Annotated in this window: 46 protein-coding genes, 1 tRNA gene and 3 pseudogenes (1 of these 50 running past the window's edge); 23 read left to right on the forward strand and 27 right to left on the reverse strand. The window is 72.1% G+C overall.

Annotated elements, in window-relative coordinates; translation table 11 throughout:
• A partial coding sequence (locus tag KBX34_RS22515) for an MFS transporter (RefSeq protein ID WP_210926760.1) occupies positions 1 to 1,225 on the reverse strand: 1,225 nt, incomplete at its 3' end.
• A 153-nt stretch (positions 1,226 to 1,378) separates the two neighbouring features.
• Between KBX34_RS22515 and KBX34_RS22520 the strand changes: the two genes are divergently transcribed.
• On the forward strand, positions 1,379 to 1,852 hold the full coding sequence (locus KBX34_RS22520) for a hypothetical protein (RefSeq protein ID WP_210926762.1): 474 nt from the start codon (positions 1,379 to 1,381) through the stop codon (positions 1,850 to 1,852).
• A 52-nt stretch (positions 1,853 to 1,904) separates the two neighbouring features.
• On the opposite strand, the gene KBX34_RS22525 is transcribed toward KBX34_RS22520, so the two are convergent.
• The 5 genes from KBX34_RS22525 to KBX34_RS22545 all read right to left on the reverse strand — a co-directional run bounded on the left by KBX34_RS22525 (position 1,905) and on the right by KBX34_RS22545 (position 9,201).
• Positions 1,905 to 2,729, reverse strand: a complete 825-nt coding sequence (locus KBX34_RS22525; protein WP_210926764.1) for a class I SAM-dependent methyltransferase — start codon at positions 2,727 to 2,729, stop codon at positions 1,905 to 1,907.
• A gap of 75 nt (positions 2,730 to 2,804) precedes the next feature.
• Entirely contained in the window at positions 2,805 to 5,396 is a 2,592-nt protein-coding gene (locus tag KBX34_RS34075) for an AAA family ATPase (RefSeq protein WP_210926766.1), read from the reverse strand.
• 170 nt (positions 5,397 to 5,566) lie between these two features.
• A complete protein-coding gene (locus KBX34_RS33755) occupies positions 5,567 to 7,612 on the reverse strand; it encodes an FG-GAP-like repeat-containing protein (RefSeq protein ID WP_210926768.1) in 2,046 nt (681 codons plus the stop codon).
• Positions 7,613 to 8,017: 405 nt separating this feature from the next.
• A complete protein-coding gene (locus tag KBX34_RS22540; RefSeq protein WP_210926770.1) occupies positions 8,018 to 8,389 on the reverse strand; it encodes a hypothetical protein in 372 nt (123 codons plus the stop codon).
• Between the two features lie 107 nt (positions 8,390 to 8,496).
• The gene (locus tag KBX34_RS22545; RefSeq protein ID WP_210926772.1) at positions 8,497 to 9,201 is read right to left on the reverse strand and encodes an HAD family hydrolase; all 705 of its coding nucleotides are present in this window, start codon (positions 9,199 to 9,201) and stop codon (positions 8,497 to 8,499) included.
• A 355-nt stretch (positions 9,202 to 9,556) separates the two neighbouring features.
• Here KBX34_RS22545 and KBX34_RS22550 point away from each other — a divergent pair, with 355 nt between their 5' ends.
• Entirely contained in the window at positions 9,557 to 10,315 is a 759-nt protein-coding gene (locus tag KBX34_RS22550; protein WP_210926774.1) for a hypothetical protein, read from the forward strand.
• A gap of 177 nt (positions 10,316 to 10,492) precedes the next feature.
• Here the strand turns inward: KBX34_RS22550 and KBX34_RS22555 are convergent.
• Positions 10,493 to 10,569, reverse strand: a tRNA-Pro gene (locus KBX34_RS22555).
• Positions 10,570 to 10,823: 254 nt separating this feature from the next.
• Entirely contained in the window at positions 10,824 to 11,717 is an 894-nt protein-coding gene (locus KBX34_RS22560) for a metallophosphoesterase (protein ID WP_141911651.1), read from the reverse strand.
• Positions 11,718 to 11,742: 25 nt separating this feature from the next.
• Between KBX34_RS22560 and KBX34_RS22565 the strand changes: the two genes are divergently transcribed.
• Positions 11,743 to 12,198 (forward strand): GatB/YqeY domain-containing protein, encoded by a 456-nt coding sequence (locus tag KBX34_RS22565; protein ID WP_088950579.1) that lies wholly within the window; start codon positions 11,743 to 11,745, stop codon positions 12,196 to 12,198.
• Positions 12,199 to 12,316: 118 nt separating this feature from the next.
• Here KBX34_RS22565 and KBX34_RS22570 read toward each other — a convergent pair whose 3' ends face one another.
• Positions 12,317 to 14,758, reverse strand: coding sequence for a transglycosylase domain-containing protein (locus tag KBX34_RS22570; protein ID WP_210791362.1), 2,442 nt, complete (start codon positions 14,756 to 14,758; stop codon positions 12,317 to 12,319).
• Positions 14,759 to 15,165: 407 nt separating this feature from the next.
• Here KBX34_RS22570 and KBX34_RS22575 point away from each other — a divergent pair, with 407 nt between their 5' ends.
• Positions 15,166 to 15,486: a WhiB family transcriptional regulator gene (locus tag KBX34_RS22575; protein ID WP_007466209.1), complete on the forward strand. Its 321-nt coding sequence runs from the start codon at positions 15,166 to 15,168 to the stop codon at positions 15,484 to 15,486.
• A gap of 6 nt (positions 15,487 to 15,492) precedes the next feature.
• Here KBX34_RS22575 and KBX34_RS22580 read toward each other — a convergent pair whose 3' ends face one another.
• The 3 genes and pseudogenes from KBX34_RS22580 to KBX34_RS34295 all read right to left on the reverse strand — a co-directional run.
• Positions 15,493 to 16,644 carry an ArsA-related P-loop ATPase gene (locus KBX34_RS22580; RefSeq protein ID WP_172862126.1) on the reverse strand — a complete coding sequence of 384 codons (1,152 nt, stop codon included), beginning with the start codon at positions 16,642 to 16,644 and terminating at the stop codon, positions 15,493 to 15,495.
• Between the two features lie 54 nt (positions 16,645 to 16,698).
• Positions 16,699 to 17,676 carry an ArsA-related P-loop ATPase gene (locus KBX34_RS22585; protein ID WP_141911645.1) on the reverse strand — a complete coding sequence of 326 codons (978 nt, stop codon included), beginning with the start codon at positions 17,674 to 17,676 and terminating at the stop codon, positions 16,699 to 16,701.
• Between the two features lie 26 nt (positions 17,677 to 17,702).
• A pseudogene (locus KBX34_RS34295) lies at positions 17,703 to 18,290 on the reverse strand (hypothetical protein); the annotation flags it as partial.
• 560 nt (positions 18,291 to 18,850) lie between these two features.
• Here KBX34_RS34295 and KBX34_RS22595 point away from each other — a divergent pair.
• The 8 genes and pseudogenes from KBX34_RS22595 (at position 18,851) to KBX34_RS22625 (ending at position 26,950) form a co-directional block, all read left to right on the forward strand.
• Complete coding sequence (locus KBX34_RS22595) at positions 18,851 to 19,333, forward strand: hypothetical protein (protein ID WP_210926777.1); 483 nt, start codon at positions 18,851 to 18,853, stop codon at positions 19,331 to 19,333.
• Positions 19,334 to 19,377: 44 nt separating this feature from the next.
• A complete protein-coding gene (locus KBX34_RS22600; RefSeq protein WP_088950574.1) occupies positions 19,378 to 19,533 on the forward strand; it encodes a DUF4177 domain-containing protein in 156 nt (51 codons plus the stop codon).
• Positions 19,530 to 19,991: a RidA family protein gene (locus KBX34_RS22605; RefSeq protein ID WP_088950573.1), complete on the forward strand. Its 462-nt coding sequence runs from the start codon at positions 19,530 to 19,532 to the stop codon at positions 19,989 to 19,991. Before KBX34_RS22600 ends, KBX34_RS22605 begins: the two co-directional genes overlap by 4 nt.
• Before the next feature lie 134 nt (positions 19,992 to 20,125).
• A complete protein-coding gene (locus KBX34_RS22610) occupies positions 20,126 to 20,962 on the forward strand; it encodes an MBL fold metallo-hydrolase (protein WP_210926779.1) in 837 nt (278 codons plus the stop codon).
• Positions 20,959 to 22,527: pseudogene (locus KBX34_RS34460) on the forward strand (adenylate/guanylate cyclase domain-containing protein); the annotation flags it as partial. The gene KBX34_RS22610 and the pseudogene KBX34_RS34460, both read left to right, overlap by 4 nt.
• Before the next feature lie 141 nt (positions 22,528 to 22,668).
• Positions 22,669 to 24,678 (forward strand): annotated as a pseudogene (locus KBX34_RS34465) (adenylate/guanylate cyclase domain-containing protein); the annotation flags it as partial.
• Positions 24,679 to 24,916: 238 nt separating this feature from the next.
• Entirely contained in the window at positions 24,917 to 25,420 is a 504-nt protein-coding gene (locus KBX34_RS22620; RefSeq protein ID WP_210926783.1) for a hypothetical protein, read from the forward strand.
• A 30-nt stretch (positions 25,421 to 25,450) separates the two neighbouring features.
• Positions 25,451 to 26,950: a serine/threonine-protein kinase gene (locus KBX34_RS22625; RefSeq protein WP_210926785.1), complete on the forward strand. Its 1,500-nt coding sequence runs from the start codon at positions 25,451 to 25,453 to the stop codon at positions 26,948 to 26,950.
• On the opposite strand, the gene KBX34_RS22630 is transcribed toward KBX34_RS22625, so the two are convergent.
• Complete coding sequence (locus tag KBX34_RS22630) at positions 26,934 to 27,269, reverse strand: hypothetical protein (protein WP_141911636.1); 336 nt, start codon at positions 27,267 to 27,269, stop codon at positions 26,934 to 26,936. The two genes, KBX34_RS22625 and KBX34_RS22630, sit on opposite strands and share 17 nt — an antisense overlap.
• 177 nt (positions 27,270 to 27,446) lie before the next feature.
• On the opposite strand from KBX34_RS22630, the gene KBX34_RS22635 reads away from it, so the two are divergent.
• Both KBX34_RS22635 and KBX34_RS22640 read left to right on the forward strand, forming a co-directional pair.
• Positions 27,447 to 28,388, forward strand: a complete 942-nt coding sequence (locus KBX34_RS22635; RefSeq protein ID WP_210926786.1) for a transporter substrate-binding domain-containing protein — start codon at positions 27,447 to 27,449, stop codon at positions 28,386 to 28,388.
• Positions 28,385 to 29,575: a hypothetical protein gene (locus KBX34_RS22640; protein WP_210926788.1), complete on the forward strand. Its 1,191-nt coding sequence runs from the start codon at positions 28,385 to 28,387 to the stop codon at positions 29,573 to 29,575. Before KBX34_RS22635 ends, KBX34_RS22640 begins: the two co-directional genes overlap by 4 nt.
• 166 nt (positions 29,576 to 29,741) lie before the next feature.
• Here KBX34_RS22640 and KBX34_RS22645 read toward each other — a convergent pair whose 3' ends face one another.
• The 9 genes from KBX34_RS22645 to KBX34_RS22685 all read right to left on the reverse strand — a co-directional run bounded on the left by KBX34_RS22645 (position 29,742) and on the right by KBX34_RS22685 (position 40,429).
• Positions 29,742 to 30,905 (reverse strand): acyl-CoA dehydrogenase family protein, encoded by a 1,164-nt coding sequence (locus tag KBX34_RS22645; RefSeq protein WP_141911630.1) that lies wholly within the window; start codon positions 30,903 to 30,905, stop codon positions 29,742 to 29,744.
• A complete protein-coding gene (locus tag KBX34_RS22650; protein WP_210926809.1) occupies positions 30,902 to 32,956 on the reverse strand; it encodes a biotin carboxylase N-terminal domain-containing protein in 2,055 nt (684 codons plus the stop codon). Before KBX34_RS22650 ends, KBX34_RS22645 begins: the two co-directional genes overlap by 4 nt.
• A 14-nt stretch (positions 32,957 to 32,970) precedes the next feature.
• On the reverse strand, positions 32,971 to 34,572 hold the full coding sequence (locus KBX34_RS22655; protein ID WP_210926790.1) for an acyl-CoA carboxylase subunit beta: 1,602 nt from the start codon (positions 34,570 to 34,572) through the stop codon (positions 32,971 to 32,973).
• The gene (locus KBX34_RS22660; RefSeq protein WP_088950563.1) at positions 34,569 to 35,765 is read right to left on the reverse strand and encodes an acyl-CoA dehydrogenase family protein; all 1,197 of its coding nucleotides are present in this window, start codon (positions 35,763 to 35,765) and stop codon (positions 34,569 to 34,571) included. Before KBX34_RS22660 ends, KBX34_RS22655 begins: the two co-directional genes overlap by 4 nt.
• Complete coding sequence (locus KBX34_RS22665; RefSeq protein WP_374223715.1) at positions 35,762 to 37,516, reverse strand: acyclic terpene utilization AtuA family protein; 1,755 nt, start codon at positions 37,514 to 37,516, stop codon at positions 35,762 to 35,764. The genes KBX34_RS22660 and KBX34_RS22665 overlap by 4 nt, the downstream gene beginning before the upstream one ends.
• The gene (locus KBX34_RS22670; RefSeq protein ID WP_210926794.1) at positions 37,435 to 38,232 is read right to left on the reverse strand and encodes a TIGR03084 family metal-binding protein; all 798 of its coding nucleotides are present in this window, start codon (positions 38,230 to 38,232) and stop codon (positions 37,435 to 37,437) included. Before KBX34_RS22670 ends, KBX34_RS22665 begins: the two co-directional genes overlap by 82 nt.
• Positions 38,233 to 38,269: 37 nt before the next feature.
• Positions 38,270 to 38,875, reverse strand: coding sequence for a TetR/AcrR family transcriptional regulator (locus tag KBX34_RS22675; RefSeq protein WP_210926796.1), 606 nt, complete (start codon positions 38,873 to 38,875; stop codon positions 38,270 to 38,272).
• A 558-nt stretch (positions 38,876 to 39,433) separates the two neighbouring features.
• Entirely contained in the window at positions 39,434 to 39,697 is a 264-nt protein-coding gene (locus KBX34_RS22680) for a metallophosphoesterase (RefSeq protein WP_374223717.1), read from the reverse strand.
• A gap of 54 nt (positions 39,698 to 39,751) precedes the next feature.
• A complete protein-coding gene (locus tag KBX34_RS22685; protein ID WP_007466162.1) occupies positions 39,752 to 40,429 on the reverse strand; it encodes a Crp/Fnr family transcriptional regulator in 678 nt (225 codons plus the stop codon).
• A 143-nt stretch (positions 40,430 to 40,572) separates the two neighbouring features.
• Here KBX34_RS22685 and KBX34_RS22690 point away from each other — a divergent pair, with 143 nt between their 5' ends.
• From KBX34_RS22690 to KBX34_RS22715, 6 genes are all read left to right on the forward strand, one after another.
• The gene (locus tag KBX34_RS22690) at positions 40,573 to 41,235 is read left to right on the forward strand and encodes an adenosylcobinamide amidohydrolase (RefSeq protein ID WP_088952072.1); all 663 of its coding nucleotides are present in this window, start codon (positions 40,573 to 40,575) and stop codon (positions 41,233 to 41,235) included.
• A 56-nt stretch (positions 41,236 to 41,291) separates the two neighbouring features.
• A complete protein-coding gene (locus KBX34_RS22695; RefSeq protein WP_088950559.1) occupies positions 41,292 to 42,470 on the forward strand; it encodes a CapA family protein in 1,179 nt (392 codons plus the stop codon).
• A gap of 40 nt (positions 42,471 to 42,510) precedes the next feature.
• A complete protein-coding gene (gene nth / locus KBX34_RS22700; RefSeq protein WP_210926797.1) occupies positions 42,511 to 43,299 on the forward strand; it encodes an endonuclease III in 789 nt (262 codons plus the stop codon).
• Positions 43,296 to 43,931, forward strand: a complete 636-nt coding sequence (locus KBX34_RS22705; RefSeq protein ID WP_210791337.1) for a TlpA disulfide reductase family protein — start codon at positions 43,296 to 43,298, stop codon at positions 43,929 to 43,931. The genes nth and KBX34_RS22705 overlap by 4 nt, the downstream gene beginning before the upstream one ends.
• A complete protein-coding gene (locus tag KBX34_RS22710) occupies positions 43,928 to 44,620 on the forward strand; it encodes a CoA pyrophosphatase (protein ID WP_088950556.1) in 693 nt (230 codons plus the stop codon). The genes KBX34_RS22705 and KBX34_RS22710 overlap by 4 nt, the downstream gene beginning before the upstream one ends.
• 63 nt (positions 44,621 to 44,683) lie before the next feature.
• Entirely contained in the window at positions 44,684 to 45,862 is a 1,179-nt protein-coding gene (locus KBX34_RS22715) for a MarP family serine protease (RefSeq protein WP_210791335.1), read from the forward strand.
• 13 nt (positions 45,863 to 45,875) lie between these two features.
• Here KBX34_RS22715 and KBX34_RS22720 read toward each other — a convergent pair whose 3' ends face one another.
• From KBX34_RS22720 to eccCa, 4 genes are all read right to left on the reverse strand, one after another.
• On the reverse strand, positions 45,876 to 46,583 hold the full coding sequence (locus tag KBX34_RS22720; RefSeq protein ID WP_210791333.1) for a phosphatase PAP2 family protein: 708 nt from the start codon (positions 46,581 to 46,583) through the stop codon (positions 45,876 to 45,878).
• 37 nt (positions 46,584 to 46,620) lie between these two features.
• Entirely contained in the window at positions 46,621 to 47,412 is a 792-nt protein-coding gene (locus KBX34_RS22725) for a phosphatase PAP2 family protein (protein ID WP_210926799.1), read from the reverse strand.
• Positions 47,413 to 47,464: 52 nt separating this feature from the next.
• Entirely contained in the window at positions 47,465 to 48,805 is a 1,341-nt protein-coding gene (gene mycP / locus KBX34_RS22730) for a type VII secretion-associated serine protease mycosin (RefSeq protein WP_210926800.1), read from the reverse strand.
• Positions 48,806 to 48,879: 74 nt separating this feature from the next.
• The gene (eccCa, locus tag KBX34_RS22735) at positions 48,880 to 52,863 is read right to left on the reverse strand and encodes a type VII secretion protein EccCa (protein ID WP_210926802.1); all 3,984 of its coding nucleotides are present in this window, start codon (positions 52,861 to 52,863) and stop codon (positions 48,880 to 48,882) included.
• A 101-nt stretch (positions 52,864 to 52,964) separates the two neighbouring features.
• Between eccCa and eccD the strand changes: the two genes are divergently transcribed.
• Positions 52,965 to 54,368: a type VII secretion integral membrane protein EccD gene (eccD, locus tag KBX34_RS22740; RefSeq protein WP_210926804.1), complete on the forward strand. Its 1,404-nt coding sequence runs from the start codon at positions 52,965 to 52,967 to the stop codon at positions 54,366 to 54,368.
• Positions 54,369 to 54,400: 32 nt separating this feature from the next.
• On the opposite strand, the gene KBX34_RS22745 is transcribed toward eccD, so the two are convergent.
• Positions 54,401 to 54,907 (reverse strand): inorganic diphosphatase, encoded by a 507-nt coding sequence (locus tag KBX34_RS22745; protein WP_088950549.1) that lies wholly within the window; start codon positions 54,905 to 54,907, stop codon positions 54,401 to 54,403.
• Positions 54,908 to 55,209: 302 nt separating this feature from the next.
• Between KBX34_RS22745 and dacB the strand changes: the two genes are divergently transcribed.
• On the forward strand, positions 55,210 to 56,994 hold the full coding sequence (gene dacB, locus KBX34_RS22750; RefSeq protein WP_374223716.1) for a D-alanyl-D-alanine carboxypeptidase/D-alanyl-D-alanine-endopeptidase: 1,785 nt from the start codon (positions 55,210 to 55,212) through the stop codon (positions 56,992 to 56,994).
• A gap of 103 nt (positions 56,995 to 57,097) precedes the next feature.
• Positions 57,098 to 57,671, forward strand: partial view of a zinc-dependent metalloprotease gene (locus tag KBX34_RS22755; protein WP_088950548.1) — the 5' portion only. Its footprint extends 497 nt past the window's final position; the window shows 574 of its 1,071 coding nt (coding positions 1–574); the start codon lies at positions 57,098 to 57,100; the stop codon falls past the right edge of the window.

A 57,671-nucleotide genomic window follows, 5' to 3' on the forward strand; every position in this document is an offset into this window, starting at 1 on the left:
GCTCGGTGCTGAGCAGGCGGCGCAGGGACAGCGCGACCAGCGAGGCGACCAGGCAGCCGCCGACCACAGTCGCTACCCAGACCATGCCGTTGGCGGCGCCAATGAGCGGGCCGGCGGTCACCGGACCGATCACACCGCTGACCCCGAAGATCATCGAACTCATGGCGTTGTATCGGCCGCGTAGCTCGTCAGTGGCCAGTGCGTTGGTCAGCGCGGGCATCACCGGCGAGAGCATCGTCTCGCCGAAGCCGAAGATCGCCGAGCAGGCCACCACGCACAGGGCGGCGAACAGAGCGCTTTCACCGCTGACCAGGCCGCCCGCGCCGAGGACCAACCAGGCTGCGGCGAACACCGCACCCACCACCGCCAGTGCCCGGGTGCGACTGCGCCCCTCGATCCGGCGGATCACCAGCAGTTGCGCGAGCACGATCATCACGGTGTTCGCCGCGAGCGCCCACGCCACCACCCGGGGGTTCACCTCGACGACCCGCACCGCGTACGCGGCGAAGCCCACCTCGACCTGTGCGTAGCCGCAGGTGGTGAGGATCAACCCGAAGATCACCAGCCGCCGGAACGGGCGGTCCCGGAGCACGGTCAGGTAGCCGCCGGCAGACGGCTCGTCGACGCCCCGATGGTTGCCGAGTCGGTGGCCCACGCCGGGCAGGGTGAGCAGGATCAGGGCCGGCAGCAGGTAGGTCACTGCGTCCAGCAGATAGATCACCTGGAAGGTGGCGAGCCGTCCGGTGTCGACGATCGCGCCGGAGGTCATGCCACCGATGCCGATGCCCAGGTTGAGCAGGGCGAAGTTCAGCCCGAAGACGCGTTGCCGCTCATCGTCGTCGGTCAGCGACGCGAGGATCGTGTTCTGCCCGGACCAGATCGCCGAGCTGCCGACCGCGATCACCGTCATCACCAGCAGCGCCGACCCGGTCGAGTCGACCAGCGCGAGCGAGCCGGTGCCGACCGCCTCGATCAGCAGACAGGGCACCACCACCCGGCGTGCGCCGAACCGGTCGATCAGCGTCCCGCCCAGTGGTGACAGGGCCAGGGTGACGGCGCCGTACCAGCCGATCACGAGCCCGGCGCGGGTGTCGGTGAGCCCGCGTACGTCGGTCAGGTAGATGAACAGGAACGGCAGGGTCAAGCCGCGCCCGATCGCCGACAGCAGGGTGCCGAGAAGGATCCGGCGAGCTTCCGAACGGCGGGGCAGAGCGCGGCGCAGCATGTCCGGCATTCTGTTGGTCGGGTGTGACACCACGCGACTCGTTTTCGGCCGTGCCGCGCCGTCGTCGAGGTCGACGAGTGACCGATCCCACGATGATCCACCTGACCCTCTCGCCGGTCCGGCGGTGTCCGCCGGGTCTGCGATGCTGACCCGATGACCGGCACCTGGCGACATCTGCCCGCTACCGCCCGCGCCATCGCGGTGACCGCCACCGCGGCCGTCGTCGCAGCCCAGGCACGCGACGGTCAGGCGTACGACGAGGTGGTCGGCAAGCTCGCCGCCGACGAGCGTTCCGGGCTGGTGCTCGGCGCGGTGGTCCGGTTGCTGCTGGAGGAGAGCCACCCGGACGGGCTGACCGGCGACGACATCCGCCAGGTGTTGACCCGCTGCGTGCAGGGTGCGGCACGGTGGCGTTCGGACGTCGACCCGCACGTGGTGCTCGTCCTGCTGGCCGGCGCTCTGGGGGTGTACGACCCCGAGGGCGACGAGTCACCCCCGGACGCGTCCGCCCTGGCCCGGCATGCCCCGCTGCTGGTGGCCGATCTGTTGGCGGCGACCGGCGTGCCGTTGGACGACTACCTGGCCGCCGCGTTCGCCGAGATCGAGCGCACCGAACGACAGGACTGACCGGCGGAGGCGGCCACACCGGCAGCCGCCCCCGTCTTTGGGTGGGGCCCTGTCAGACCGGGTCGGCGGTCCGCCGTGCCACGACCTCCAGGTACTCCGCCGGGATCCGCACCGTGCCGTCGGCGGACCGGTTGTGCGTACGGGCCAGCTCCACCAGATCGGCGTGCAGATTCGATCGTTGCTCCTCGGGCAGCGCCTCGAACGCCTTCAGCGTCGGCCCGTAGTTGGCTCGGAAGAAGTCGGCGAACTCCTCCGGGGTGCCGAAGCGGAAGACGTACTCCCGGCGTACCGTCCGCAGTTCACCCACGGCCCCGCCGAGCAGCTCGCGGACCCGGCCCTCGTCGCCCCACTGCACCGGTGGGCGCAGCCCTGCCGGCGGCGGCACATGCCGCCCCACCGTGCGGAACAGGTCGCCGATGAATCCCTGCGGCGTCCACGACGCCAGCGCCACCGTGCCGCCGGGCCGGCAGACCCGGACCAGCTCGGCTGCCGCCTGTTCCTGGTTGGGCGCGAACATCACGCCGACGACGGAGAGCACCGCGTCGAAGGACCCATCGGCGTACGCCAGGCGCTCCGCGTCCCCGGTCACGAACGTGACCGGGAGTCGTTCCGCAGCGGCGCGGGCGTGGCCCCGTTCCAGCAGTTCGGGTACGTAGTCGACGCCGGTCACGACGCAGCCGCAGCGCGCGGCGGCGATGGCGGCGTTGCCGGTGCCGGTCGCCACGTCCAGCACCCGGGCGCCGGCCGACAGGTCGGCCTCCGTCACCAGCAACTCGGAGATCGGGTGGATGAGGGCGGCGACAGCGCCGTAGTCGCCGCTGGCCCAGGTCACCTGCTGGCGTGCCTTGACGGCGTTGAGATCGATTGCGGTGGTCATCGATGGTCCCCCTCGGACGTTTCGTGTGTCACCGACCGTAGGCGGAGTGGCACTGCGAGGGATCGGTAGAAACACCTATGTTGGGGGCGCCAGGCCCTGCCGGCGGGCCGTCGCGGCAGCCTGGCCCCGGCTGGGCACCGCGAGTTTGTCCAGCACCGCCGACACGTGGTGGCCGACGGTCCGAACGGAGAGCGACAGCCGGGCCGCGATCTCGGCGTTGCTGAGCCCTTCGGCGAGCAGCGCCAGCACCTCCCGCTGCCGGGCGGTCAGGCCCGCCGGGTCCCCGGCCGTCCTCGGGCGCGGCCCTCTCGGCACCCGGGCCATCCCGCGGCCGCGCAGCTCAGCCCGGATCCGTCGGGCCACGGCGACCGCGCCCAGCCCGTCCAGGATCCGCAGCGCCTCAGCGGCCGCCGGGTCGTCGCCGCAGGCCAGCGTCTCGGCCCGGGGGTACGGGCAGCCGAGCTGGTGCCACTCCTCGGCCGCGCCAGCCCAGTCACCCTCGATGAGCCGCCGGTACGGCGACGCCAGCGCGTCGGTGTCCCCGAGCGGTTCGCCGACCCGCCACAGCCAGTACGCCAGCTCGCCGGCGTACCAGGGTTGGCCCGCGTCGAGAGCCAGCCGGTGGGCACGGCGCAGCTCGGGGACCGCCCGTTCCGGCTCGCCGGCCAGCCAGTGTCGTTCGGCCAGGGCCGCGGCGACCGGCACGACGAACTGGAGTTCCCGGCTCCGCGTCGCCCAGCGCGCCGCCCTGTCCAGATGGTCCTCGGTGCTCGGCTCGCCCCTGCGTGCATGGAGCCGGCCCAGTGCGACCAGGGCCGGGACCAGGCTCCCGCCGGGCTGCACGGTGCCGGTCAGCGCCCGTTCGGCGTCGGCGCGGGCACCTGCCCAGTCGCCGGTCGTCAGCCGCAGTCGGGACCGGTGTCCGAGCAGGTGCCGGGCGTACCCGTCGAGGTCCCGGGTCTCGGTGAAGCGCAACGCCCGGTCCAGGGCCTCGGCGGCCCGCCCGATCCGGTGCCACTCCACCGACATGGTGGCCAGGTTGACCAGCGCCCGGGCCGCGTGGTCGTCGAGATGGTGGGCGACGGCCAGGGTGTGCCCACGTTCCAGCTCGATCATGCCGGCGACATCACCGCTCTGGAGGCGGGCCGAACCGACGTTGACCAGGGCGTGCGCCTCGGTCTCCACGTCGCCGAGCCGCCGGGCCAGCTCCCGGGCCCGGTCGCCCCAGTCGATGGCCCGGCCGTTGTCGTCGGCGAGCATGAGCAGCTGCGACATGTTGCTGTAGGCCATCGCCAACTGCCTGCCGGGCGGCGCGGACTCCAGCACCTGAACCGCCCGGGTACCCGTCGTCCGGGCCGCAGCGCTGTCCCCGGTCCACCAGCACAGCCGGGACACCCAGCGCAGGTTCTCGCCGATCCGCAGCGGATCGCCCTCGGCCTCCCGCAGGGCGAGCGCGGCCTGCCGGGCGTCCAGCGCCTGCGCGGCCAGCCCGGCAAGGTACGCGGCAGTCGCGTACGCCTCGAGCAACTCGGCCCGGCGCGTTGCCGGCAGGCCCGCGGCGTGTGGGAGTGCGACGGTGTAGTGGTCCGCTGCCTGCCGGTGCGCGCCCGCCCGGCTGGCCCGTTGGGCCGCTACGGGCGCCCAGTGCAGCACGGCCGCCGGATCGTCGGCGTGGTGGGCGTGGTGCACCAACCGGGCGGCGTCCACGTCCGGCCGGGGCGTGAGCCGGGCCAGTACGGCCGCGTGCAGCGCGACCCGGTGCGCCGGGGACAGTGACTCGCGTACCGCCCGACCCAGCAACTCGTGCCGGAATGCCACCGCATTGCCCGCCGGCACCAGCACCCCCCGATCCAGGCACTCCTGCACGGCAGCCGGTGGATGACCGTCGAGCAGGTACGGCTCGGCCCGGGACGGGACCACCGAGACCAGGGCGGCGACCTCCCGGGCCGGAGGCGACAACGCGGCCAGTCGGGCCAACACCAGATCGCGTACGGTCGGCGGCACACCCGGGCCGGTGGCGGCCAGCACCTCGGTGACCAGCAGCGGGTTGCCGCCGGTGGCCTGGTACAACCCGTCAGGGTCGCGGCCGGCGCGGCGGGCCAGCCGCGCGACGGCATCGGTGGACAGGGCCGGCAGCGGCAACCGGCGGACCAGTGGCCGGGGCAGCCCTGCGAGCACGGCGTGCAGGGGATGGTCAGCCCTCACCTCGTCATCGCGCAGGGTGAGCACGAGCAGCGCCGGGTGGCGGGTCAGCCGCCGCCCCAGGTACGCGATGAGGTCCAGGGTGGCACCGTCCGCCCAGTGCGCGTCCTCCACCACCATCACCGTCCGGTGACCGGGCCGGGGGTTGGTCAGCTCGCCGAGAAGCGCGTCGAACACGGCGTCGCGCCCTTCGGCCTCCGTCGCCGTGTGCAGTGCGCTCAGTCGTTCCGCGAGTACGCCGCCGACCTGCCGGGCGATGTCGTGCACCGGGCCGAGCGCCCGTGGGGTCAGCAGTGGGTCGCAGCTGCCCCAGAGCACCCTGGCCCCGGCCGTCGCCGCGAACGCACCGACCACTGTGGACTTGCCGGCTCCTGCCTCGCCCGCGACGAGCGCGATCGCGCCACCGGGGGAGGCCAGCAGCCCGTCCAGGGTGGCGAGCGCGTCCGTGCGCTCCAGCAGCTCCATCGCGATCGATGCTAGTCAGAGGGGCGTCGCTCCGTCGTCAGCCACGACGGCAGCATCCCCTGGTCCCGGAACTCATCCTTGTGGGTTGAGCGCGCAGGCACGCCCGGAAACGGTGGAGGGCACATCCGTTGATCGGATGTGCCCTCCACCGACGAGTCCTCCAACGTCGCTCAGGCCCGGCCCACCTGGACCTTCGGCGACGTCGCTGCGGACGTCGCCGCGGGGCGTTGCGGCACCACCACGAGCCCGTAGTTGTAGTTGGCCATCAGCAGATCCTTCAGGCCGTCGTTGTTGATGTCGGCGACCGCGAGCCCGCGCGGGGTGAAGGAACTGGCGGGCGGCAGCTGGGAGACGCGGAACTCGTCGCCCAGCCAGCCGTCCGGCCGTTGCAGCAGGACGCCCGCTGAGCTCCAGCCGCCGTGGGTGATGGCGACATCGTCACGACCGTCGTTGTTCACGTCGGCGATCGCGATGGCGTCCGGTATCTCGTAGACCGGGTAGCGGATCCACCGTCCGAACACGCCCCCGCTGTCGTGGGTGAGCACCTGCACCTGGGCGTTCGGTGCGTTGCCGGAGACGGTGACGACGACATCCTTCCTACCGTCCCCTGTCACGTCGCCGACGGCCATGGAACTGACCGTGCGCAGGTGTCCGGCGGGAGCCTGGTACCCGACCGGGTCGGCGAACGATCGAGGCGCCGTCTGGGTGCTGATCTGGATCAGCTGTCCGAGTTGCACCACCAGGTCCGGCCGGCCGTCCCCCGTCATGTCGACCGTGTCCAGGACGAAACCGCGGTGCGGCGAGACGAGAGCCACGGGTGCGAAGCCACCGTTGTCGTCGCCGTACCGCACGAGGACGCCGTTGTCGCTCACCGCGACGATGTCCGTCCGACCGTCACCGTCCAGGTCGCAGAGCTTGAGGTCGATGAGGTCGTCGGCGAACGACAGGTGCTCGGCCGTCGAGAGCTCGGATCCGGTACGGCGGAACACGTCGACCCCGTCGCCCGTAGCGACGACCAGTTCGTCGGCGCCGTCGCCGTCCAGGTCACCGATGACCGGGTACATGCTGCCGCCGGTGGGTGTCGACGTCGCCAACTGCTGCTTCAGCACGAGCTGGTTCTCGGCCTCCTGCACGAACAGGAAGGCGGAATGGTCGTGGGCGTCATCGGCGTACTCGGTCGTCGTCACCACCACGTCAGAGAGCCCATCGCCGGTCAGGTCGCCGGTGGCGACCGCTTCCTCCCAGGAGCCGAGCTTCAGCCAGGAGGGAGCGGCGAAGACCACTGAGCCGTAGGGCTGGGTGACCACGGGCACGGCATCGCCGGACACGCTCGCCCCGGACGGTTGCCAGTCGTACCCCTGGAACTGCGCGTAGACCGAGGTCGGAGTCCATCCAGTGCCGTTGACCATGGCGATCGCCGTGCCGTCGGTGCCGTCGACGTTGACGAACGCGACCGCGCCGGCCGCAGACATGAACGCCACCTCACCGCTGGGAATCCGGCCGTCCGCGTATCGCACGTTCGCGATGAGCAGGATCCGCTGTCCCTGCTCCACCGAGCCCGGTGACACCGTGACCGTCGTTGTCGTGGCAGGGCCCGTGTAGACCCGTACGGCGTCGGACGTGGCCGTGGCGCCGCCCGCGCCGACCGCCCGGATCCAGTAGACGTAGCGGGTGGCGACCGTGAGGCCGCTGTCCACATACTCGGTCGAGGTCGTGGTGCCGACCACCGTCTCCACCGGTGCCGCCTCGCTCAGCCGGACGATCTCGTATCGGGCTGTGCCGGCCGCGGCCTTCCAACGCAGGGTCATGCTCGTCTCCGCCGCGGTCGCCCGCACCTTGACGGGCTTCGGGAGCGAGGTCTGCACTGACGCCTCGGTCGAGTCGCCCGACGTCCGCTTGCCGGACCGGGACCGTACGACGTAGTAGTACGCCTTCTCCGGCGCGACGGTCTCGTCGACGTAAGACGTCCCGCTGGCCGTCCCCACCGTTTGGTACGGGCCACCTGACACGGTTCCGCGCCGTACCTCGTAGCTGCCGGCGCCTGCCACAGCCTGCCAACTCACCTCGACCCGGGTCGCGGAGACCGCCGCCGCGCCAACCGAGGCCGGTGGCGGCAATGCCGCCGCGAACGCCGGCGTGGTGGACGCCACCATCACGGCCAGGGCCATCAGCAGGATCATCACGCCACGGCCCAGCCTTCGCTGTTGCGACACCATGCACATCTCCAGATCCCGGGGATTCGTCATAGACAGGCGTAAGTCATAGCGACAGCGCCCGCAAGAACGTCACTGCCGGCAGCGCGAACGGCCGGTGGGGAAGATCGCCGTCGACGTCGATCCGTTCGGGCCGCCCGGACTGCTGGACAGCTCAGGTTGTGCGGTTGCAGCCGCTCGCCGTGGTTCGGACCGCCGGGGCGGACTAGAACCCTGAACCCCTCCAGCGCTGCGTCGATCATTCCGAACTGGACGGATCGGCCACGTGGCCAGGGTCGATTCTTCCGCTGCCTTACCGCAGTTGACAGCCTTCGCCGGTGTCAGTTGTGCCGGATCTCTGCCCGATGATCATCGCCGCGCCGTTCAGCTTCCCGGACCGCTGGCTCACCGCCCGCCCCGACAGGCCGGCTACTTCAGGTAGGGGTTCGAGCTCTGGGGATCCGGCACACCTGCGCGATCGGTGAGCGACAACTCTCGCCCCGCGTGGGTCTCGACGATCGCCAGGCCCTCGTCACGATGGATCCAGCTGTGATCTGTGTACTCCCACACAGCCTGGTCGGCGAGCACGTCAGGAAGTTGTCCGCAGGGAATCACCTCGTAGCTGCCGCTGCCGTTTACGTCGACGACCAGCTGGCGTACCTCGATGAGCCCATCATTGACCAGTGAGACCAGGGCAGCGGCAAGCACCGGCAGCAGTGTCAACTTGTCTTCCTGGTCGAGATCGGTCCGCCAGTCCCAGAGCACGCTCGGGAGCAGGTCATGCTCTTGAGCGTTGACCATGAGGCACTGCTCCTCATGGCTTAGCCCACCCCAGGTACGCACGGGCCGATCGTGGCACAACATCTACAGCCGCACCTCGACCTCTTCGTCCGTCGTCACCCAGTTGGTCACCCAACCCGACCGTCAGACGTTGAAGAGGAACTTAGACCGGCCGACTCACACAGCAGGGCGGGCAGGTCGCCAAGGGTGGCGAACGCACGTCCGCCCCAGCTCGGGTCGGTGTCGTTGTGCTCAGTGGTACGAAGCACGGTCATACCGACCGCTGCCGCGCCGGCCAGTTCGCCGTCTGCGCCGTCACCGACGAAGACGCACTCTGCCGGCGCGACGCCCAACCGCTCAGCGGCGATGCGGTAGATCGCCGGGTCGGGCTTGGCCAGCCCGACTTCGCAGGAGAAGACCGCGACGTCGAAGCAGCGGGCAAGCGGGCTCTGCGGCCACGCCTCGGCGGTCTCCGAGGTGGCGTTGCTGATAAGGGCCAGCGGATGCCCGTCGTCGCGCAGCGCGTCAAGCACGTCCAGGGTGGCGGTCGAGACAGTGCCCAGCACCCGGCGCGCGAGGGCTCGCCGATGTCCACCGGCCCGTGTCACCTGTGCGTCGGTTGGCGTGCCACCAAGGCGTCCGGCGAGAATGCGGACAGTCTCCTCCACGTCCCACCGGACCAGCCGGTCACGCCAGGTGGCGTGGTACGCAGCGATCAGCGCGGACGGTGCCACCCCGACCACGAGCGCCATCTCGCCAACTACCCGGTCACGCTCGTCATCGGCACCGTGAACCAGGGTATGGAAGAGATCGAAGATCACTGGCCGAGACATGTGCGCATCCTACTGAGATCGTCACCGCTGTCGCCTTGCTTGCCATCCCGCCTGCCGCTGACCCGCCCTGGGGAGCGGGCCGCCACCCCGGTCCCCCACGTCAAGACGGCCTTGACGCACGTTCGGACGCTGGCGGCCCGGGTGGCGGTCTGCTCGGCTTGCCCGCGTTGACGCTGGCGGGGTGGCCCTGCGCAACCGCTCACGGACCGCGACCGGGTGCGGGCCCGTCTCGGCCGCATTGAAGGCGTGCAGAAACTTTGCGGGACAGGATGCTTGACATGATCGATGCTTCGTTGTTCAGCGTCGACCGATCGGCTAGCCAGTCCTGCAACCGCCGGCTCGTATGGTCACGTGCATGATCGGCAAGGTTTCGGATGCCATGGTGCATCACAGGCACGGTGTCTTGATGCTTGGTCTACTGGTGGCGGGCGTGAACGTCGCGGCCGTCGGGTTCGTGCCCACCCTGGGGGAGCGCCTGTTCTTCCCGCTGCTCTTCCTTACCTTGGCGGTCCTGGTCCTGGCGCTCATCGCCATGGGGACCCGTCCGGTCTACTTTGTGGTGCAGCCGCAGGTTCCGGCCTTCGCTACACCCGCTCCGGCGTGGAAGGTGCTCATTGCCCTGGGCTTCCTCGCGCCTGCATCGGCCAGCATCGGCGCGGTGGTGCGTTCGGCCAGGGCAGGCATTGCGTCGACGTTCGACGTGATCGTCAATATTCCCTGGTTTTTGCTGGTCGCGCTGTTGCTGGTTGAGGCGTGGCGGGGTTACGGGGTGCAGCTCCATCCTTACGGGATACGGCAGCGTTGGGCTCTCGGCTCACTCACTGTGCCGTGGGAGGCCCTACCGGCCGCTCAGATCCCCCCAGGTGTCGACCGCCCCTCGCGGCTCCGGATGGCGATCACGGAACCCCAGCTGGTGCGGCGACGCGGTATCCCGTGGAGCCGGAAGGCCATGCGCACCGACAACGTCGACGCGGAATTTCTCGCTGCTGTGATCGGGCACTACGTCGCTCTCCCCGAACACCGGGCAACGATCGGTAGCCAGCCCGAGTACGAGCGGCTTCTCGCCGAGTTACCCGAGCGGGACGGTTGGAAGAGCGCGGGCGACGGCTCCTAGGCCAAACGTCAAGCTCGGGCTGATCTTCCCTCGACTGTCGGCACTGCCCCCGATGCAGCCACCGTCCGCCGGGCCTTCCGCCGGGTCGCGCAACCCTGGCTGGCCTCGATCCGGCCGCAGTTGGTCACCCAGGAAGCACTAGAGGGCACATCCATGGATCGGATGTGCCCTCTGACCTGGTCGGGGTGGCCGGATTCGAACCGACGACCTCTTCGTCCCGAACGAAGCGCGCTACCAAGCTGCGCCACACCCCGAGGCGTGCCGACAAATAGTAGCCCACCCGCCCCGATGGTCAAACTCGGTACCCCCGCTGCCCGGACCCCGCGCGGGCCTCAAGATCCGCGCAACTTCCCCGATGTTGCTGCCTCGGCGCGGGGTGAGGCAGCAACATCCCTGATGTTGCGCGGATCTTGACGCCCGCGCGGGGCGCAGGGGTGTGCGCGGGGCGCAGGGGTGTGCGCGGATCTTGAGGCCTGCGCCGCCTGTGCGGGGCGCAGGTGTGGGCGGGTCAGCGGGGGATGAGGGTGAGGATGCTGGCCTCCGGGGGGCAGGCGAAGCGGATCGGGGCGGTGGGGTGGGTGCCGAGGCCGGCGGAGACGTGCAGCCAGGAGTCCGAGCCCGGCCAGCGGTGCAGACCGCGCGCCATCGAGCGGGGCAGGCCGCAGTTGGTGACCAGCGCACCGAAGCCCGGTACGCAGACCTGACCGCCGTGGGTGTGCCCGGCCAGCATCAGCCCGAAGCCGTCCGCCGCCATCTGGTCGAGCACCCGTGGCTCCGGGGAGTGCGTCAGCGCGATGGACAGATCCGCTGACGACGAGACAGCGCCAGCCACGGAGGGGTAGTCGTCCCGGTCGATGTGGGGGTCGTCAACGCCGACCAGGTCGAGCTGCCGACCGCCGGCCTTCAACGTGGTCCGGACGTTGTTGAGGTCCGCCCAGCCGGCCCCGGTGAACACCTGACGCAGCTCTTCGTAGGGCAGCTCGACGCCCTCGGTGTATTCACGGTCGGGCAGGAAGTAGGTGAACGGGTTCTTCAGGACCGGCCCGGTGTAGTCGTTGGAGCCGAACACGAACGCCCCCGGATAGTCCAGCAGCGGCTGTAGGGCGCGCAGCACCCCGGGCACCGCGTCCGGGTGCGCCATGTTGTCGCCGGTCACCACCACCAGGTCGGGGTCCAGGGCGGCCAGCGACGCCACCCAGCGCTGCTTGCGCGCCTGGTCGGGCATCATGTGCAGGTCCGACAGGTGCAGCACACGCAGCGGCTCCGCGTCGGCCGGCAGCACCGGCACGTCGTACCGCCGCAGGGTGAACATGTTGCGCTCGATGAGCGACGCGTACGCGAGGGTGGCCGCGCCGACCGTGGCGGTTCCGGCGGCAAGCCGGAATAGTGTGCGCTTTCGCATGGCGTTCAGGGTAGTTTGACCGTCCATGAGCACGCTGAAGGACCGCCTCACTGCCGACATGCGTTCCGCGCTCAAGGCGCGCGACGAGCTGACCACCTCCACGCTGCGGATGGCCCTGGCCGCCGTCGGCACCGCGGAGGTCGCCGGCAAGGCCAAGCGCGAGCTCACCGATGACGAGGTGCTCGCCGTGTTGACCAAAGAAGCCAAGAAGCGCCGGGAGGCAGCCACCGCGTTCGCCGACGCCGGCCGCGCCGAGCAGGCCGCGAAAGAGTCGGCCGAGGGTGAGGTGCTGGACCGCTACCTGCCCAAGCAGCTCTCGGACGCCGAGCTGGCCGAGCTGGTGTCGGGGGCGCTCGCCGCGGGCGGCTTCACCGGCAAGGCCCAGATGGGCCCGGCCATGAAGGCGGCCCAGGCCGCGGTGGCGGGCCAGGCCGAGGGCGGCCGGGTGGCTTCCGAGGTACGCCGACAGCTGGGCCTCTGACCCACCGGCGGCACCGCGACTGCGGCCCTCGGGATCGGCGCCGCTAGCTGGTCGACCGGACAGACGAACGGGCGGGCACCCGAGAAGGGTGCCCGCCCGTTGTGTCCTGCTCGTCGGCTCAGCCGCCGGGACGACCGCCGCCACCGGGTCGACCGGGCGGGTTGCCAGGCTGCCCGGGGCCACCGGGACCACCGGTGTTGCCCGGCGTGGTGCCGCCACCACCGTTGCTGACCTGGATGGTGACGATGCCACCCTTGATGGTGCGCCCGTCCGGGCTGGTGCCGTGGGCGGTGCCCGGAGGACAGGAAGACTTGACCTTGGCATCGGAGACCACCGGCTCGAAGCCGGCACCCTTGATCCGGGACTTCGCCTGATCCAGCGGGATACAGCTCACGCTCGGGATGCTGCGCTGGTCACCCTCGGAGATCTTCTGGCCCGGCGGCTCGAACTGGATCGCCTTCTTGCCCTTCATGGCGTCCCGCAGCGTCTCCCAGACCGGCGGGTTGATGCCGTCCTTCTCACCGTGCTTCATCTTCACGTTGGTCTGCGGCCAGTCCGGGTCGGCCATGATGCCTGCCACCGCGTACTGCTTGGTCATCGCGACCAGTGCGGCGGTCTTCTCCGAGTCGGTGGTGCCGGACTTGCCGGCCACCGGGTAACCGACGTCGTTGCGGACGTTGCCGGCAGTGGCTCCCGCGCACCGGGAGGACGACGACTTGTCACCGACCGGGCATCGGGCCGCGTCCACCGCGGCGCGGGCCACGTCGGTGCTGAACCGCTTCTCGCAGCGCGGGTTGGCGATGTCGAGCTTGTTGCCCTCCGGGTCGCGGATCTCCTGCACCGGGATCGGTTCGCAGTACGTGCCGTCCGCGGCCAGGGTGGCGTAGGCGTTGGCCAGATCCAGCGGGGTGGTCTGCGAGACGCCCAGGGTGAACGCGCCCCACTGGTGCGCACCCTTCTCCAGATCCAGGTCCTCCTGGGACCGGAAGTTGATGCCCAGCCGCTTGGCGGCCTTGACCACGTTCTCCGCGCCGACCTGCTGCTGCAGTGGCACGAAGTAGGTGTTCACCGAGCGGCCGAACGCGGTCCACATGTTGTGTGGGCCGGCCATGCTCTCGGTCGAGTTGGTGGGGCAGTAGAAGTTGGTGCCTGGGCAGGCTGCGGGGCCCGGCTGGATGATGTATTCCGATTTGAACTGCTTCTGCGCGTTGATCGGGTAGCTGAGCGGGATGCCCTTTTCCAACGCCGCCACGATCGTGAACATCTTGAAGGTCGAGCCTGCCTGATAACCGGTGATGCCGTCGCCACCGGTGAGCAGGGGGTTGACCGTCGCCGGGTAGTTGCCCCGGATCTTCTTCTTGCTCTTCGCGGGATCGCTGGAGATCTTGTTCTTCGGGTTCTTCGGGTCGTCCAGCTTGAACTGCCGGTTCACCGCGAGCGCCCGGACCCGGCCGGTGCCGGGCTCGACCACCGCGACCATGGCCGCTTCCTTGCTGTTCACGCTCTTGGCCTTGCGGACCGCCTTGTCCGCGCCGCGCTGCGCCTGGACGTCGATCGACGTCACGACGGTGTAGCCGCCGCTCTTCAGCCGCCGCTCCCGGTCGTACGAGGTCGAACCGAACGTCTCCTGCTGCATCCACCAGCGGTAGAAGTAGTCGCAGAAGAAGCCCCACTCGTTGACGTTGGCGGCGACGCAGCCGTTCGGCGTGCGCTTTTCCTTCACCACCAGCTTGACGGCCTTGGCCGCGTCGGCCTCCTGCTGGGTGATGGCCTGGATCTCGACCATGTTGTCGATGACGTAGTCACGGCGGTCCAGAGCGAGCGGGTAGCCGGCCTTGGTGGTCGGGTCGTTCGTCGTCGGGGCCTTGACCATGCCGGCCAGCAGTGCCGCTTCCTCGATCTTGAGCTTGCTCGGCGGCTTACCGAAGTAGACCTGGCTGGCGGCGAAGATGCCGTACGCGCCGTTGCCGAACGAGGCGAGGTTGAGGTAGCGGGTGAGGATCTCGTCCTTGGAGAATTCCTTGTCGACCTGGAGGGCCAGCCGCATCTCGCGGAGCTTGCGGGCGCTGGTGTCCTCGGTCGCCGCGACCACGTCGGCCGGGTGGGTGGCCGAGTAGGCGATGGCCAGCCGGACGTACTGCATGGTCAGCGTCGAGGCGCCCTGCCGGCCGGAGCCCTCGGCCTGGTTGTTGACGAACGCGCGTGCGACACCGTTGATGTCGACGCCGTTGTGCTTGTAGAAGTCGTGGTCCTCGGCCGCGATGATGGCCTTCTGCATGTAGGGAGAGATGTCGGCGAGCTTCACGTCGCGCCGGTTCTCGTCGTACATCGTTGCGAGCGGTGTCTTGCCGTCCGAGGCCAGCAGGTAGCTGATCTGCGGCGCTCGGGCCACCGTCAGCTCCGTGGGCAGGTTGCCGAATGTCTCGGCGCCCGCCTTCGCGGCCAAGCCGGACATCGCCACCGCGGGGAAGGCCGCCGCAGCGACCACCACGCCGGCCAACAGGCCACACACGAGTAGCGATGCGGCGTTGGTCAGCACATTGTGGTCACGTTTCCGCATCCAGGTCACCTCAGCAGGGTACGCGAGTAGGGAACGAGGTGCGCTGGGGCGTTCTTTCCCCATTTCCTGCGTGCGCTGCCCTCGTTGTGCTAAACGCACGACCCCCCGTGCTTGGTTGCGTGTGACCTGGCGTGAGTCTCCTCCAATTCAGGGAGGCGGCGCGGCGTTATCGCTGACCTCGGCGGGGTAACCGGCGGTTGAAGGCCCGGGAAGCCGGGAGTGTCCGGAATGATGGATTTCGCCGACAACGTTGCGTAATCGGGTGACTACAGAGCATGATGGGGGCGGCGACAGCGCCACATGTCGTCCGCGCCGCCTTGGGGAAGGCAGGCCGGGCGATCGGGGGGAATTGCCGGCTGACGTGCATCGACGAGGTCGGTAGGTACTGCAAGGGGGGACGTGTACACATGGGCATGATCACTGACTGGCCGTCGCTGGCGGCATGTCAGAACGGGGACCCGGACGCGTTGTTCGTACAAGGCGCCGAACAGAACGTGGCGAAGCGGATCTGCCGGAGCTGCCCAGTTCGGTACGAGTGCCTGGCCGACGCGCTGGACAACCGGATCGAGTTCGGTGTGTGGGGTGGCATGACCGAACGCGAACGGCGGGCGCTGTTGCGTCGTCACCCGCAGGTGACGAGCTGGCGCAAGATGTTCGAGGCAGCGATGAAGAAGAACAGCAAGGACAAGGCCGGCAAGGACAAGATCCTCGTCAGCGCGGCCACCTGACGCCGGTCACGGCCGGCTGATCGCCGCGCCGATCGTTCGCAGCCCGTCGACGTCGTGCACGTCGGCGGGCTGTGCCGTCACCGACACCGCTGGCACCGCCGGGAACGCCTCGGTGAACCGCGCGGCGACCTGCTGCTCGCGTACCGCCTGACGAGCCAGCGCCGCGTGCGCCCGCAGCACGTCGGCGGTGGCCTCGTGCCCACCCAGCTCGGTCAGCCGCTCGGCGGCGAGCCGGCTCTGCTCGGCATCCAGCTCCGGCACCGCCGGTCGGTGCACCCGGTTGAGCACCAGGCCGGCGAGCGGCATCCGCTCGTCCCGCAGACGGCCCGCGAAGTAGGCGGCCTCCCGGACCGCGTCCGGCTCAGGCGCCGCGACCAGCAGGAAGGCCGTCTCCCCGGCCTGGAGGATGCGGTACGTCTGCTCGGCGCGCTGCCGGAAACCACCGAACATCGAGTCCAGTGCGGCCACGAAGCCGGACAGGTCGGTGAGCAGCTGTGCGCCGAGCACCTTCTGCACCACCTTCGAGAACATCCCGAACGAGGCCGTGACCAGGCTGAACATGCTCCGTCCGCCGCTGCGGGCCGGAGCCAGCAGCAGTCGCAGCATCCGGCCGTCGAGGAAGCGGGAGAGCCGGGCCGGCGCGTCCAGGAAATCCAGTGCCGAGCGGGACGGCGGCGTGTCCACCACGATGAGGTCCCATTCGCCCCGGGCGTGCAGCTGGCCCAGCTTCTCCATCGCCATGTATTCCTGTGTGCCGGCGAAGGTCGAGCTCATCGCCTGGTAGAACGGGTTCGCGAAGATCTCCGCGGCCTTCGCCGGATCGGTGTGCTGCAGCACCACGTCGTCGAAGGTGCGCTTCATGTCCAGCATCATGGCGTGCAACTCGCCGCCGCTGCTCTCGACGTCGATGCCCTTGACCTGGCGAGGGGTGTTGTCCAGCTCGGTCAGGCCCAGCGACTGGGCCAGCCGGCGGGCCGGGTCGATGGTGAGCACCACAGTGCGTCGGCCGTGGTGCTCGGCGGCCCGCAGGGCCAGCGCAGCAGCGGTGGTCGTCTTTCCCACTCCGCCGGCACCGCAACACACGACGATCCGCACGCCGGGGTCGGCGAGGATCTGGTCGACGTCCAGCTGCGGCGCCGCGTCTTCGGAAGGCACCAATCGAGCGTATCGGGCCGCGTCGGTCCATGCGCCGGTGCTGAGCTCAGGTGTGAGTCAATCGGCGCTGACGAGGGCCCGGGCCAGTGTCGTGAGGCCCGCACGGTCCACCCCGTCGGGCAGCAACGGCAGCTCGACCATCGGCAGCCCCAACTCCACCAGCTCGGCGCGGAGCGAATCTTCCAGTTCGCGACGGATGACCTGGTCCCGGGCCTCGTCGTGCAAACCGGCCACGGTGTCCCGATCGGCCGGCAGGCCGGCGGCGACCAGCCCACGCCGCAGCTCCGCAGCGGTGATCGCCCGGCCGGCGGGCAGCGGGGGCCGGGCGCCGTTGACGATCACCTTCCCGATGCCGAAGCCGAGCGAGGTCACGTCGGCGATCGCGTCCACCGTCTCCTGCACCGGCATCTCCTCCAGCAACGTGACCACGTGCACAGCGGTCATCGGGGAGCGCAGCAGCGCGGCGACCCCCTCGCTCTGGGTCTTGATCGGGCCCACCTTGGCCAGCCGGGCGGTCTCGGCCGTGACGTTGAGGAAGCGACCGATCCGCCCGGTCGGCGGGGCGTCCAGCACCACCGCGTCGTACACCCGCCGCTGCCCGGAGGTGCGGGTGGTGGCCTCCTTCACCTTGCCGGTGAGCAGCACGTCCCGCAGCCCCGGCGCGATGGTGGTGGCGAAGTCGATGGCACCGAGCTTGCGCAGCGCCCGGCCCGCCGCGCCCAGCTTGTAGAACATGTCGAGGTACTCGAGCAGCGCCTCCTCGGCGTCCACCGCGAGAGCGCGTACCTCGCCGCCGTCCGGCGCGTCGGCGAGGTGCCGCTCCTCGTAGGGCAGCGGGTCGATGCCGAACAGCTGGGCGATGCCCTGCCGCCCCTCGACCTCGACCAGCAGGGTGCGCCGGCCGCCGGCGGCGAGCGCGAGGGCCAGGGCCGCCGCGACGCTGGTCTTGCCGGTGCCCCCCTTGCCGGTCACCACATGAAGGCGGGCGGACCATCCGGTACCGGCCGGCTCGATCGGCCGCTCAGCTGCACACACCCGTCGAGCCTATCCAGGCCCGACGGTCACGCGACCTCGCAGACCCACCAACCCGTCTTCTGCACCACAGTGAAGCGCAGGTCCTGGTCGGCCACCTTCTCGTCGGAGGTGGTCATGGTGATCCGGGTGGAGACGGTGGCCCGGTCCCCGGTCTGGTTGTCCACCTTCGGGGTGGTCCACCGGAAACGCGGATTCTGGTGCGCTGAGGCGTACTTCTGCACCTCGGCGACCTTCGCGGCGATCTTCTCGTCGTCGCGGGAGGCGGCACAGACCCGATCGGCAGCCTTGGAGGCGTCGCGATCCTTGTAGACCGCGGTGAGGAACTCGTCGACGGCGATCGCAGGCTCCTTCGCGCCCTCGCCGGTCTCGGCATTGCGCAGGGTCAGGAACGCCACAACGCCGCCGCCCACGCAGAGCACCATGATCACGACCAGTGCGATCGCCGCGATCAGCAGGCCGCGCTTCTTCTTCGGCGCGGCTGTGCTCTGGTAGGGCGGGTACCCCGACGGCGGTGGCGGGATCTCCGGGCTGCCCGGCTGGGTCGGTGCCGCGGTCGACGTGGAGCCACCCGGCCCCTCCGGCTGCCCGGCACCCTCAGCACCACTCGACTGGCTGGGGAAGGCCGGTTGGGAGGGAGCGGCCGGCCCAGCGGGGAGCGCCGGCTGGGCCGGGGACGCCGGGAGGGCGAGCCGCCCGGCCGGTGCGGCGGGGGTTGGCTGGGCAGGAATGCTCGGAGAGCCGGGCTGACCGGCGGGATCCGGGTGGGCCGGCGGGTGAGCGGGTGGGCCGGCCTGGTCGCCGCTGGGCGGTTGGGTCATGGTCTTTCCCCCGGGGGTGCGGCGCCCGCCGCCACCCCTGGCGCCGAGCGTGATCGAGCGGGCGTCCGGGCGCAGCGCGACCGTCCGACCGGAAGGGTAGCGGTCGATGAGCGGATCGGCGTCGCCCCTGCCATGCCGCGCGGGCCGTCGGTTCGGTAGGTGATGAGCCGCGCTCGGTTTGGCAGTCCATCCTCCGACTGTCGATCTGTCGCATATGTGACTGTTGGTGGCCGTTGTGCGCGTCCTATTGGCGGGACTGCGGCCACCGACCTACCTTCGTCCCGGTGCGGGGGCCGGAACGGACGAATGGGTTCGGACCGGAAGCATGATCCGAGAGGTACGACCGGAGGCAGTGCATGCGCGACGCGGACAACATCCCTCGCACCCAGTTCCCGACCAACGACCGGCCGCGCCGGCCCGGGTCCGTGGTCGAGACCAGCGGGCCCGTCGGCAGCCAGCCGATCAACGAACGGTCGTACCGCCGGATGCCGGAGCAGACGGAGGCGGCTCGGGCGCCGGGCCGCCCCGCCGAGCGGGCCCGCGACGACGACGAGCCGGGCTTCGTCATCCACCTGCCGATCCGGGTGCCGAGTCTGGCCGCGGCGACCGTACTGGCCGGCCGGGTCGCGGTGTCCCTGGGCTTCCTGCCCGAGCTGGACGCCGGCGAGACCACCGTGTCCAACGCCGACGACCAGAACAACCGGCACCGGGTGTTCTGTGACCTGCTGCTGCCCGACCGCTCCCGCTGCCCCCAGGGATACGAGCACGAAGGACTCTGCGGGGAGCTGCCGGCCGCTCCGGAGCAGCGTCCCGCACCTCGCCCCGCCAGCGGACCGTAGGCTGTCCCTCGAACAATTCCGCACCGAGAGGGAGCCCTTCAGCGATGCAGAAGTGGGAATACTCCACGGTCCCGCTGCTGGTCCACGCGACCAAGCAGATCCTCGACAACTGGGGCGAGGACGGGTGGGAGCTCGTCGCCGTGATCCCCGGGCCCAATCCGGACCAGCTGGTCGCCTACCTGAAGCGGCCCAAGGCGTGAGCAACGGTCCGCACGCGAAACTCGCCGAGCTGGGGTTCGAACTGCCCGAGGTCGTGCCACCGGTGGCCAGTTACGTGCCGGCCGTGCAGTCCGGGCAGCACGTGTACGTCTCCGGCCAACTGCCGATCGCCGAGGGCAAACTGCTCGCGACCGGCAAGGTCGGCGCCGGCATCTCCGCCGAGCAGGCGAAGGATCTGGCCCAGCGGTGCGCGCTCAACGCGCTGGCCGCTGTCGACTCGCTCGTCGGCCTGGAGAACGTCGTCAAGGTCGTCAAGGTGACGGGTTTCGTGGCCTCCGCGCCCGGCTTCACCGGTCAGCCGGCGGTGATCAACGGTGCCTCCGACCTCTTCGGGACCGTCTTCGGCGAGGCTGGCCGCCACGCCCGCAGCGCGGTTGGAGTGGCCGAACTGCCCCTCGACGCACCGGTGGAGATCGAGCTCATCGTCGAGGTCGCCTGACGCGTCACCAGCACCCCCGCGATCCGCGCTCAGGAGGGGCCCCTTCCTCGCCGCCAGGCGTCGACGGGGCCCTTCCTCCGGGTTCGGTGGGCAAGATCGTGGGGTGTTGCGGGCGGGGTCGTACCATCGCAGCCATGAGCGGGCACGTGACGGCACCACCTGCGGCGCTGGCCGACGAGCTGCCGACCTGGGTGACACTGCTGCGTGCACCGAACCCGGGGCCGATGACCCTCGACGGCACCAACACCTGGGTTCTGCGCGCCCCGTCGGCCGAGCACGCCGTCGTGGTCGACCCGGGGCCGGCGGACGAGGGACACCTGGCCCGGATCGCCGAGCACGGCCCAATCGGGCTGGTCCTGATCACCCACGGCCACCCCGACCACACCGAGGGCTCCGCCCGGTTGAGCGAACTGCTCGGCGGCGTGCACGTCCTCGCCGTCGACCCGGCGCACACCATCGGCGGCGAGCCACTGACCGAACCGGGCGAACGCCTCGGCGGTTTCGGCCTGGAGATCAGCCTGCTGGGCACTCCAGGGCACACCGCCGACTCGGTCTGCTTCCTGGTCGGGCACGGTGACGAGCGGGTGGTGTTCACCGGCGACACCATTCTCGGCAGGGGCACCACCGTGGTCGCCCATCCGGACGGGCACCTCGGTGACTACCTGACCAGCCTGGAGCTGCTGTCCGCGTACCGGGGGATCCCGGCGTTGCCCGGGCACGGCCCGGCGCTGGCCGACTGCGCCGCCGCCGCCGACTTCTACCTCGCGCACCGTCGCGCCCGGCTCGACCAGGTCCGCGCGGCGGTCGCGGCCGGCGCCCGCACGCCCGCCGACGTGGTGGCGGCGGTCTACGCGGACGTGGACCGCTCGCTCTGGTGGGCGGCCGAGTGGTCGGTCCGTGCGCAGCTTGAGTATCTGGGTGTCGGCATCGGGGAATCTGCGCCGGGGGTCAGTGGGTTGGAGCACATGTGACCTGCCCCGTGTGTGGAACCGTCGCCGTTCCCGGCGCGCGGTTCTGCCACAACTGCGGTGCCGCGCTGCCGGCCGCCGCCACGTTGCCGGCAGCCGAGCGCCGGGTGGTCACCGTGCTCTTCGGCGACCTCTCCGAGTTCACCTCCTGGTCGGAGGACCTCGACCCGGAACGGGTCGGTGCGGTCACCGACCGGGTGCTCGCCGCGCTCGCCGGTGCGGTGAAGACCTTCGGCGGGCACGTCGACAAGCTGACCGGCGACGGGATCATGGCCGTCTTCGGCGCCCCGGTGGCGCACGAGGACGACGCCGAACGCGCCGTCCGGGCCGCCCTGTCCATGCAGCGGGCCGTCCGCCGGGTGCTCGACGACGAGCGGGGCGGCGGCGCGCCGCTCGGGCTGCGCGTCGGGTTGAACACCGGCGACGTCATCGCCGGCATCCAGGCCGCCATCGAATACACGGTCATCGGCGACACGGTGAACACGGCCGCCCGGCTGGCCGACGCCGCAGCGGTCGGCGCGGTCTACGCCGGCGGCCGCACCGCCGCCGCCACCCGACACGTGTCGTCCTGGCGGGCGCTGCGCCCGCTGCGGCTCAAGGGCAAGCGTGAGCCGGTCGAGGCGTACGAGCTGCTGGGCCTGCTGGACGCACCGGGCACCCGCTCGGGGCTGGGCGACGAAGCGCCGTACGTCGGCCGGGAGACGGAGATCGGCCGGGTCGCCGGCCGGCTCGCCGAGGTGATCGACCAGGGTGACCCGCGGGTGCTGCTGATGACCGCCGAGGCGGGCATCGGCAAGTCCCGGTTCGCCGCGGAGGTCGAGCGCCTCGCCGCCGGGTACGACGTGGGCGCTGGCCGGTACGCGGCGCACACGGGCGCCCGGGTGCTGTCGGTGCGGTGTGCCGCCTTCGGTGAGCGACGTCGGCTCGCGCCGCTGGCCGACCTGGTGCGTGCCGCCGTCGGCCTGCCCAGTGACGCCTCCACCGCACTGACCCGACCGGCGGTGGACGAGAGGTTGCGACGGCTCGGGCAGCGGCTCGCCCGCTCCGGCGGCGAGACCACCCCGATCGCCGTCGAGCAACTGCTCGCCCTGCTCGGCTACGGCGAACTCCCGGCCCACGGCGGCACCGACTCGGGCGAGTGGGGCGGGTCGAGCGTCCCGGCCGCGGATGCCGAGACGGTGCCGAACGCGGTCGCCAACCTGCTCAGCGGGCTCGCCTCGGAAGCGCCACTGGTGATCGTGGTGGACGACCTGCACGACGCCACCCCCGAGACGATCAGTGCCCTCGGGCTGACCCTGTCCCGGCTCACCGGCCCGGTGCTGGTGCTGCTGCTCGGTCGGCCGGAGCTGGTGCGTACGGCCGGCGCGCTGACCCGGGTCGCGGACGCCGAGGTGCACTCCCTGCCTCCACTGCGCGGTGCCGACGCGGCGCGGCTGCTCACCAGTTACCTCAGCGGCGGCAAGCTGCCGCAGGCCGACACGGACCGGCTGCTCGCCACCGCTCAGGGCAACCCCTTCTACCTGGCCGAGCTCGTCACCCTGCTCATCGAGCGCGGAGCGCTCACCACGGAAACAGCGCGCGGTATCCGCGCCTCGGAGGCAGCGCGCGGTGCCCGTGCCTCGGAGGCAGCGCGCGGTGTCGGTGCCCCGGAGGCGGCGCCCGGTTCGCGTGCCTCGGTTGATCGTCCCGGCTCCGGCGAACGCGACCAGAGCCCGTCGACGGGTTGGCGGTTGGTGCCCGGGTCGCTGGGCAGCCGGCTGCTCTCCCGCGACCTCGCCGCCGTCCTCGCCGCCCGGATCGACGCGCTGCCACCGGACGCCCGTTCGGTGCTGCGTGACGCCGCGGTCATCGGTGACACGGTGCCGACCGGGGCCCTGGAGGCGATGCGTGAGCAGCGCGCCGGCCGCGACGGCCGGCCGTCGGCCGTGGTCGCCGTGGAACTCGACAGGGCCGTCGAGGAGCTGCTGCAACGTCGGATGCTGCACCGTTCCCGCACCGGCTACTCGTTCGCGACCCCGCTGATGCGGGAGGCCGCGTACGCAGGGGTGAGCAAGGCGGAGCTGGCCGAGCGGCACGCCGCGCTGGCCCGCTGGGCGGCGCCCGCGAACGAGGCCGCCGCCGGGGCGCCGGGCGGGTTCACCGACGAGGCCCGGGACGACTTCGTGGCGATGCACGTCGAACGGGCCGCCACGCTCGCCGACGCGGTGAAGCTGCGCCCCGACGCGCCGGCCCGGGCGGTGGTCCCGCTCGGCGTCGCCGCGCTCGGCCGGGCCGCCCGCCGGTCGCTGTCCGCCGGTGAGCCGGTGCTGGCCGTGGAGTACGCCGAGCGGGCCACCGAGTTGGCTCGCGACGGCATGCCGGCGGCCGATCGGGTGGTGCACGCACGGGCGCTGCTCCAGGTCGGCCGGGTGGCCGACGCGCTGGCGTACGCCGAGAAGATCGCCGCGAACGCGGGGGACGAGGTCACCCGGGTCAGCGCGCTGCTGCTCGCGGGGCAGGCCCAGGAAACCCTCGGTGATCAGGGTCGGGCGGTGACCGCCTGGCAGGAGGCGTTGCAGGTGGCCACGGCGGGCCAGTTGCCCATCCAACGCGCCACGGCGATGCGCCGGCTCGGCATGGCCGACTTCGTGGCTGGCCGGCTGAGTCAGGCGAGCAGCCGGTTGGCTGCCGCGTACCAGGTCAGCCTCGGCGCGAAGGACCGACGCGGGCAGGCCTGGTCGTTGCAGAACCTGGCCTGGGTGACCACCACCCGGGGTGACTTCGCCGGCACCGACGCGGTGCTCGGCCGGGCTGCCCGGCTCTTCGCCGAGCTGAAGGACCCGTACGGGCGGGCCTGGCTGCGCGGCACCACGGCGTTCGCTCGACTGCTCGCCGGCCGACTGCGCGAGGCGTGTCGGATGGCGCAGGTGTTCCTGCCCTTCGGGGAGCGGGTCGGCGAGGCGTGGGCGGTGGGCACGCTTCGTGCGGTGGCTGCCTTCGCCACCGCCGAGCTGGGTGACCTGGCCGAGGCGGACCGGGAGGCCCGACGGGCGTACCGGGAGTTCGCCGCCGCCTCCGACGACTGGGGGCGCGGGTTCGCGCTTGTGGTGCGCGCGGTGGTGGCGCGTGGGCTGGGCGAGCCGGAGCACGCGGCCGACCTGCTCACCGACGCCCTGGCGTACGCGGAGCGCACCTCGCACCCGTTGCTCACCGGGATGGCCGGCACGCTGCGCGGCTTCGTCGCGTTGGACATGGGCGACTGCGAGACGGCCGAGCGGGTGGCCCGCTCGGTGCTGACCGCTGTGGAGCCGCACAACCCGCAGGCCCCGGCGCAGGTGGCGCCCCGGGTGCTGCTGGCGACGGCACGTCTGGCCGCCGGTGACTCGGCGACTGCGGTCGGGTTGCTCGCCCCGGTGGCCACGGCCGCCGCGAACGCGCCCTCGCTGCTCTTCTCCCGTCGCCAGACGATGGCCCAGTACGCGGCGGCGCTGCTCGCTCACGGTCAGCGGGAGCAGGCGTTGGACTGGGCCCGCCGGGCGGTGACCGCGCCGGCCGAGGACGTGCGCAGTCAGGTGATCGCGGCCAGCGTGCTGGCCGAGGCGCTGGCTGCCTGCGGCCAGCCGACGGAGGCCCTGGCCAGCGCGGACGAGGCGGTCCGCCTGGCGTACGCGACCGAGCAGCGCAGCGAACGCGCCGCCGCCGACGCCCTCCGCGCCCGCCTGACCCCCGCCCTCACCTGACCCACCACCCACCCTGCCCCACCCACCCCACCCCCACCCCGCCTGACTCTCGGTGATCAAGAGGTTTGCGTCAGGAATCAGGCTCCCGGTGACCGAAACCTCTTGATCAACGCGGCAGGCGCGTGGGTGGCTCGGTTCTGCCGGTTCCGGGGATGTGGCGGTCGGGGTGAGCGGCTAGCGTGTCACCACCGTGTGCCGGTCCACAGTGTGATCGTCGCCGTGCCTGGGGAGGCCCTTCATGAAGCTGCCGCGTTCCATCGCGGGCTGGACCATCGCGGTCTTCGGCGTGTTGGCGCTGGTGATGGGCACGGTCGGGCTGCTCTGGCCGGAGGCGCAGTTGCGCATGCTCGGGTTCGAGGTGCCGGAGACGCGTGCCGTCGGTGACCACACTGGCACGTTCCTGCTGGCGTCCTCGATGGCGGCGTTCAACATGGGCGTCTACTACCTGCTGGCCACGGTCACCGAGTGGCGGGTGTTCTACCGGTTCACCGTCGTCTTCCGGCTGGTCACGTTCACCGTGTTCACCATCGCGGTGCTGGCCGACATCGCTCCGGGCCGGTTCTTCGGCGTGGCGGCCTGGGAGGGCCTGGGGGCGGTGGCCACCGCCGTCGGCCTGCGCCTGGACGCCCGCCGTGGCACGTCGGCTGGCGACGTGGTGACGTCCGACGGTGCCGGGGCGACTGCGGACGCTGAGGAGGGTACCGGTCCGGCCGGCGCCGCTCCGGCGGACGCGGTGCGCTGAGCCATCGGTCGGGTTGGGTATTTTCGAGCGGTGACCGACACCCCGACCGGCGGCTTGCGAGTTCCGATCGTGCCCGGTCTGACGGATTTGCGGGTCTTTGCCCGGGGCGGCTACGCGACCGTCTACCAGGCCACCCAGATCTCGGTGGGTCGCGAGGTCGCCGTCAAGGTGGAAAACCGGACGCTGGACAGCGAGCGGGATCAGGCCCGTTTCCTGCGCGAGGCGCGGGCTGCCGGCCGGATGTCGTCACACCCGCACGTGGTGGACCTCTTCGACGTCGGGGTCACCGTCGACCAGCACCCCTACCTGATCATGGAACTCTGCGACGGCTCGTACGCCGAACGGATGCGTACGTCGCCGCTGGGCCCGGTGGAGGCCCGTGACCTCGGCATCAAGATCGCCGACGCGCTGGCCCACTCGCACGGGGCCGGAGTGCTGCACCGCGACGTCAAGCCCGCCAACATCCTCCACTCGCACTTCAACTCGGCTGTGCTCGCCGACTTCGGGCTGGCCGTGCTCGCCGAGCACCGGGACGCCTCGGTCACCCTGGAGGTGCTCACCCCGGCGTACGCGCCACCGGAGATGTTCAGCCACAGCCCGCCGTCGCCGGCCGTCGACGTGTACGCGCTCTGCGCCACCCTCTACGCGGTGATGCACGGCCGGCCGCCCCGCTGGCAGTCCGAGCGCAACCCCAGCCTGGTCACCGTGCTGGAATTGTTCAACCAGCCGCTTCCCGCCCTGCCCGGCGTGCCGGACGAGCTGATCGACGTCCTGCGCCTCGGCATGGCCAACGACCCGGCCGCTCGTCCCTCCGCCCTCGAACTGCACGACCTGCTCGCCAACCTGCCCCTCGGCTCACCGTCGGCACCGGTCAGCGGTGCCCCGGTCAGCGGCGGCGTGACCCTCTCCGGCCCGTACGCGGCCAGTCAGCCGGTGCCCCGCCCGCCCACTGAGGACACTCAGCAGGTGGTGACCGGTGGCCGGCGCTGGCGGCGCTGGTTCCTCGGCGGCGCGGGAGTGCTGGCGCTCGCCGCTTCCGCCACCGCCGGGGCCTGGGTCGCCGACCGGGCGCCATCACCCACCCCGAGCCCGTCGGTCACCCAGGTCGCCGCCCCGGCCACCGGCCCGCTGCCCGGCTGCGTGACCGGCGCCGGCTCGCCGACCGCCCTGCCCGAGGGCGCCCGCTGCCTGCCCGAGCTGGAGTGCTTCGGCCCGGTGCGGATCCGCGGCAGCCGCGCCGAGGCAGTCCGCCTTCCCTGCGCCGGCCGGCACACCTGGGAGACGTACGCCGAGGGGATTTTGCCGGTGGCGCTGGTCGGTGCCGACTACGACGAGGTGGTCGCCGCTGCCCCGGTGCGGCAGGTGTGCAGCGCCACGACGTTCCGTTTGACCACCGGGATCGCCGAGCCGAGCGGCTGGCATCTGGAGGTGCTACCGCCGGTCGACGGCAGCATCGACCGGGCGTACCGGTGCCTGGCCGGGCGGGGCGTGGACGGGCTCGCCGCGCCCACCCTCACCGGCCGCCGCTGAGTCCGTTCGACCCGCGCCGCCGGTCACGTACCGCACGCAGGGTGGCCCGGCTGTCCAGGGCGTCGAGGGTGTCCGCGTCGATCCCGTACGGCATCAGCTCGGGCGGCCCGACGGTCGCCGACCGGTCCGCCGGCTCCGGGTCGTCGGCCTGACGCGCGGCGGAGACGGCGACCCCGGCCACCATGGTCAACAGGACGCAGAGTAGCGCGAGGACCACGCCGACAAGATCTTGTCGGCGCCAGATGACCAGCATGACCAGCGGCGCGAGGGCTCCCAGCGCCGCGAGCACCGCCACCGTCCGCGCATCGGGTCTGGGCAATCGACTCACCTGTCCAGCATGTCGCCACGGGGCCGGCTGTCAACCGCAGAACCGACCGCCGCGCAGATCGCCGTCGATCCGCCAGGACCCGCCGACAAGGCCGACGACGTCCACACTCAATGGACAAGAGCCGCTACTCTCGGTGTCCCGCAAGCTCATCCGGCAGCGAGGTCGCCCATGAACGCAGGCAGTTCGCAGTCCCGGCTCCGCTCGGTCGCGTCGACGCTGGCGGTGGCCCTCACGCTCACCCTTGCCGCCGCCGCTGGGTGCGACAGCCGGAAGGAACCGGACCTGTCCTCGGTGCAGGAGAAGATGCGCGAGACGCACATCTACGGTCAGTCGAAGTTGCGCATCGGCGTCGCCACGAACGAGCCGCTGATGGGTGAGCTGCGCAACGGCCAGCACGTCGGGTTCGACGTCGAGATCGCCAAGTACATCGCGGCCTCCCTCGGCTACGAGGGGGATCAGCGGCTGGAGTTCGTTCCGGTGGCCACCGAGGAGCGGATCCCCGCGTTGCAGGGCGGCACTGTCGACCTCGTGGTGTCCAGCTTCTCCATCACCGAGGAGCGTAAGAAGGTGGTGAGCTTCGCCGGGCCGTACTTCGTCACCACCCAGGAGGTGATGGTGCCGACGCGGCTGAGAGGCAAGATCAGCACCATCGAGGACCTCCGTAACCCGGACTACAAGATCTGCACCAGTGGCGGCTCCACCTCCGAGGCCGAGCTGGGAGGTCACCAGGTCAAGGCCCTGGTCGTGAAGACCGTCGGTGACTGCGTCGCCGGCATCCGGGCGGGCCGCTACGACGCGGTCAGCTCCGACGAGACGATCCTCGCCGGCTTCCTGGCGCGCCACCCGAAGGAGTTCGAGATCGTCGACATGCCGTTCGGCACCAGCGAGCTGCTGGGCGTCGGCGTGCCGATCGGTGACCCGGCACTGCGCGACCTGGTCGCGTTCTTCCTGCAGAAGAGCTACCAGCAGGGGCGCGACGAGCAGGCGAGCCCGTGGCAGACCTCGTACAACCGGACGCTGGGTCCGTGGCTCAAGGCCGAGAAGCGCCAGCCGCAGCCGCTGGAGGTGCCGAAGCTGGTCGACTTCGACGACAAGGCGCCCACGAAGTGAGCGCGGCGACCACCGCCGCCGGCGGCGACGGCCCGGTCCCGCCGCCCCGCAGCTCCGTGCCGGGCGTCGCAGCCGCACCGACAATCGACGGTACGGAGTCGGCGCCGCCCGCCGGGGTGGACGGTGTCGACTGGCCAGCCGGTGTGCCCGTCGCCGAACCCGCCGAGCCGATCATCGCCGACGTCGAGCCCGGGCGGGTCCGCTGGGACCCGGCGGAACGACGCGCTCGCGCCAGTCAGTCCTTCTGGACCGCTGTGGTGGGCGTACCGGCGATCTTCTCGGTGCTCCGCCTCGGGGTGGAGGCCGGCGGCGAACTCCAGACCACACTGCTGCTGGTGGCGAACGTCGGGCCGGTCAACCTGCTCGCCGGCTTCCTGACCACGGCCGCTCGGCTGCTCTCGACCGGCCTGGTCGCAGTCTTCGCGCTCGGCGCGGTGCTGGCCGTCAGCGCCGACCGGCTGCCGCCGGGTGCCCGTCGCCGTCCGCTCTTCGCCCGCTGGGCCGACATCACCCCCGCCTGGGTGGTGCTGGCGAGCTTCCTGCTCGCCCTGATCACCTGGCCGCTGCTCTATCTCCCACTGCTGCTGCCGGCATTCGTGGCCGCGTTCCAACTCCGTCCCGCGCGCCTGCACGAACGGGTGCTGCCACGGCTGCTGATCATCGTCGCGCTGCTGGCCGGGTACGGCTGGCTGATGCTGCCCACCGTGCGGGAAGCGGTGCGGCAGGGCGACGAGGGGCTGGTGCTGGCGCTCATCGTGGTGCCGCCGCTGCTGGCCCTGTTCATCGCCGGACCGCTGCCGGGTGTGGTGATCCGGCCGCTGGCGTCGGCGACCGAGGTGGCGGTGCTGGCCACGCTGGTCTGGGCCGCGGTGCCGGTGATCAGCACACCGGTGCTGCCGCTGACCGTCACCACCGTCGGCGAGGAGAACGGGCCGACCGAGGACGTACGCGGGCACGTGGTCACCACTGACGACGTCAACATGGTGATCCTTCAGGAGCAGGGCGGCGTCCGGTACGTGCCGGTCGATCTGGTCCGCGCGCAGGTGCTCTGCCCGAGCGAGGAGGAGCTGCCCCGCCACCAACTGCGCATTCACGACTTCCACGTCGAGGATTCACTGTTGGAGGGCATGGGTCGGCGGGTCCGCCCGGTCCACCGCATCGATGCCACCTGTCGTACCCCGGGCTGACCACCGTCACGCTGATCGACTCGGCTTCCTGGAAATCGGGGTGTCACTGGCTCTCGGACACCCCGGAATCAAGAAAACCGAGTCGATCATGCAGCGGGGGCACGTGCGGGAACGCGGGCGGGCCCGGCCATGGCCCGGCACGCCCGCGCGGACGCGGAGGCCCGGGTCAGTACGACTTGTCCTGGCCCAGGACGTGTTGCGCCACGAAGTTGAGGATCATCTCCCGACTGACCGGTGCGATCCGGCCGGCCCGCACCGCGCCGAGCAGGGTCGCCACCCCGTACTCGGTGGTCATGCCGGCCCCGCCGAGCACCTGGACGGCGGTGTCCACGGCGAGCGCGGCGGCCTCCCCGGCCGCGTACTTGGCCATGTTGCCAGCCACCCCGGCCTCCAGGTCACGGCCGGCGTCGTACAGGGTGGCAGCCTTTTGGATCATCAGGCGGGCAAGCTCCACCTGCACCGCCGCGTGCGCCAACGGGTGCGACACCCCCTGGTGGGAGCCGATGCTCCGACCACCCCAGACCTTGCGGGTGGCGGTGTATTCGCTGGCCCGTTCGATGGCGTACCGGCCGGTGCCGGCCCCCATCGCGGCCACTGTGATCCGCTCTGGGTTGAGCCCGGCGAAGAGCGCCGGCAGCCCGGCGTCCAGTGACTCACCGAGCAGTGCGTCGGCGGGGACCCGGACGTCGTCCAGGTAGAGCAGGAACTGGTTCTCCGGAGACAGGATCTCCATGTCCAACTTGGACCGGGTCAGCCCGGCCGCGTCGGTCGGCACGAGGAACAGCGCCGGCTTGAGCTTGCCGGTGGAGGAGTCCTCGGTCCGGGCCACCACCAGGACGTGATCCGCCTCGTCGACGCCGGAGATGTAGCACTTGCGGCCATTGAGCACCCAGCCTTCACCGTCGCGGCGGGCCACAGTGCCGAGGCGGTGGAAGTTGGAACCGGCCTCCGGCTCGGTGATCGCGAAGACAATCTTCTGGGAGCCGTCGGCGAGGCCGGGCAGGTGCCGTTTGCGCTGTTCCTCGGTGCCGTGCCGGCTCAGCACGGTGGCCGCGATCGCGGGGGAGACCACCAGCAGCAGCAACGGACAACCGACTGCCGCCAACTCCTCGCAGACGATCGCCAGCTCGGTGATGCCACCGCCCCCACCGCCGTACTCGGTGGGGATGTTGACGCCCAGGTAACCGAGCCGTCCGGCGTCGGCCCAGAGCTCGGTGGTGTGTTCGCCGGACTTCGCCTTCTCGACGAAGTAGCCGTGGCCGTAGCGACGGCCCAACGCCCGCACGGCGTCGCGCAACTGGTCCTGCTCGGGGGTGAGGTCGAAGGTCATCGGGGGTCCTCCTCGGGATTCGACGGCTCCAGGTCGCCGGTGGCGGGGGAGCTGTCGATGACGGCCAGCACGGCGCCCGTCTGGACCTGACCGCCGGCCGGCACCGGCAGCTCGGCGACCACACCGTCGGTCGGGGCGAGCACGGGATGTTCCAGCTTCATCGCTTCCAGCGTGAGCAGTGGTTCGCCGGCCGTGACCCGCTGACCGACCTGAACATGCACCCGGGTCACCGCGCCGGGCAGCGGCGCGAGCAGCGACCCGGCGGCCACCTCCGCCGTGGGCAGGGGGAGACGCGGCAGCTCGGCCAGGCTCGCCGCCCCGTCCGGGCCGTCCACGAAGACCGCCGACCCCACCCGGTGTACGCGGTACGCGCACCGCACCCCGTCGACGTCGAGCACCACCCGCTCCGGGGTGGCCTCGACCAGCGCCACGCTGGGCTCGACGCCCGGCTCGGGAGCTTCGGGTCCATCTGCGGAGTCGGAGGCCGCAGAGGTGCTGGACCACTCGGCGAGCGGGCCGGCCCGGTCCAGGCGGTAGCGGACCTCGATCTCGTCGCCGCCCGTCACGGCGAAACGGGTGGTCTGGGGAACGGCGGGCACGTTTCGCCAGCCGGACGGGAGCCCGGCGAGCACCGGTGCGGTCGCCCGACGCTGGCTCGCCGCAGTCAGGGCCGCGGCGAGCGCGGCCAGCGGGAGCCGCTCGGTGGGCAGCAGCGGGGCGAACACCTCCGCGTGCCGGTCCAGGAAACCGGTGTCGATCTCCACGGCGGCGAACGCGGGGCTGCGCAGCACCCGCACCAGCAGGTCCCGGTTGGTGGTCACCCCGTGCAACTCGGCCCGGGCCAGCGCGGTGGACAACACCCTGGTCGCCTCGGCACGGTTACGCCCCCAGGCGATCAGCTTCGCCAGCATCGAGTCGTAGTGCACCCCGACCACCGAGCCGGCCACCACGCCCGAGTCGAGCCGAAGCCCCGGCCGGGTCAGCCCGCCGAACTCGGCAGCCACCGCGGGAACCATGAACCGGTGCAGGGTGCCGGTTGCCGGCCGCCAGCCCGCCCCGGCGTCCTCGGCGCAGAGGCGCACCTCGATCGCGTGCCCGGTGCTGACCGGAAGGGTCGCCGGCAGCGGCTCACCCTCGGCCACGAGCAGTTGCAACCCCACCAGATCGAGGCCGGTGCACAGCTCGGTGACCGGGTGCTCCACCTGGAGGCGGGTGTTCATCTCCAGGAAGAAGAACTCGCCGCCCGGGGCGAGCAGGAACTCCACAGTGCCCGCGCCCAGGTAGTCGACAGCGCGACCGGCGGCCACCGCAGCCTCGTGCAACGCCGTGCGCACCTGCTCCGGAACGACCGCCGGCGCCTCCTCGACGATCTTCTGATGCCGGCGCTGGATCGAGCACTCCCGGTCACCGAGGGCCACCACCCGGCCGTGGGCGTCGCCGAAGATCTGCACCTCGACGTGCCGGCCGCGTTCGACGTACCGCTCGATGAAGACCGTGCCGTCGCCGAACGCCGCAGCCGCCTCGCGGCGCGCGGACGCGACGGCCTCGGCCAACCCCGCGGCGTCCCGGACGATCCGCATGCCCCGCCCACCACCGCCGGCGGACGCCTTCACCAGCACCGGGAAGTCCGAGATCCCATCGGTGTCGGTCCAGCTCGGCAGCATCGGCACGCCCGCCTCGGCGAGCATCGCCTTGGCCGCGAGCTTGTCGCCCATCGCCGCGATCACCTTGGCCGGCGGACCCACCCAGGTCAGCCCCGCGTCGGTCACCGCCGCCGCGAACTCGGCGTTCTCGGCAAGGAAGCCGTAACCCGGATGGACGGCGTCCGCGCCGCTGCGCCGGGCCGCGTCCAGGATCTTCTCGACCTGAAGGTACGTCTCGGTCGGCGTGGCCCCGGGCAGCCGGACCGCCTGGTCGGCCTCGCCGACGAACGGCTCGGCGGCGTCCGCGTCCGAGTGCACGGCGACCGTCTCCACGCCGAGGGCGCGACAGGTCGCGAAGACCCGACGCGCGATCTCACCGCGATTGGCAACGAGCAGTTTCCGAATCATCATCAGTTCGCCTCTCACATCCGGAAGATGCCGTAGCCGTCGGCACCCTTGACCGGGCCGTTGTGGATCGCCGAGAGGCAGAGCCCGAGGACGGTCCGTGTGTCCCGGGGATCGATCACGCCGTCGTCGTAGAGCCGGCCGGAGAGGAACAGCGCGCCCGACTGGGACTCGATCTGCTGCTCGACCATCATCCGCATCGCCGCGTCGGAGTCCTCGTCGTAGTCGCGCCCCCGTGCGGCCGCCGCCTGCCGGGCAACGATGGACAGCACCCCGGCGAGCTGCGCCGGGCCCATCACCGCCGACTTGGCGTTCGGCCAGGTGAACAGGAACCTCGGGTCGTACGCCCGGCCGCACATGCCGTAGTTGCCGGCCCCGTAGGAGGCACCCAGGTTCACCGTCAGGTGCGGCACCGTCGAGTTGGACACCGCGTTGATCATCAAAGCGCCGTGCTTGATGATGCCGCGCTGCTCGTACTCGGTGCCGACCATGTAGCCGGTGGTGTTCTGGAGGAAGATCAGCGGGGTGTTCGAGGCGTTCGCGAGCTGGATGAACTGAGCCGCCTTCTGCGCCTCCTCGCTGAACAGCACACCGCGGGCGTTGGCCAGCACGCCCACCGGGTAGCCGTGCAGCTCGCCCCAACCGGTGACCAACGCGCCCCCGTACGCGGGCTTGAACTCGTCGAAGTCGCTGCCGTCGAGGATCCGGGCCAGCACCTCACGGGGATCGAACGGCACCTTCAGGTCGGCGCTGGCGATGCCGAGCAGCTCGTCCGGGTCGTACTTCGGCGGCAGCGGCACCGCCGTACGCGGCGACGGGCCGTGCTTGCGCCAGTTCAGCCGTCGTACGCACTGCCGGGCCAGCCGGATGCCGTCCCGCTCGTCCTCGGCCAGGTGGTCGGCGAGCCCGGACGTGCCGGCGTGCATCGCCGCACCGCCCAGCGACTCGTCGTCGGTGACCTCGCCGGTCGCCATCTTCACCAGCGGCGGCCCGGCCAGGTAGACCTGTGACCGGTCCCGAATCATGATCACGTGGTCGGACATCCCCGGCACGTACGCGCCACCGGCCGTGGCGTTGCCGAAGACCACGCTGACCGTGGGGATGCCCGCAGCCGAGAGTCGGGTCAGGTCACGGAACACCCGACCACCCGGGATGAAGATCTCCGCCTGGGTGGGCAGGTCCGCCCCGGCCGACTCGACCAGGTTGACCATTGGCAGCCGGTTGGCCAGCGCGATCTCACCGGCCCGCCGCGTCTTCGCCAGCGACCACGGGTTGACCGCGCCGCCGCGTACCGTCGGGTCGTTCGCGACGATCAGGCACTCCACGCCCTCGACCACGCCGATACCGGTGACCACGCTGGCGCCCACCGGGAAGTCCGTGCCGTACGCGGCGACCGGCGACAGCTCCAGGAACGGGCTGTCGGCGTCCACCAGCAGCTCGATCCGCTCCCGGGCCAGCAGCTTGCCCCGCTTGTGGTGCCGGGCCACGTACTTCTCGCCGCCGCCCGCGCGGGCCTGGTCCAGCGCCGCGTCCAGCTCGGCGAGCCGTTCCAGCAGCGCCGCCCGGTTCGCCACGAAGCCGGGCGCGGACGGATCGACCGTGGTGTCCAGTGTGGTCACAGGCCCATCCCCTTCACGATGATCTCGTTCATGATCTCGGTGGCGCCGCCGCCGATGCCGAGGATCCGGGCGTCGCGGTAGTGCCGCTCCACCTCGGCGTCGCGCATGTAGCCGAACCCGCCGTGCAACTGCAACGCCTGGTCGACGACCTCGTCGCAGGCGGCCACCGCCACGTTCTTGGCCATCGCCACCTCGGTCACCACCGGCTCACCGGCCGCCACCCGAACGGCGACCTCGTGCACGTACGCCCGGGCGGCCTCGGCGCGGGTGTGCATCTCGGCCAGCCGGTGCCGGACCACCTGCCGGCTGGCCAGCGGACGCCCGAAGGTCTCCCGGTCCCGGCACCAGCGCACCGCCAACTCGACGCAGCGCTGCGCGGTGGCGTACGCCTGGGTGGCCAGCGAGAGCCGTTCCGCGGCGAAGTTCTGCATGATCGCCAGGAAGCCGGTGTCCTCCGCGCCGATCCGGTTGGCCACCGGCACCCGCACGTCGACGAAAGACAGCTCGGCGGTGTCCGAGCAGTGCCAGCCCAGCTTCTCCAGCCGGCGCCCGACCGTGAACCCGGGCAGCCCCTTGTCGATGACCAGCAGGGTCAGCTCGCCGCTGCCGGGGAAGTCGGTGCAGACCGCCGTGGTCACGAAGTCCGCCCGGTGGCCGCTGGTGATGTACGTCTTCGACCCGTTCACCACGTAGTGGTCGCCGTCGCGGCGGGCGGTGGTGCGAATGCCGGCCACGTCCGAACCGCCGTCCGGCTCGGTGATCGCCAACGCCCCGATCATCGTGCCGGCCAGGGTCGGCCGGACGTACCGCTGGACCAGGTCGTCGTCGCCGGGCGCCGAGGTGCCACCGAGCCGGCCGCCCAGCGAGCCGCCGATGCTCACACCGGCGGCCGCCACCATGTGCGGCAGGGCGATGCCGTGCGTGAACAGGGCCGCGATCAGGCCGGACGAGCCGCCGGAGCGGATCACCTCCTCGGTCACGATGATCGAGTCGAGCAGGTCACCGCCGCTGCCGCCGACCGATTCGGGAAAGCCGACGCCGAGCAGGCCCAGCTTCGCGGCGGTGGCGTGCAGGGCTCTCGGCACCTCGCCGGCCCGTTCCCAGTCGTCCAGGTGCGGCAGCACCTCGCGGGTCACGAAGGCGCGGGTCAGCTCCCGCAGCTGCCGCCGTTCCGGAGTGTCCACGATGCTCATCGCGCAGCCCCCGTCGGCGCGTCGGCGGGCAGGTCGACGATCCGGGCGCGCAGCAGCTCACCGAGCGCCTTCGCCTGCGGGTCGAACCGGGTGGACGCGGCCACCCCGGCACCGAGCAGGCCCTCGATCACGAAGTTGACCGCGCGCAGATTCGGCAGGTCATAGCGCCGCACCGACAGCGGCGCGGTCTCCGGCAGCAGCTCGGCCAGTCGCGCGACGGTCAACCAGCCGCGCAGCCACGCGTACGCCTCGTCGTTACGCGCCCAGACGCCGAGGTTGGCGTCCCCGCCCTTGTCCCCGGAACGCGCACCGACCAGCTCGCCGAGCGGGCCGCGCCGGGTCGGACCGTCGTGGGTCGAGTCGCCCTCTGGAGCCGTCTCGGCCGCCGAGATGGGCGCGGTGCGGATCGGCGGGGCGATCGGGACCCGCGCGCCGCCGGGCAGCACCGCCATGTGTGGCACCGCGTCCTGCGGCACCACGTCGGCGGTGAAGACGCCGTACGGTGTCGCGTCGCCCGGCAGGGTGGTCAACGTGCAGCCCGGGTACGAGGCCAGGGCCAACTCCACGGCGGCGGCTGAGAAGGCCCGGCCGGCCCGCGCCTTGTCGCCGTCGCGCAGGTGGACGTGCAGCAGGGCGCTGGCCGCCTCGGTGTCGGCGGCGTCCGGGTGGTCGGTCCGGGCCAGCACGAACTCTAGGCCGTCCTTGCCGACCGACTCCTCGACCTGCCCGCGGACCAGCGCCGCCTTCGCCTCGATGTCCAGTCCGCAGAGGACGAACGTCATCGAGTTGCGGAAGCCGCCGAGGTTGTTGACGCCCACCTTCAGCGTGGGCGGTGGCGGGGTGCCCCGGACGCCGGAGACCCGGACCCGGTCCGGCCCGTCGGGGCGCAACGTCACCGTGTCCAGTCGGGCGACCACGTCCGGTCCCAGGTACGCCGGCCCACCGACCTCGTAGAGCAGTTGTGCGGTGACCGTCTCCACGGTGACCGCGCCACCGGTGCCCGGATGCTTGGTGAGCACCGTCGAGCCGTCGGCGGACACCTCGGCGATCGGGAAGCCGGGCCGGTGCCCGCCGTCGGGCAGCTCGGTGAAGAAGCTGAAGTTGCCACCGGTGACCTGCGCGCCGCACTCGATGAGATGCCCAGCGACTGTCGCCCCGGCCAGCTGGTCGAGGTCGTCGCGGCCCCACCCGTACCGGGCGATGGCCGGGCCGACCACCAGCGACGCGTCGGTGACCCGGCCGGTGACCACCACGTCCGCGCCGCCGTCCAGGCAGGCGGCGATGCCGAACGCGCCGAGGTAGGCGTTCGCGCTCAGCGCGTCCGGGCGTTGGATCATGTCGCCCTCGACGTACCCCACCTTGGCGGGCAGGCCCAACCGGGTGGCCAGGGTGTCGATGGCTGCGGCCAGGCCGGCCGGGTTCAACCCGCCGGCGTTGGTCACGATCCGCACCCCACGGTCGAGGGCGGTGCCGAGACAGGTCTCCAGTTGACGGAGGAACGTCTTCGCGTAGCCCAGGTCGGGGTCGCGCAACCGGTCCCGGGCGAGAATCAGCATGGTCAACTCGGCCAGGTAGTCGCCGGTCAACACGTCCAGCTCGCCGCCGTCGAGCATCTCCCGCCAGGCGGTGAACCGGTCACCGTAGAAGCCGGAGGCGTTGCCGATCCGGATCACGCGCGTGCTCCGTCCGCGCTGGCCGGCTTGCGGCCGACACCCGGCGGGCCGGCGAACGCCTGCGCCACGTCGAGCCATTCGTCGGCGACCGGGCCGGTGGCGACCAGGGCGAGGTCCGCGCGGTGGCGGCGCTGGGTGACCAGCAGGCAGAAGTCCCGTGCCGGGCCGCTCAGTCGGTCGGCGGCGTCCGCCGGACCCCAGCTCCACGTGTCGCCGCCGGGCCCGAGCAGCTCGACCCGGACCGGCGACGTCGGTGTCGCCCGGCCGTGGGCGGCGAAGCCGTGCCCGAGGGTACGCACACCGAGATGCGCGACGTGCCGGAGCCGGTCAGTGGCGGGACGGACGACGCCGAGCGCGTCGGCCACGTCCTCACCGTGTGCCCACGTCTCCATGATCCGGGCCGTCGCCATCGAGGTGGCAGACATCCGGGTGCCGTACCAGGGCAGCTTCTCGCCGACCGGAACGGCGGCCAGCGCGTCGGCCAGAGCCGTCCGGCCGACCCGCCAGCGTTCGAGCAGCTCCACCGGCGGCGCGAGGAACTCCTCGGCGCCCGCGTCGACCAGCCGGGTCGCGTCCGGGGCGGTGGTCACCGTCGCGTAGAACGCCTCGGGATTGGTGGCGGCGAGCAACGCCACATGGTCGGTCCAGGCGAGGTGGGCGATCTGGTGCCCGATGCTCCAGCCCTGCGCAGGGGTTGGCCGGGCCCAGTCGGTGGCCGGCAGCGGAGCCACCAGGGCATCGAGCTGGGCGGACTCGGCGGCCAGATCCGCGAGCAGGTCGGTGAGGTCGACCATGGTGCCTCCGGTCGGTGGTGGCCGGTGCGGCCGGCGGTCAGGGCGTGAGCAGGGTGGCGAGCTGGCGTTTCCAGGTGGTCAACAGGGCGGTACGACGGGCCGAGTCATCACTGAGCAGGTTGGCCACCCCGAGCCCGCGCAGCAGGTCGAGGGTGGCCTGCACCGCCTCGCGGACGCCGGGTCGACGCTCGTCGACGCCCAGCATGGCAACGGTGAGCCGGTGCATCTCCCGGCCGACCATCGCCTCCAACGGCACCAGGGCGTCCCGGAGTTCCCGATCGGTGCGGGCGGCGACCCAGAGCTCGAGAGCGGCCACGAACAGCGGCCCGGTGAACGCCACGCCAAGCAGGTCGATGACCCGGTCCAGCCGCTGCGGCCCGGCCGGCAGGGCTTCGGCTTCGCTGCGCAACTCGGCGGCCCGTCGCTCGGCGAGATGGGCCACGGCGGCCGTGACCAGCGCGGCCTTCGTCGGGTAGTGGTGCAGCTGGGCCCCGCGCGAGACACCGGCGCGCGCGGCGACGACGGTGGTCGTGGTGCCGGACCAGCCGTGCTCGATCAGGCAGTCGACGGTCGCCTCCAGCAGCCGGGCCTGAGTGGCGCGGCTGCGTTCCTGCTGAGGGACGCGGGTTGATGCGGGGGACACGCGAACAGCCTGCGGCCTGAGAAACAAACAGTCAAGACTGACTTTTTCTGTGTCGCTCGGCGCGGGTGGAGTGGGACGGGACCTTGTGGCACAGCGCCTGTAGAGCTGCCCCATGGATGGGGCAGGTGCCGACGTCACCGGGGGAGGCGACCCTGCCCTCAGGTGAAGAACCCCTCGCCCATCCAGCCGTACTCCGGGCCCCGTCGGCCATCGTGACCGGCCTGCCGTGGTTTCGGGGTGTCGGCTGCCGAAGGTCGGGAGGGGGCGGAGTGGTGCACGCCATCCGGGTCGGCCGTCGAGCTGCCGACTGATTGTCTTGTATGGATCTGATTCGTTGGTGGCCTGCTGAACCTTGTCGGCCAGTCGCCGCATCGAGCCGTGCCCACTGCCGTGTCGACTCTCCATGAGTTCGCGGAGCGCATTGGCCGTCTCGGCTGAGTCGCGTCGCCCCAGATCCGGGGCAGCTCTACAGGCAGCGAGGACCATTCCCTACGCCCGACCCGTGGCTGATTCCGGACCGTGGACTGAGGGCATCTCCCCTGGTCGAGGCCGGCCGGGTCAGCGGCCGTCGCGTGGGCCGAAGACGGCCAGCGCGTCGGCGTCGCTGTGCTGGGAGCGCAGGTGCCCGGCGGCCCAGTTCGACACCTCGACCGACGCCGGCTTGCCGGCCCGCGCCTCGACCAGCTCCCGTTCGCAGTTGCCGCCCACCCAGCAGACCCGGTCACCGAGGCCGGCGAGCACGTCCAGCACCTCGACCGGTTGCGGGCCGGCCGCGATGTCGCCGGTCACCACGATCAGGTCGGCGGCGGTGACGTCGGGCAGACGAAACGTCCCCGCCGTCCGTCGGTGACGGAAGGCGGGGACGGGACGTACCGCTCAGACGCGGGCGCGACGGGCCAGGCGCTCCGGGTCCAGGATGATGATGCTCTTGCCGTCCAGACGCAGCCAGCCGCGCGAGGCGAAGTCGGCCAGTGCCTTGTTGACCGTCTCCCGCGAGGCACCGACGAGCTGGGCGATCTCCTCCTGGGTGAGGTCGTGGGTCACCCGCAGGACACCGCCGTCGCGGGTGCCGAACCGTCCAGCCATCTGGAGCAGGTTCTTGGCGACCCGGCCCGGCACGTCCGTGAAGATCAGGTCGGCGAGCGAGTCGTTGGTCCGACGCAGCCGCCGGGCGAGCACCCGCAGCAACTGCTCGGCGATCTCCGGGCGGTTGTTCAGCCACGGCCGCAGCGCCTGCTTGCGCAGTCGCACCAGCCTGGTGTCGGTCACCGCGGTGGCGGTCGCCGTACGCGGGCCAGGGTCGAAGAGCGACAGCTCACCGACCATGTCCGACGGCCCCATCACCGCGATCAGGTTCTGTCGGCCGTCCGCTGCGCGGCGACCAACCTTGATCTTCCCGGACAGCAGGATATAGAGGCTGTCACCGGGCTCGCCCTCATTGAAGACGATCTCGCCCTTGCGGACCTCGATCGTCTCCATCTCCTTGGCAAGCGCCTCGGCAGCTTCCGGGTCAACACCCTGGAAGATCCCGCTGCGGGCCAGTACCTCGTCCATCGCGCACCTCCGCTTACGCGTGCCGTCCGTCGGCCGGGTCCGCCGTCCGCTGATCCCCTCGCGCGCCGCCAAGTCTAGGCGCACGTGAGCACGAATCAGAGGTCGCCCCTGGAATCTTGATCGGTGGGCGTAACCTGCCCGACGTGCTGAGCGAGCCGACCCTGACCAGCCGCGCCGAGGATGGGCTTCACATTCCGCTGCTCGTCTGGCGCGCGGAAGTGCCCCTACGAGCTGTCAGCAGCGGCCCACTGGGCGGTGGCATCGGCGTCCGGCACTGGGTGCTGAACGCGACCGTACCGATGTCGTACGACCGGGATGACCCCGCCGCGCACCTGACGGCCCTCGCCGCCGACCTGGCCCTCGACGGGCCCGGGGTGGGTCTGCTGACCGGGGTGGACGTGGGCGAGGTGGTGGCGCGCACCGACACCGGCGTGCGCGCCTGGGCGACGGTCGGGCTCGGCACGCCGGTGCTCGCGGCCGCGCCAGCTCCGGCCGGGCTCGTGCAGCGGGTCGGCACGGTCAACATCGTGGTGTACGTGCCGGCGCGGCTCGCCGACTCGGCACTGGTCAACGCGGTGGCCACCGCGACCGAGGCGAAGACCCAGGCGATCAGCGAGCTGGGACTGCCGGGGACCGGCACCCCGACCGACGCGGTCACCGTCCTCTGCCCGGTCGACGGGCCCGAGGCCGCGTACGGGGGGCCGCGCTCCAGCTGGGGCGCCCCGCTGGCTCGCGCGGTGCACGCGGCGGTGCTCGCCGGGGGTTCCCGGGCGGTCGTGCCCTGGTCGGACCAGCTGACCAGCTAAAGATTCGACCGATCGGCTGTCGTCGGCGCGTTTGCCGACAGGTAGGGTCGCGGGCGATGTATGCTCCCGCCCCCCTTGCGTCCCGCCCGCGTCGCCGCGTCGCCCTCGGCCTCGCCGCGCTGCTGGCCGCCCTGCTCGTCGCCGGCTGCTCCGATGCGGGCGGCGAGGCCCCCGTGTGGCAGCCCGGCGCCGGTGGTGGTGGCACGGGCGCTCCGGTGGCCACGGCCGGCCCGGATGCCAGCGGGGGCGCGACCTCCGGCGCGGGTGGCGCGATCTCGCTCTCCGCCACCGGCGACATCATCATGGGCAACGCGCCGAGCCGGCTGCCCTCAGCCGGCGGCAAGGGCTTCTTCACCTCGGTCACCGAGGCGCTCAAGGCCGACCTGGTGATGGGCAACCTGGAGGAGCCGTTGACGGTGGACACCGGCACCGGCAAGTGCGGGGCCAACTCCACCCGTTGCTTCCAGTTCCGGGCCCCACCGGAATACGCCGCACACCTGCGTGACGCGGGTTTCGACGTGCTCAACCAGGCCAACAACCACGGCTACGACTACGGGCCGAAGGGCTACGAGAACACTCAGAAGGCGCTGGAGAAGTACGACCTCAAGCACACCGGTGCCCCGGACCAGATCACCGTGGTGGACGTCAAGGGCGTCAAGGTCGCCGTGGCCGGCTTCTCGTCGTACGTCTGGTCCAACAGTCTGGTCGACATCGCCAAGGCGAAGACGGTGGTCGCCAAGGCCGCCACCATGGCCGACCTGGTCGTGGTGCAGGTGCACATGGGTGGCGAGGGCGCGGAGAAGACCCGGGTGAAGCCGGGCACCGAGATGTTCCTGGGCGAGAACCGGGGCGACCCGGTCAAGTTTTCCCACGCCATGATCGACGCCGGCGCCGACCTGATCGTCGGGCACGGGCCGCACGTGCTGCGCGGCATGGAGTTCTACCAGGGGCGGCTGATCGCGTACAGCCTGGGCAACTTCGCCGGCGGCGGCAACTCGCTGAACAACGACGGCCGCCTCGGCTGGGGCGGGGTGCTGAAGGTGTCGCTCAAGCCGGACGGCACCTGGGCCGGCGGCTCATTCACCTCGACGTACATGAACGACGCCGGCAAGCCGACGATGGACCCGAACGACCGGGGTCTGGGCCTGGTCACCGAGCTGAGCCGCACCGACTTCCCCAAGGGTGGCGCCCGGCTCGACGGGCAGGGCAAGATCTCGCCGCCGGCCGGCGGTTGACCCGCCAGGAACGTCCGGGGCGCGACGTAGGCTGACCGTCGTGACCGACAGTCCTCCCGGCGCCAGCGAGACCGACCTCGGGCGCACCCGCCGTGCCCGCAAGATCGGTCGAGTGCTGACCGAAACGCACCCCGACGCGCATTGTGAGCTGGACCACTCCAACGCCCTGGAGTTGGCCGTCGCCACCATCCTCTCCGCGCAGTGCACGGACAAGAAGGTCAACGAGGTCACCCCCAAGCTCTTCGCCCGCTACCCGAGCGCCGCCGCGTACGCCGGGGCCGACCGGGCCGAGATGGAGGAGCTGATCCGGCCCACCGGGTTCTACCGCAACAAGACCGACTCGCTGCTCAAGCTCGGCCAGGCGCTCCTCGACCGGTACGACGGTCAGGTCCCGGGCCGGCTCGTCGACCTGGTGACCCTGCCCGGCATCGGCCGCAAGACCGCCAACGTGATCCTCGGCAACGCGTTCGACGTCCCGGGCATCACCGTCGACACACACTTCCAACGGCTGGTCCACCGGTGGCGGCTGACCACCGAGACCGACCCGGTCAAGATCGAGCATGCGGTCGGCGCCCTCTACCCGAAGCGCGACTGGACGATGCTGTCGCACCGGATCATCTTCCACGGGCGACGGGTCTGCCACGCCCGCAAGCCCGCCTGCGGGGCGTGCACACTCGCGAAGCTCTGCCCCTCCTACGGCACCGGGCCCACCGATCCGGCAGCCGCCGCGAAGCTTCTCAAGGGCCCTCGGGCGCGTGACCTGGCGGTGGCGGTCGGCGTCGACCCGGAGCTGGTGCCCGCACAGGCGATCGCCGCGGAGGTGCCGTGAACCGGCGGCTCGCCCTGCTCGCCCTGCCGCTGCTGCTGGTCGTCGCCGGCTGCACCGCAGGAAAGGCCGACGACGACCCGGCCCCCCGGCCGACGGCCGCCGCTGAGCGGCCGTCGCCGTTCCGGGACTGTTCGAAGCTCGGCACCGCGCCGACGTCGACCGCGACGACGGCCCCCACCACGACCGGCACGACGGCCGCCGCCGGTGGAAAGGCGCTGCCGGAGCTGACGCTGTCCTGCTTCACCGGCGGCGCCCCCGTCGCCCTGCGGGACGTGGCCGGGCCGGCCGTGATCAACGTCTGGGCGTCCTGGTGCGGGCCGTGCCGCAAGGAACTGCCCGCCTTCCAACGGCTGAGCGAACGGACCGCCGGTCAACTCCAGGTGGTCGGGGTGAACACCCGCGACAGCCGGGGCGGCGCCCAGTCCATCGGCGAGGACTTCGGCGTACGCTTCCCGATCCTGGTCGACCAGGGCGACGCGCTGCAACGGGAGTTGAAGCGCAACGCCTTCCCGCTCACCCTCTTCGTCGACGCGCAGGGCCAGATCCGGCACATCGACGCCACCGGCGCGCTCGACGATGCCCAGCTCGCCAAGCTGGTCCGCCAGCACCTCGGCCTGGCGGTGCCGGCGTGACCCGTCGACCACCCGAGTGGATCGAGCCCCTGCTGACCCGGCTCGGCACCGCCCGCGCCGAGGACTTCACCCGGCTGACCACGCCGGCCGAGGGCGGTCGGGAGAGCGCCGTGCTGGTGCTGCTCGGTGAGCAACCCGGTGCCGGCCCCGACGTGCTGGTGCTGCAACGCGCCGCCACCCTGCGCAACCACGCCGGCCAGCCCGCCTTTCCCGGCGGCGCTGCCGACCCGGAGGACGCCGACGTCCGCGCCACCGCGCTGCGCGAGGCGAACGAGGAGGTCGGTCTCGACCCGACCAGCGTGACCGTGCTGGCCGAGCTGCCGAAACTGTGGATCCCGGTCAGCGACTTCGTGGTCACCCCGGTGCTGGCCTGGTGGCACGACCCGCACCCGGTGCACCCCCGGGAGCCGGCCGAGGTGGCGCACGTCGCCCGGTTGCCGGTCAGCGAGCTGGTCGACCCGGCCAACCGAATGCGGGTCCGCCACCCGAGCGGCTGGATCGGGCCGGCGTTCTCGGCGCGCGGGATGCTCGTCTGGGGCTTCACCGCCGGGGTGCTGGCCACCCTCCTGGAGATGGGGGGCTGGGCGCGTCCGTGGCCGCACGGCCGGGTGGTCGAGCTCCCGCCGAGCGGGGCGACGCCGGCGCCCTCGGCGGGCACCGACAACGCGGACGAGACAGCCCTGCGCTGATCGCACGGTCACCTTCGGCAAGCGATGGTCATCCGGGAGGCGCACTGCCCGTACGCTTGACCTGTGTCCGTCGTGGATCTCGTCCTCCTGCTGCTCATGCTCGTGTTCGCGATCAGCGGATACCGCCAGGGTTTCGTCATCGGCATCACGTCGCTGTCCGGCTTCTTCCTGGGTCTGCTGCTGGGCCTCCAGCTCGGGCCGCTGTTCGCCAGACAGTTCGTGGATGCCGGCACCCGCGTGCTGATCTCGCTCGTGGCGATCTTCGGGTTGGCCGTGGTCGGGCAGGCGCTGGCCGGTTGGCTCGGGTCGCACCTGCGTAAGACCATCACCAGCGACGTGGGCAAACGGGTCGACGACGTGGGTGGGGCGTTCGTCTCACTGCTCGCGGTGCTGCTGCTCGCCTGGCTGGTCGCGGTGCCGCTCGGCTCGTCGTCGGTGCCCTGGCTCGCCGCCGCGGTGCGCAACAGCGCGCTGATCTCGGTGGTCAACCGGGTCGTGCCGGAGCAGGCCCACCAGTTGTCGACCGCGCTGGAGGACACCGTCGACACCGACGGGTTCCCGGACGTCTTCGGTGACCTCACGCCCACCCGGGCCCGGCAGGTCGACCCACCGGACCCGGCCCTGGCCGGCTCGCAGGTCGTCGTCAACGGTCAGCGGTCGGTCGTCAAGGTCCTCGGCTCGGCGCCCAGTTGCTCGCGCCGCATCGAGGGCTCCGGTTTCGTGTACGCCGACGACCGGGTGATGACCAACGCGCACGTCGTCGCCGGCACCCGCTCGGTCGCTGTGGAGCTGGGCGGCGAGCGGTACGACGGCAAGGTGGTGGTCTACGACCCGGACCGGGACCTGGCCGTGCTGCTCGTGCCCGGGCTGCCCGGCCCGTCCCTGCGGTTCGCCGCCGGCAACGCGGGCAGCGGCTCCGACGCCATCGTGCTGGGCTTCCCGCTCGACGGCCCCTACAACGCGCAGTCGGCGCGGGTCCGCGACGTCGACCGGATCAAAGGCCCGGACATCTACTCGTCCGGCGACGTGACCCGGGAGATCTACACCATCCGAGCGCTGGTCCGCAGCGGCAACTCCGGCGGCCCGCTGCTCTCCGCCAACGGCCTGGTGCTCGGCGTGATCTTCGCGGCGGCGGCCGACGACCCGAACACCGGCTTCGCGGTGACCGCCGCGGAGGCCCGCCCGGTGGCGTTGGCCGGCGCCGAACGCAACCGGCAGGTCGCCACCGGCGAGTGCACCTGAGAGCCGCGCGGAGTCAGCTCCGGGTCGACAGCGCCGGCCGCCCCACGGTCGGCAGCTTCGCCCGCCCCCACCGCAGCCCCCGGTCGAGGACGGCCCGAGCCATGATCACGACGCAGGTGCCGCCGTTGAGGAAGGACGCCACCACGTCGCTCGGGTGGTGCATCCCCCGGTACATCCGGGTCAGCGCCACCCCCAGCGGCACCGTCAGAAGCAGGCTCCACCAGGCGACCTTCGCCCCGGTGCTGCGCGCCCGCAACGCCATCAGCACGGCAATGCCGACGTAGAGCGCCACCGCCGCGGAGGTGTGCCCGGACGGGAAGCTCGACGTGGGCGGCGAGACATCCATGTGCTCCACCGCCGGCCGCTGCCGGTCGATCGCCAGCGTGGTCAGCAGGAACACCAGCGCCTGGGCGATCACCGCCGCGCACAGGAACAGCGGCTCCCGCCAGCGCTTCAACCAGAGCCGCAGCGCCAGCGCCACCAACACCGTGACCACGACGATCATCTGGGTGCTGGCCAGCGTGCTGAACACCAGAGAGACGTCGTTCCATCCGCCGGTGCGGTCGGCGGCCAACTCCCGGTTCACCGCGTCTTCCACTGTGAACGGCCAGGTTCGGGCGAACACGCGGGTGACCAGCACCCCGAGCAGGACCATGACGCCGAGCAGGAGGGACACCGGCAGCAGCACCCGGCGGACGATCTGGAGCGCGGTCTCGGACATGTGCCGCCCATTACCCTGCCGACCTCGTCGGCACGCCTCAGGCCGATCCCGGGTGCCGCTCCACCTCGGGAGCGACGCCGTCACGGGTCGGTCGGACCGGCCGGAGGCCGGTGTGCGCCCGCCAACTGGTGAACGCGGCGGTGGTCGCCGCCAGCACCGCCACAGCGAGCAGCCAACCGCCCAGCACGTCGCTGGCGAAGTGCACGCCGAGCGCCACCCTGCTCAGCCCGGTCAGCACGGTGATCAGCAGCGCGGCGGCCCAGAGCGCGACCCGCGCCGCCCCCCGCCCGGCGAACGGCAGGAACACCAGCAGAAGCACCCCGGCGGCCAGGGTGGCGTTCGACGCGTGCCCGGAGGGGAACGAGTAACCGGCGGCCCGTGCCACCGGGTCCAGCAGTTCCGGCCGGTCCCGGCCGACGAGCAGTTTGAGGAGCGGACCGATCAGCCCACCGACCACCATGGTGGTGGTCGCCCAGAGGGCCAGCCGACGGGCGCCCCGGCGCAGCAGCCAGATCACCAGGACCAGTGCGACAGCACGTAGCGGCATCGGGGCGAACACCTCGGTCCAGATCCGCATCAGCGTGACCCAGGCCGGGTGGTCGAGCGCGTAACCGTGCAACGCGTGGGTGACCGCCGTGTCCAGCCGGTGCAGCGGCGCCCAGGCGCCGAGCACCAGCAGTGTGAGCAGCGCGAAGGGCACCAACACCAGAAACGCCGCCGTCGCGGCCAGCGTCAGCCGCAGACCCAGCGAATGGTCCGGATCAAGTCGGCGCCGCCGCCAGGACGGCTGGCCGGCGGGGGCGAGGGTGGGCGGCCGATGCGTACTCATGCGTCGGTTCTACCCGACCTGGCGGTCGGTCAGGCCTGACGGTGGGCAGCGATCAGCGGGCCCGTTGCCGGAGCCGGCGCACCACCAGGGCGGCGCCCCCGACCAGGGCGACGATCAGCACGACTCCGGTCCACAGCTGTTCCGGTGCCGAGGTGTCCTGGCCGCCCGCCGCCCGGGCCGTCCACCTGGTCTGCTGGCGGGGTGCGGCGAGACCGAGCGGGTCGCTGCCGGCGCCGGCCACCGGCTCGTCGTCGGCCGAGCCGGGGGCGGGGCCGAAACCCGTCACGCCCGGCGACGTCTGGTCGTCCAGTGGGTTGGCGGTCACCGGCGGCACCTGGGCGGTCAGCGCGGCCACCGGGTCGACCACCCCGTACCCGAAGCGGTCGTCCCGCCCGGTCGGGCCGAGGTCCCGGGCGGTGGCCAGCAACCGGTTGACGACCTCGCCGGCGGGCATCTGCGGGTAGCGGGACCGGACCAGCGCGGCGGTGGCCGTCACCAGTGGCGCCGCGAAGCTGGTGCCCTGCACCCGCCAGTACCCGTCGGGAGACTTGGCGCCGACGAGCCCGCTGGCGGGAGCGGTGAGCACCGTCGCCTGGCCGGTGATCGACCCGGACCACAGGTTGTCGCTGCTGCGTTCGAGGCCGGCGACCGCGATCACGCCCGGCTCGCGGGCCGGGTACCAGACCTTGGTGCTCGTGGAGGTCGCCAGGTTGCCGGTGCAGGCGATCACGACCACGTCCCGCACGAACGCGTAGTCCAGGGCCGCGGCCAGGGCCGGGCTGTCGCCGCTGCCGCCCAGGGACAGGTTGATCACGCGGGCGCCGTTGTCGACGGCCCAGCGGACCCCCTGGGCGACGATCAAGGCGTCGTCGTAGCGGTTCTGCTCGTCGAGCACCCGGACCGGCAGGATCCGGGCGTCCGGTGCCAGGCCCACCACGCCTCGTTTGTCGTCGCTGCGCCCGGCGATCAGGCCGGCGACCGTCGTGCCGTGCCCCACCGGATCCGGACCAGCCCCACCCTCGGGGCCGACCAGATCCTTACCGGGCAGCACCTGGCCGACCAGGTCGGGATGATTGCCGTCCACTCCGGAGTCGACCACCGCGACGATCACGCCCCGGCCGGTCGAGCTGCGCCAGGCCGTGTCGGCCCGCAACTCGTCGAGCTGCCACTGCTCGTCGCGGACCTGGTCGGTGCGGGTGACGGTGTCACCGGGGGCGAACGCCATCGGCGCGCCGGCGAGCTGTCCGCCGTTGGTGGGCGCGGCGACGGGGGCGGCCGCCGCGGTCGGGGCCACGACAGCGAGCGCCGCGGCCACACCGAGCAGCGCCCGGCCTGCCGTCCGGCGGGCCACTGACGGACCGCTGTGCCGAACCCCAGTCACATCCTCAGCCATTCATCCCGACGGAACCATGACGATCGGAGATTACCGGTTTCCCCACCTGTCACGGGAAGAACCGGCGAGTCAGGTCACGGTGGCGGAAGTTGCGCGAGCTGAACGAGGCGTACGCCCTCTCGCCGGGTGACCAGTCGGCCACGGCCCGGCGGCAGCGGGCCGGGTCGCACCGATCCGACGAGTGCGCCCTCCTCGGGGCTGCCCGCCATCACCAGACCAGCGGTGGACAGCTCCCGCAGTCGCTGCACGATCGGCTCGTACTGGGCACGGCCCGCGCCACCGGAGCGACGGGCCAGCACCAGGTGCAGCCCGACGTCACGGGCGTGCGGCAGGTGCTCCTCCAGCGCCTGCAGCGGGTTCGCAGGACCGGACGACACCAGGTCGTAGTCGTCCACCAGCACGAACAGCTCGGGGCCAGACCACCAGGAGCGGTCCCGCAGTTGTTGCGGGGTGACCTCCGGCCCGGGGGCCCGCCGTTCCAGATAGCCGGCGGCCGACTCGACCAGCTCGGCGGTGTGCGCCGCAGCGGTGCCGTACCCGATCAGGTGTGGCGTCTCGATGGCGCCCAGCAGGCTGCGCCGGTAGTCGACCAGGATCACCCGGGCCTGCTCGGGAGTGAACCGGGTGGTGATCGACGTGGCCAGCGCGCGGAGGAACGAGGACTTGCCGCACTCCGAGTCCCCGAAGATCACGAAATGTGGCTCGGTGGCGAAGTCGAGCAGCACCGGGCGCAGGTCCGCCTCCGCGATCCCGATCGGCAAGCGCAGCCCGGTCGTCGCGGCGAGGTCCAGATCGGCGTACGGCAGCACGGGCGGGAGCAGCCGGACCCGGGGCGCCGGAGGACCCGCCCACCCGTCGGCAGCCCGTTTGACCAGGTCGGCGGTGTCCCCGTTGGTGGCGGCGAGCTGAGGTAGCGCGGTGAGGAAGTGCAGCCCCTCCGCGGTCACCCCTCGACCCGGACGCTCCGGCACGTTCGCCGCCGCACGCCTGGCCACGAGCGAGTCGGACGGGTCGCCGAGGCGCAACTCCAGGCGGGAGCCGAACAGGTCCCGGATCGCCGGGCGGAAGTCCAGCCAGCGCAGAGCGGTGGCGACCACGTGCAGCCCGTACGACAGGCCCCGGGTGGCCAGGTCGGTGACCAGGGGTTCCAGGTCGTCGTACTCGCCTCGGACGGTGCTCCAACCGTCGATCACCAGGAACACGTCACCGAACGGGTCGACGCCCGGCTGGTTGGTCGTTCCCGCCGCGGCGCGGCGCTGCCGGTACGTGGCCATCGACTCCACGCCCAGCTCCGCGAAGCGGCGCTCCCGATCGGCCAGCAGGGTGGTCATCTCGCCGACGGTGCGCCGGACGGCGGTCGGGTCGGCCCGGCCGGTGACCCCGCCCACGTGCGGAAGGTGGCGCAGCGCGGCCAACCCGCCACCACCGAAGTCCAGGCAGTAGACCTGCACCTCGCCCGGTGTGTGGGTGAGCGCCAGCGCGCAGATCAGCGTGCGCAGCGCGGTGGACTTGCCGCTCTGCGGCGCGCCGACCAGCGCGACGTGCCCGGCGGCGCCGTCCAGGGCCAGCCAGAGCAGGTCCCGGCGTTGCTCCAACGGCTTGTCCACGACGGCCAGCGGCACGCCGAGTGCGCCGTGCAGCTCCGGGTTGCCCACTGTCAGGCCGCGTTGCGGGTCCACCTCGACCGGGCCGAGCAGCTCGTCCAGGGTCGGCGGCTGACCGAGCGGCGGGAGCCAGACCTGGTGCGCCGGTGGGCCCTGCCCGACGAGCCGGTCCACCAGCAGGTCGAGCAGTGTGCCCCTGCCCTCCTCCTCGGCGACGACGGGCACGACCGGGGCGGTCGGCTCGGGCACCGGCACGACGTGGGTGGTGAAGGTGAGCAGCCGCGCGCCGCCCTCGACGGCGACGCCGGCCGTCGCGCTCCGACGGCGGACGGCACCGGAGACATACGCGGCCTTGAACCGGGCCAGCGGGTCGGTGCCGGCGCGCAGGTAGCCGTGGCCGGGCGAGCGGGGCAGCTCGTGCGCGTCCGGCACCCCGAGCACCGTGCGGGACTCCAGTGCGGAGAAGGTACGCAGTCCGATCCGGTACGACAGATGGGTGTCCAGCCCGCGAAGCCGTCCCTCCTCCAGTCGCTGACTGGCGAGCAGCAGGTGCACACCGAGGGACCGGCCCAGCCGGCCGATCTGCACGAACAGGTCGATGAAGTCGGGCTTGGCGGAGAGCAGCTCGGAGAACTCGTCGCAGATCAGCAGCAGCGACGGCAGCGGGGCCAGTGGGCTGCCGGCCGCCCGGGCCCGCTCGTAGTCGCGCACGCTGGCGAAGTTGCCGGCGCGCCGCAGCAGCTCCTGACGGCGGACCAGCTCCCCGTTGATGGCGTCGACCATCCGGTCGACCAGGGGCAACGCGTCGGCCAGGTTGGTGATCACGGCCGCGGTGTGCGGCAGCCGGTCGAACGAGGCGAAGGTGGCACCACCCTTGAAGTCGACCAGCACGAAGTTGAGCTGCTCGGAGCTGTGCGTGGCCGCCAATCCCAGCACCAGCGTGCGGAGCAGCTCGGACTTGCCGGAACCGGTCGCCCCGATGAGCAGGCCGTGCGGGCCCATCCCGTCCTGGGCGGACTCCTTGAGGTCCAGCTCGATGGCACCGCCGTCGGTGCCCACCCCGATCGGCACCCGCAGCCGCTCCCGCGCCGAGCGTGGCAGCCAGCCCTGCTCGGCCGTGAAGCTCTCCGGATCGCCGAGACCGAGCAGCTCGGGAAGGCCCAGGTCGGCCTGGAGCGGGGCGTCCGGCCCGCGTGCCGTACCGGCGAGCCGGAGCGGCGCCAACCGTCGGGCGACCGCCTCGGCGTCGGCGAGGTCGAGCTGGTCGGCGATGCCCACCTCGGCATGCCCGTCGGACGACCGCGAATGCAGTCGCCGGCCGTGTAGCTCCAGCAGCAGCGCGTACCGGTCGAGCAGCCGGGGCGGCGGAGTGTCCAGGTCCAGCACGGTGACCGCGTCGATGCCGCCGTCACCGGTCAGGTCACTGGCCCCGGTCAGTTCGCCGCCGTCGAGGACCACCACCACGTGCGGGCCGTCGGTGGCTGGGCCGGCCGGGCTGAACCGGGAGCGGCTGGCCAGCACGTCGGCCAGCAGCGCTTCCAGCTCGGCGGCGGAGCTGGTCACCAGTCGTACCGGGCCGAGCGCGTCGGTGCGGCTGGGGTGGTGGGCGTGCGGGAGCCATTTCACCCACTCCCAGCAGGCGCGGCGTTCCGGTCCCGCGCACACCGCGACGAGCAGCTCGTCGGGGGCGTGGAAGACAGCCAGCTGGGTCAGCACGGCCCGGACCAGCGCCTGCGCCCCCGGGTCACCGGTGGGCGGCCCGCTGGTGGCCGGCCCGCCACCCCCGGTGCGGCCGGCGGGCCGGACGTGCACCCGGGCGAAGCTGCGCAGCGACAGCGCCACCGGCAGGTCCGGCACCACGGAGTACGCGTCCAGGAAGCGACGCAGCGCGCCGGCGGTCATCGGCTCCAGCTCCTCCAGTGGCCGGGTGACCGGTGGGACGAGCGGGGTGGCCAGTGTCTGTGGCCCGACGGCGACCCGCACCACCGCGAAGTCCGGGTCGGCGGGGCGCCGCTCCCAGACCCGGTGGCTGTCCACCGTCGACCAGAGCCCGCCCGGGTCCGGGTGCCGGTAGAAGAGCCCGGCCCGCTGCTGCCCGGCGGTCCGCCGCACCCGCCGGCGCAGCGTGGCCAGGTGCCGCAGGTACTCCCTGCGGGCGGCCATCATCTCGGACTTCTTCGGGGTGCCGGAGGCGCTGCCCCAGGACGTCACCAACATCGCCAGCGAGGAGAGCCCGAACATCCCACCCACCACGTACGAGTAGGCGCCACCGCCCCGGCCGAACATCATGGCCATCGCCACCGTGCCGCCGAGCATGGGCAGCAGCATGAGCATCTGCTGCCACCGCCCGCCGGCCACCACGGGAATCTCCGGTGGGGCCTCGACCGGCAGCTCGCCGCCGGGGATCTCCGGCGCTGGTCGACGTGGCGGACGCTTGATGACGACGGTGGACACTCGGCCTCCTGACAGCGCTGGGTAACCCGAGCCGGACTCATGGTAGGTAAAGTCCTGTCGTCCGCGCAGCCTCCGATCCCCCTCGATATGGAGACCAGTCGATGACTACCGGGCTGGCACGCGTCACCATCAGCGCGCCGCAACGACGGGTGGACGTCGCCCTGCCGGAGCAGGTGCCCCTGGCCGAGCTGCTGCCCGACGTGCTCCGGCACGCCGGTGTCGGGCTGGCCGACGACGGCGAACAGCACGGTGGCTGGGTCCTGCGCCGCACCGACGGCGCGTTGCTCGCGACCGCCCAGGCGCTGCTTCCCCAGGGCGTCCGCGACGGCGAGGTGCTGCACCTGGTGCCGGCCCGCGCGCACTGGCCCGAGCTGGAGTACGACGACGTGGTCGAGGCGATCGCCGACGGTGCCCGTCGCCGGGGCGGCGCATGGTCGCCCACCGCCACCCGGGCCGCCGGTCTGGCCGGTGCCGGCGTGCCGCTCGCCGTCGGGCTGCTCGCCCTGCTCGCCGGTGGGCCGACGTACCGGCCTGGCTGGCTGGCTGCCGCCGCCGTGGCGCTGCTGCTCACCGTGGCCGGCGCGGTGGCCTCCCGCGCCAACGGCGACGGCACCGCCGGGGCGACGCTCGGCGGCTACGCGCTGCCGTACGCGTTCACGGCCGGCGCCCTCGCGGTCGGCTCCGGCGACCCGGTCGTGCCGTTCGGGCCGGCCCGCTGGGTGGGCGCTCCCGAGCTGCTGGCCGGCTCGGTGGCGCTGCTGCTGGTGGCGTTGATCGGCCTGCTCGGAGTGGCCAGCCGGCTGCGGGTCTTCGTGGCCGGTGTCACGGTCGGACTGACCGGCGCCTGCGCAGCGCTCGGCGGACTGCTGCTGACCCCGGCCGGCACGGCGGCGGTGCTGCTCAGCGCACTGGTCTTCGCCGTCGGCGTGATCCCGCTGCTGGCCATCCGGCTGGGCAAGTTGCCCCTGCCGCCCATCACCCTGCCGACCTCGGCCCCCGCCGAAGAGCCGGAGCGGGCCCGGGACCTGCCGGACCGGAGTCGGGTACACGCCGCGGTGACCCGCACCGAGGAGATGCTCACCGGGATGTTGATCGGGCACGCTCTGCTGGCGGTGGCCGCGGCGGTCGTCCTCGGGGCGGTCGGCGGAACGGCCGGCCGGGTGCTCGTGGCGGTCACCTCGGCCGTGCTGCTGCTGCGGTCGCGGCTGTTCGTGGCACTGCGACACCGGGTCCCGACGGTGCTCGCCGGGCTGGCCGGCTACGCGGTGCTGGGCGCGGCACTTGTCGGCCGAGCCGACGACACAGGGCGGCTGGCGCTGGTCCTGGGCGGTGCGGCGCTGGCCCTGGTGGCCGCCGCGGCCGGCACCTCGTACGCCCGTCGGCCGGTCTCGCCGTACGTCGGAAGGGTCGCGGACCTCACCGACACGGCCCTGGTGGTCGCCGTGGTGCCGATCGCCTGCGCGGTGCTCGACCTGTACGACCGGGCCCGAGGGCTGCTCGGTTGAGCGGCCCCCGGGCCCGGTGCGTCAGCGGTCGGTCAGTGCATGGATTCGCCGCGCGCCTCAGCGTCCCTGGCCCGCTTGTAGGAGGCGTGGACCTCGGCCTCGGCCTCGGTGCGGCCGACCCAGGTCGCGCCCTCCACCGACTTGCCGGGCTCCAGGTCCTTGTACACCTCGAAGAAGTGCTGGATCTCCAGCCGGTCGAACTCGCCGAGGTGGTGGATGTCGCGCAGGTGCTCCTGGCGAGGATCCTCGTAGGGCACGCAGAGGACCTTGTCGTCCCCGCCCTTCTCGTCGGTCATCCGGAACATGCCGATGGTGCGGCAGCGGATCAGGCAGCCCGGGAAGGTCGGCTCGGGGACGAGCACCAGCGCGTCCAGCGGGTCGCCGTCCTCGCCCAGAGTGCCCTCGATGAACCCGTAGTCGGCCGGGTACTGAGTCGAGGTGAAGAGGGTGCGATCCAGCCGAATTCGGCCGGTCTTGTGGTCCACCTCGTACTTGTTCCGGTGACCTTTGGGGATCTCAACCGTCACGTCGAAATCCATCTGCACGCTCCCTCGTCTGCCCACGCTGGCTAACGGAACCACTGGCGCCCCTCCGGACAGGTGAATGCCCACCCGCCGACTCCGGCCGCCGCATAGTCTTCGGACCGAAGTAGTGTCACCCAAGCCGATTTTCGCTGGGGGAGGAGGGGGTCGTGGGGAGGGAAGATTCACACTACCGCCCGGACGGGGGCTCCGCGCACGGTACCGGACGATCCGGATCCGGCGGTGCGACGGGGCGGGTCCCGGTGCCCGACGCCCACCTCCCACGGGCCCCGGAGCCAGCGAACCCGGGCTCGGAGCGGATGCCCGAGCGGCCCGCGCCGCTGCCCTGGCGTTCGCCGACCGGGTCGCCCCCGCCCAGCCCGAACCCGGGTCGCTTTCCGGTGGTCGGTGGCGACCGGCCGGTGAGCGGTCCGTCGCGCGGCAGCGCCTCGGTTCCGGTCAGCCCCGCCTCGGGCGGCCCGTCGCGTGGGAGCGCTTCGGTCCCGGTCAGCCCCGCCTCGGGCGGCCCGCCGCGCGGCAGCGCTGCGGTTCCGGTCAGTCCGGCACCGACCGGCCCGCAGGGCCCCGGTCCGAGTGACCCCGGTCGGGTTCCACCGCTGGGTCCGCCGATCTCCGCACTGCCCGCGCCCGGTGACGCCGGGCCGGCGCCCGCGCCCGTCGCGTCGGGCCGCCGGCGGCTACCTGTGGTGTTGGCGGTCGTGCTGCTGCTGGTGCTCGCCGGCGTCGGAGTCGTCGTCGCCCGGCCCGGCCCGGTCGCCGGGTGGCTGGGCGACGAGCCCGAGTCTGCGTCGAACGCCGCCGGGGCGACCCCGGAGCCCAACCCGTCGGACGTGCTGGCCGGCCCGGACCCGAACGCCCCGGTGCCCACCCCCGACGGGGTACGTGCCGCGCTCGACCCGCTGGTCGGTGCCGCCGTCCTGGGCAGCCGGGTGAACGTCTCGGTGGCCGACGTGATCTCCGGCCAGACGCTGTTCGCCAAGGGGGCGGACGACGGCACCGTGCCCGCCTCGGTGACCAAGCTGGCGACCGCGGTGACCGTCCTGGCAGCCCGAGAACCCGGTTACCGGATACCCACTCGTGCGGTGGCCGGCGCGAAGGCCGGCGAAGTGGTGATCATCGGAGGCGGCGACCCGACCCTGGCGATCGACAAGAAGGGCTACTACCCGGGAGCTGCGCGCCTCGACGACCTGGCCGCCCAGGTGCGCACCGCGCTCGGCGGCACCACCCCGACCAGCGTGACAGTGGACGGCTCGGTCTATTCCGGCCCGGTCTACGGCCCAGGCTGGGACGCCGACATCCCCACCGGCGGGTCCGGGGGCGCGGTGACCGCGTTGATGACCGACGGCGGGCGCAGGGACCCGGGCGCCGAACACGGGGCCGCCGAGCGGTTCGCCGAGCCGGACCTGGCCGCCGGCAAGTCGTTCGCCCGACTGCTCGGCGTGCCCACCGACGCCGTGAAGCGTGGCGCGGCCCCGGCCCAGGCCGCCGCCGGTGGCACCCCGGCACCGGGCACCGAGCTGGGCGTGGTGCAGTCCCCACCGCTGATCCGGATGGTCGACATCATGATCAGTGAGAGCGACAACCTGGTGGCCGAGGCGCTGGCCCGTCAGGTCGCTCTGGCCCGCAACCAGCCGGCCTCGTTCGACGGGGGCGCCGCCGCGATGGACGCGGAGGTGGCCGAGCTGGGCCTGCCGGCGGACGAGATCACCCTCTCCGACGGCAGCGGGCTGTCCCGACGCAACCGGATCAGCCCGTCGCTGCTGACCGACCTGGTCCGGCTGGCGGCCAGCCCGGACCATCCGGAGTTGGCCGGCGTGTTCGGTGGTCTGCCGGTTGGCGGCTGGTCCGGGACCTTGGACGAGCGCTACCGCACCGCACCCGGCACCGCTCCCGGTGCGGGCAGCGTCCGGGCCAAGACCGGCACGCTGACCGCCGTGCACTCCATCGCGGGCCTGGTCACCACCGCAGACGGTCGGCTGCTCACCTTCGCGGTGCTCACCGACCAGGTGCCGGGCGGCAAGGAGACCGCCCAACCGGCGCTGGACCGGATCGCCGCCGCCCTGGCCGGCTGCGGCTGCCGCTGACCGTCGCCTGTCGCGGGTCTCCGCGCCTGCCGGCGACCGCCATCGGTGTCGAGCGGCGACGCGAGGCCGGGCCGGGGTGTCGCGGCGCGGGTACGGTGGGTCCATGGCGCAGTTCGTGGACTGGGATCTGGCCGCCGCCACCGCGGGGGCGCTGAGCAAGTCGGGCCCCCGGGTGTCGTACACCGAGGCCACCGACGTGGTCGGCGACCTGCGTCGGCTGACCGACGAGGCGGCCGGGCACGTGGCCGACTACACGGGGCTGAAGGCGCAGGTGGCGCACCCGCCGGTGCGGGTGGTCGACCGGCGTGACTGGGCCGCGACCAACATCGCCGGTCTCCGCGAGGTGATCACTCCGCTGGTGAGCCGGCTCTCCGGTGACAAGCAGCCGGGCGCGTTGACCGAGGCGATCGGGTCCCGGTTGACCGGCGTCCAGGCCGGCACCGTGCTGGCGTACCTCTCCGGCCGGGTGCTCGGCCAGTACGAGGTCTTCTCGGCCGACCCGGGCCAACTGCTGCTGGTCGCACCGAACATCGTCGAGGTGGAGCGCAAGCTGGGCGCCGACCCCCGGGACTTCCGGCTCTGGGTCTGCCTGCACGAGGTGACCCACCGCACCCAGTTCACGGCGGTCCCGTGGATGCGCGCGTACTTCCTGAGCGAGGTGCAGGCCTTCGTGGACG

This window comes from Micromonospora sp. M61 (assembly GCF_018070245.1).
In the GTDB taxonomy this organism is placed as follows: Bacteria; Actinomycetota; Actinomycetes; order Mycobacteriales; family Micromonosporaceae; genus Micromonospora; species Micromonospora zamorensis.

Coding starts and splice junctions, on each gene's coding strand:
- KBX34_RS22600 (WP_088950574.1), top strand. CDS start 19,378: ATGCAGAAGTGGGAATACTCCACGGTCCCGCTGCTGGTCCACGCGACC.
- KBX34_RS22660 (WP_088950563.1), bottom strand. CDS start 35,765: ATGAGCATCGTGGACACTCCGGAACGGCGGCAGCTGCGGGAGCTGACC.
- KBX34_RS33755 (WP_210926768.1), bottom strand. CDS start 7,612: ATGGTGTCGCAACAGCGAAGGCTGGGCCGTGGCGTGATGATCCTGCTG.
- KBX34_RS22545 (WP_210926772.1), bottom strand. CDS start 9,201: ATGTCTCGGCCAGTGATCTTCGATCTCTTCCATACCCTGGTTCACGGT.
- KBX34_RS22565 (WP_088950579.1), top strand. CDS start 11,743: ATGAGCACGCTGAAGGACCGCCTCACTGCCGACATGCGTTCCGCGCTC.
- KBX34_RS22595 (WP_210926777.1), top strand. CDS start 18,851: ATGCGCGACGCGGACAACATCCCTCGCACCCAGTTCCCGACCAACGAC.
- KBX34_RS22550 (WP_210926774.1), top strand. CDS start 9,557: ATGATCGGCAAGGTTTCGGATGCCATGGTGCATCACAGGCACGGTGTC.
- KBX34_RS22720 (WP_210791333.1), bottom strand. CDS start 46,583: ATGTCCGAGACCGCGCTCCAGATCGTCCGCCGGGTGCTGCTGCCGGTG.
- KBX34_RS22670 (WP_210926794.1), bottom strand. CDS start 38,232: ATGGTCGACCTCACCGACCTGCTCGCGGATCTGGCCGCCGAGTCCGCC.
- KBX34_RS22695 (WP_088950559.1), top strand. CDS start 41,292: ATGTATGCTCCCGCCCCCCTTGCGTCCCGCCCGCGTCGCCGCGTCGCC.
- KBX34_RS22525 (WP_210926764.1), bottom strand. CDS start 2,729: ATGACCACCGCAATCGATCTCAACGCCGTCAAGGCACGCCAGCAGGTG.
- eccD (WP_210926804.1), top strand. CDS start 52,965: ATGACTACCGGGCTGGCACGCGTCACCATCAGCGCGCCGCAACGACGG.
- KBX34_RS22575 (WP_007466209.1), top strand. CDS start 15,166: ATGGGCATGATCACTGACTGGCCGTCGCTGGCGGCATGTCAGAACGGG.
- KBX34_RS22560 (WP_141911651.1), bottom strand. CDS start 11,717: ATGCGAAAGCGCACACTATTCCGGCTTGCCGCCGGAACCGCCACGGTC.
- dacB (WP_374223716.1), top strand. CDS start 55,210: ATGCCCGAGCGGCCCGCGCCGCTGCCCTGGCGTTCGCCGACCGGGTCG.
- mycP (WP_210926800.1), bottom strand. CDS start 48,805: ATGGCTGAGGATGTGACTGGGGTTCGGCACAGCGGTCCGTCAGTGGCC.
- KBX34_RS34075 (WP_210926766.1), bottom strand. CDS start 5,396: ATGGAGCTGCTGGAGCGCACGGACGCGCTCGCCACCCTGGACGGGCTG.
- KBX34_RS22635 (WP_210926786.1), top strand. CDS start 27,447: ATGAACGCAGGCAGTTCGCAGTCCCGGCTCCGCTCGGTCGCGTCGACG.
- KBX34_RS22665 (WP_374223715.1), bottom strand. CDS start 37,516: ATGGCTCGACGTGGCGCAGGCGTTCGCCGGCCCGCCGGGTGTCGGCCG.
- KBX34_RS22650 (WP_210926809.1), bottom strand. CDS start 32,956: ATGATTCGGAAACTGCTCGTTGCCAATCGCGGTGAGATCGCGCGTCGG.
- KBX34_RS22540 (WP_210926770.1), bottom strand. CDS start 8,389: ATGGTCAACGCTCAAGAGCATGACCTGCTCCCGAGCGTGCTCTGGGAC.
- KBX34_RS22520 (WP_210926762.1), top strand. CDS start 1,379: ATGACCGGCACCTGGCGACATCTGCCCGCTACCGCCCGCGCCATCGCG.
- KBX34_RS22610 (WP_210926779.1), top strand. CDS start 20,126: ATGAGCGGGCACGTGACGGCACCACCTGCGGCGCTGGCCGACGAGCTG.
- KBX34_RS22745 (WP_088950549.1), bottom strand. CDS start 54,907: ATGGATTTCGACGTGACGGTTGAGATCCCCAAAGGTCACCGGAACAAG.
- KBX34_RS22685 (WP_007466162.1), bottom strand. CDS start 40,429: ATGGACGAGGTACTGGCCCGCAGCGGGATCTTCCAGGGTGTTGACCCG.
- KBX34_RS22570 (WP_210791362.1), bottom strand. CDS start 14,758: ATGCGGAAACGTGACCACAATGTGCTGACCAACGCCGCATCGCTACTC.
- KBX34_RS22620 (WP_210926783.1), top strand. CDS start 24,917: ATGAAGCTGCCGCGTTCCATCGCGGGCTGGACCATCGCGGTCTTCGGC.
- KBX34_RS22645 (WP_141911630.1), bottom strand. CDS start 30,905: ATGACCTTCGACCTCACCCCCGAGCAGGACCAGTTGCGCGACGCCGTG.
- KBX34_RS22725 (WP_210926799.1), bottom strand. CDS start 47,412: ATGAGTACGCATCGGCCGCCCACCCTCGCCCCCGCCGGCCAGCCGTCC.